The following is a 56,187-nucleotide window of genomic DNA, read 5'->3' as shown; positions in this document are numbered from 1 at the left end:
GCGCAGCTGCCGCTCGCGCGCCAGCGCCACCTGGTTCGCTTCGAGCAGCGCGTTGGCGCCGGCAATCAGCTGCCCGATCTCGTCGCCCTCATGCGAGGCCGGCGTGCGCAGGCGCTCCTGCGTGCCCGGCGCCATGCGGCGCAGGCTGGCGGCCGTCGCGACGATGGGCCGCGACACCAGCCGCGCCGCCAGGGCATACAGCAGCAGGGCGACCAGCAGCGTCTGGCCCACCAGCGGGAGGGCCAGGGCACGGGCCTCTCGCCAGGCCTGCGAGGCCTGCTCGTCGGCATCGGCCACCAGTTCGATCCCCCCGACCACCTCGCCGTCATCGAAGGGCGACACCACCGCCTGCCGCACCACCTGCCCCACGCGGACGGCCGCCGCCGCGCGCGTCATCTCGACCAGCGGCACGCCCTGCGCGTCGTGCACCGACACGCGGGCCAGTTTGGGGTGGCGCACCAGGCCGCCGGCCACCTCGCGCAGCAGCACGGCGTCGGCGCTGTAGACGCCGATCTCCACCGTCTTCTGCACCGCCACGAGCAGGTCGGCCAACGTGTGGCGGGCCTCCTCCCGGGCCCGTTGCTGGCCCAGTCCGTAGGCGGCCGCCGCTGCGAGCAGCGCGAACACCGCCGCCCCTGCGCACACCGCCAGCAGCAGGCGCATCTGCAGCCCCTGCCCCGCGGGGCGGGGCCCACGGGTCAATGCGGCTCCTTCAGCACCAGCACCACGCGCAGGCCCTTGTCGGTGGGTTCCGTGCTGAGGTAGCCGATGGCGCTGGGGTTGCGCCTGACAAGGTCGGCCACCGCCGATTCGCCCGGCAGGGCCTGCGGCGGCATCGTCTGCCCGGTGAACATCAGGCGCGACCAGTAGCTGTTGACCTGTGCCAGGCTCTGGCCCGTCAGCGCCTGGTAGAACCGTTCGCGCACGGCGCTGTCGCGCGGCAAGTCGAAGGGCAGCGCGAAGTCGCCCTGCGCGAAGGTGCGGCTGCGGCCCATGAAGAGGTCGACGACCTCCTTCTGCGCCATCGCCCGCTGCGGGTTGCCGGCGTGCACGACCACGTACAGGTCGGCGCGCGCCGCACCTGCGCAGGCCAGCGCCGCCGCCAGCGCCAGCCGTCGGACCAGCCGCGCCGGCCACGGGAGGGGGTGATGTGCCTTGTTCATCGCCATGGCCCGCGACTCAGAAGACGAAGTCCAGCGCCAGGCTGACGACGCGCGGGCGCGCGCCCTCCCCGACCCCGTGGGCCCACAGCATGCTGCCGTTGCGCTCGACGACGAAGCGGTCGAACTGCAGCTTGAGCGCCGCGCGCGGATGCACGTCCCAGCGGATGCCGAGCGACAGGGAGCGCTGCCGCAGCATGGCGGAGTTGATCTCGGTGTAGCCCTGTGTCGCCAGCCACTGTGCCTGCAGCGCGGCCTGCGGGCCGATGAGCGGCGCGAGCTGCTCAGCCCACCGCGAGGGCGGGCGCGTCAGCGAAGCATTGCTGCCCCGGCCTGCCGTGGCATGGAGCGTGACGTCGCCGAAGCGGCGGCCCAGGCTCAGGTAGCCAAAATGGCCGTGCAGGTAATTGGCGTCCGAGACCGCGCGCACCCATTCGGCACTCGCCAGCCAGACGCCGTCGTCGTAGGCCAGGCCCAGGGCCAGGTACGTCATCTGCTGCCAGCGCACGGTGTCGTCGATCTGTGCGCTCATCTCGACCGCCTCGGCCGCTGCCGGCACAGGCAGCGCTGCCAGGGCCTGCAGCGTGGACTGCACCGCCCGGCTGGTGGCCGAAGGCTTGATGCGCCCCTTGAAGCGCGCCGCGGTGGCCCGCCATGACAACGGGCCGACCTCGTGCGACAGCGTGATGCCCAGCGCATCGCGCGCCTGGAAGGTCAGGCTGGCCGCCACCACGCCGGGCACGTCGGTGGAACCCTGGCCGGCGAAGGCGCGCACCCGCCAGCGCGCACCGTCCACGTCCTTGTGCCAGGTGAGGTCGACGCCGTCGATGGCATACAGCGGCAAGGGGCCGTAGGTGTCCACGTTGGGCCGCACCGAGGGGTAGGCGAAGCCGACGCTGCGGTACTCCGACGCGAGGAAGATGTCGGTGCTGGTGCGGCCCAGCCGCAGAGTCAGGTCCGGCCGGGGCCGCCACGCGGCGAAGGCCCATTCCAGCTGGGCGTTGCTCGTCACCAGGCGCTTGAGGAGGACCTGGCCCACCAGCTCGAACTCCGGCGTGAACGCATAGTTGGCTTGCAGGCCGAGGCGGCTGTCGACGTCCAGGCGCGTACCACCGGTGTTGCTCGGCTGGTTGAACGCGCGCCGCAGGCCCCAGCCCTCGGGTGCGCGCGCATGCGCGACGCCCAGCGTGCCGAAGCCATTGAGCCGCAGGCCCGTGCCGGCGGCCTCGTGGAGGCTGGCCGGCTCGGCCGTGCCGTCGGGGCCGGCGGCCAGCGCCCCGGCGGGCCACGCCATCGCGCCGAACACGACGCCCAGCGCACTGATGAATGTGATGCTCTTGGCCATGACCACCCCTCTATCGGCAGCACGGCGAATCAATTTACGTATTTGTGGCGTTTTGAGACCCTCTCTGCAGCGGCTCCGGCGCCCGTCAGCCCTCGAAGCGGTAGGGCACCAGCGACTCGCTGTCCTCGTCCACCACCAGCGGCTTGCCTGCGGGCGGGAACGCACGCTGCACGCAATCGGCCCGGGGGCACACACGGCAGCCGGGGCCGATGGGCACCACCGGTGCCGGCGCGGCGAGGTTCAGGCCATCGGCATAGACCAGCTCGTGCGCGTGTGACAACTCGCAGCCCAGCCCCACCGCGAACAGCTTGCGGCGCGCCAGGTAGCCGCCGCCGCCCCGCTCGATGGTGCGGGCGATGCCGAAGAAGCGCGTGCCGTCGGGCATCTCGGCGATCTGCGTGAGGATGCGGCCCGGCTGCGTGAAGGCCTCGTGCACCTGCCACAGCGGGCACGCACCGCCGTGCCGCGCGAAGTGGAAGGCCGTCGCGCTCTGGCGCTTGGAGATGTTGCCCGCCTGGTCCACGCGGACGAAGTACACCGGCACGCCGCGCGCGCCGGGGCGCTGCATCGTGCTCAACCGGTGGCACACCGTCTCGAAGCTCACCTGGAAACGCTGGGCCAGCAGCTCGATGTCGTAGCGCACCGCCCGCGCCTCGGCCAGGAAGCGGCCGTACGGCAGCACCAGCGCGCCGGCGAAGTAGTGCGCCAGGCCGGGCCAGGCCAGTGCGCGCGTCTCGGCATCGGCGAAGCCGGCCGCCTGGATCACCGCGTCGATCGGCGCGCGGCAGGCCAGCAGCGCGTACTGCGTCGCCATCTGGTAGGCCTGCTGCGCATCGCTCAGGTGTGCCGGCACATGCAGCCGCCGGCGTGCGGGCTCGAAGCGGCGCAGCGCGCCGTCGGCGCCCATCGTCGGCGCCTCGGCCACTTCCACGCCGCACACCTCGCGCAACACCCGGCGCATCGCCGAGGCCCGCTCGCCGGGCTGCACGCCTTCGGTTTCGGCCAGCTGCTCCGCGGCGCGGTCGAGCGCGTCGACGTAGTTCTCCAGCCGGTTGAAGTGCTCGCGCACCGCCTCGTGCGGCGGCGGCGCGATGGGGCCGCGCAGATGGTCGCCGCCCAGTTCGCCGTAGAAGCGGTCGATGGTCTGCGCGTGCTCTTCCTGCAGGCGCTGGTGGCGCTCGTGCAGCGTGAGGAAGGCCTGCACCAGTTCGGGCGCCTGCGCCACCATGCGCGCCAGCGGCGCCGGCGCCACGCGGTGGGCGCCCAGGCCGCGGTCGTGCAGCGCCACGTCCAACTCGGCGAGTAGGCGCTGGTCGTCCTGCTCGGAGAACTGCACCGCGTCGCCGCCGAACACCTCGGCCAGCTTCAGCAGCACCGCGGGCGTCACCGGGCGCTGGTCGTTCTCGATCTGGCTGACGTAGCTGAGCGACAGCCCCAGCCGCGCCGCCAGCACCCCCTGGCTGAACCCGCGCTGTTCGCGCTGGCGGCGCACCCGCGCGCCGATGAAGAGCTTGCGCCCGGACCGAGGGTCAACCCTAGCCATGTTCCACAAGCTTCACAAAAACCGGCGCGCCGGCTGCAAAGGTGTTTGCACGTTTTGTCTCTCCGGCACTTGAGGCTTGTGAAGTTGGTGGATAGATTCTGTGCGAGCGCCCCCCTCACCACAAGCGAGACAGCCATGGCTTCTTCTTCCTCCTCCACCCGCACCGTGCCGCTGTTGATCGACGGCCGCCTCGTCGAATCGCGCAGCACGCAGTGGCGCGACATCGTGAACCCCGCCACGCAGCAGGTGCTGGCCCGCGTGCCGCTGGCCACGCGGGAAGAGGTGGATGCCGCGGTGGCCTCGGCGGCCGAAGCCTTCAAGACCTGGCGCAAGACGGCCATCGGCACCCGCGCGCGCATCTTCCTGAAGTACCAGCAACTCATCCGCGACAACATGAAGGCGCTGGCGGCGATCCTCACCGCCGAGCAGGGCAAGACGCTGGCCGACGCCGAGGGCGACGTGTTCCGCGGCCTCGAGGTGGTGGAGCACGCCGCCGCCATCGGCAACCTGCAGCTCGGCGAGCTGGCCAACAACGTGGCGGGGGGGGTCGACACCTACACGCTGCTGCAGCCGCTGGGCGTGTGCGCCGGCATCACGCCGTTCAACTTCCCCGCGATGATCCCGCTGTGGATGTTCCCGATGGCCATCGCCACCGGCAACACCTTCGTGCTCAAGCCTTCGGAGCAGGATCCGATGGTCACGATGCGCCTGGCCGAGCTGGCGATGGAGGCCGGGGTGCCGCCCGGCGTGCTGAACGTGGTGCACGGTGCGGAAGACGTGGTCAACGCCCTCTGCGACCACCCCGACATCAAGGCCATCTCCTTCGTCGGCTCCACCCGCGTCGGCACGCACGTCTACCAGCGCGCGTCGCTCGCCGGCAAGCGGGTGCAATGCATGATGGGCGCGAAGAACCACGCCGTGGTGCTGCCCGACGCGCACAAGGAGCAGACCCTCAACGCGCTGCTCGGCGCCTCGTTCGGCGCGGCCGGCCAGCGCTGCATGGCGGTATCGGTGGCGGTGCTGGTGGGTGCCGCGCGCGAGTGGGTGCCCGACCTCGTGGCCAAGGCGAAGACGCTGAAGGTGGGCGCCGGCGACCGGCCCGACACCGACGTGGGCCCGCTGATCTCCTGCGCCGCGAAGGACCGCGTGACAGCATTGATCCAGCGCGGCACCGACGAAGGCGCCACGCTGGCGCTCGACGGCCGCCGGCCCGTGCTGGCCGAGGGCAACGCACCGGCCGCGGCCGAAGGCAACTTCGTCGGCCCGACCATCCTCACCGGCGTGAAGCCCGGCATGCAGGTCTACGACCAGGAGATCTTCGGCCCCGTGCTGTGCGTGGCCGAGGCCGAAACGCTGGACGACGCCATCGCGATGATCAACGCCAACCCCAACGGCAACGGCACCGCGGTGTTCACGCAGTCGGGCGCGGCGGCGCGCAAGTTCCAGGAAGAGATCGACGTGGGCCAGGTCGGCATCAACGTGCCCATCCCGGTGCCGGTGCCGTTGTTCTCGTTCAGCGGCTCGCGGGCGTCGAAGCTCGGCGACCTGGGGCCGTACGGCAAGCAGGTGGTGCTGTTCTACACGCAGACCAAGACCGTGACCGAGCGCTGGTTCGAGGACGACGTGACGACCGGGGTCAATACGACGATCTCGTTGAAGTGAATCTTCGTGCCGAGGCGGGGGGCCGTATGTGCAGGCCGCGGGAGGGCGCGGCACGCTGCTCCGCGACTGTCCCCCGGCCCGGGCTGCGCCCGAGCCTCCTCCTCTTATGTCGCTGCGCAGCATGCCCCACCCTCCCGCTCCGGCGTGGCCTGGCCGATGTCCGGGCAGAGAACAACCGGCGCTTCGACAAGGGCGTCGGGTACCCGGCGCAGCGAAATAAGAGGAGGAGGGCCGGGCCTGCCCGGCCCGGGGGACATTCGCGGAGCCGGGTACCCGGCGCCCTTGTCCGGCCCGACGTATGCGGGGATCCGCAGGGAGCAACACCGAATGGACTTTGAACTGACCGAAGAGCAGCGCGCCTTCCAGCAGAGCGCACGCGACTTCGCCCGCGAGGCGATGGCACCGCACGCCGCGCAGTGGGACGCGGAAGGCATCTTCCCGGTCGACACGCTGCGCCAGGCCGGCGAGCTGGGCTTCTGCGGTCTCTATGCGCCCGAGGCCTGTGGCGGCCTGGGCCTGCCGCGGCTCGATGCCACGCTGCTGTTCGAGGAACTGGCCTCGGCCTGCCCGTCGACCGCCGCCTACATCACCATCCACAACATGGTGACCTGGATGGTGGGTGCGTTCGCCGACCCTCGGGTGTCGCAGCACCACGGACCGCTGCTCGCCAGCGGGCAGCAGCTCGGCTCGTACTGCCTCACCGAGCCCGGTGCGGGCTCCGACGCCGCCTCGCTGCGCACCACGGCCCGGCTCGACGGCGAACACTACCTGCTCAACGGCGGCAAGGCCTTCATTTCCGGCGCCGGCGCCACCGACGTGCTGGTGGTGATGGCGCGCACCGGCGGGCCGGGTGCATCCGGCATCAGCGCCTTCGTGGTCGACGCGAAGAGCGAGGGCATCCGCTACGGCCGCAAGGAAGACAAGATGGGCTGGAACAGCCAGCCCACGCGACAGATCACCTTCGACGACGTGCGCGTGCCCGTGCTGAACCGGCTGGGCGCGGAAGGCGAAGGCTTCAAGATCGCGATGAAGGGCCTGGACGGCGGGCGCATCAACATCGCGAGCTGCTCGGTGGGCGCGGCGCAGGGCGCGCTCGATGCGGCGCAGCGCTACCTCCACGAACGCCAACAGTTCGGCAAGCCGCTGGCCGAGTTCCAGGCGCTGCAGTTCAAGCTGGCCGACATGGCGACCGAGCTGGTGGCCGCGCGCCAGATGGTGCGCCTGGCCGCCAGCAAGCTCGACCGTGCCGACCCCGACGCCACCACCTACTGCGCGATGGCCAAGCGCCTGGCCACCGACCTGTGCTTCAACGTCTGCAACGAGGCGCTGCAACTGCACGGCGGCTACGGCTACATCCGCGAATACCCGCTCGAACGCCTGCTGCGTGATGCCCGGGTGCACCAGATCCTGGAAGGCACCAACGAGATCATGCGCGTGATCATCGCCCGGCGCCTGCTGCAGGACGGCGCCACAGACACCCTTCGATAGACACACGATGACCCTCGACACCCCACCCTTCGAAGGCCTGCTGCTCGAACGCCGCGGCCACGTCGCCATCGTCACGCTCGACAACCCGCCGGCCCATACCTGGACGGACAAGAGCCTGGCCGCCCTGACGCGGCTGGTCGCCGGGCTGAACGCCGACCGCGACATCTACAGCCTCGTCGTCACCGGCGGCGGCGAGAAGTTCTTCTCCGCGGGCGCCGACCTGAAGCTCTTCGCCGACGGCGACAAGGGCCGCGCCGCGACGATGGCGCGCCGCTTCGGCGAGGCGTTCGAGGCGCTGGCCGCCTTCCGCGGCGTGAGCATCGCGGCCATCAACGGCTACGCGATGGGCGGCGGCCTGGAATGTGCGCTGGCCTGCGACCTGCGCGTGGCGGAGGAGCATGCGCAGATGGCGCTGCCCGAGGCCGGCGTCGGCCTGCTGCCCTGCGCGGGCGGCACGCAGTGGCTGGCCTGGACGGTGGGCGAAAGCTGGGCCAAGCGCATGGTGCTGCTGGGCGAGCGGGTCGATGCCGCCACCGCGCTGCGCATCGGCCTGGTCGACGACGTGGTGCCGCGCGGCCAGGCGCTGCAGCGTGCGCTGGCGATGGCGCAGCAGGTGGAGAAGCAGAGCCCCACCAGCGTCAGCGCCTGCAAGCGGCTGATCCAGGGCGCGCGCACGCAGGGCCCGCAGCAGGTGCTGGCCGCCGAACGCGAGGCCTTCGTCGCGCTGTTCGATTCCGCAGACCAGAAGGAAGGCGTCAACGCCTTCCTGGGCAAACGCGCCCCGCAGTGGCGCAATGCCTGAACGCGAATACGCTGGACCCATGAGCGAACTCAACGACATCTCCGCCATCACCACGGACGGCATCGCGTTGCGCGAGATCACCACCGCCAGCGGCCACCGCATCGGCCACGCGACGCTGAATGCCACCGCCTCCCTGAACGCGCTGAACCTCGCGATGGTCAAGCGCCTGCAGACGGCGTTTGACGCCTGGGCCGAAGACCCCCACGTCGTCGCCGTGGTGCTCGATGGCGCGGGCGAGAAGGCCTTCTGCGCCGGTGGCGACGTGGCGTCCTTGGCGCGCGAGATCCGCACGCTGCGCGAAACCGACCCCGCCGCGGTCTCGCCGCTGGCCGCCGCCTTCTTCGAGCACGAATACCGGCTCGACCACCGGCTGCACACCTTCCCCAAGCCCATCGTCTGCTGGGGCCACGGCATCGTGATGGGCGGCGGCATCGGGCTGCTGGCCGGCTGCTCGCACCGCGTCGTCACGCCGCGCACGCGGCTCGCGATGCCCGAGGTGGCGATCGGCCTCTACCCCGACGTGGCCGGCAGCTGGTTCCTGCCGCGCATGCCGGGCAAGAGCGGGCTCTTCCTCGCGCTCACCGGCGCGTCGGTCAACGCCGCCGACGCGCGCTTCACCGGCCTGGCCGACTTCATCGCCCGCAACGAGGACGAGCCGCTGCTGCTCGCCGCCCTGGCCGCCGCCGCGTGGCAGGGCGAGCCGGAGACCGACGGCGCCCAGCTCAGCCACCTGATCGAGGCGCTGGGCACGCCGGCCGACCTCGCACCCTCGCCGGTGCGCACCCACCTCGACCTGATCAACGCCACGATGGGCCACGACCGGCTGGTCGACATCGCCCCGCGCCTGCGTGCGCTGGCCGACCACGCCGACCCGTGGGTGGCCGGCGCGGTGCAGGGTTTCGTGAAGGGCTCGCCCAGTTCTGCGGCGGTGGCGTACGCGCTGCTGCAGCGCACGCGCTCGATGTCGCTGGCCGAGGTGCTGCGGCTCGAATACCAGGTGTCGCTCGGCTGCTGCGTGCACAACGATTTCGCCGAAGGTGTGCGCGCCCTGCTGATCGACAAGGACAAGCAGCCGCGCTGGGATCCGCCGACGCTGGAGACCGTGAGCCCGGCGCATGTCGAGGCGCACTTCGTGCCACGCCACGGCGCGGACGCGCACCCGCTGCAAGACCTGCGCTGAAGCCGGCCACCGCCGGCCGGCGACCACTTGACCACTTGACCACTTGACCACGTGCCTAGACAACCGGAGACGAACCTCATGGACGCGACACTGCGCATCGGCTTCATCGGCCTCGGCAACATGGGCGGGCCGATGGCGCTCAACCTCGTGAAGGCCGGGCACGAGGTCGCGGCCTTCGACCTGAACGCCGAAGCCTGCAGCAAGCTGCAGGCGCAGGGCCTGCGCATCGCGCCCTCCGCCGCCGCGGCGGCCGAAGGCGCCCAGGCCGTCATCACGATGCTGCCCGCCAGCCATCACGTCGAATCGCTCTACCTGCCCCATGGCGACGCGCCCGGCCTGCTGGCCGCGCTGCCGGCCGGCACGCTGGTGATCGACTCCAGCACCATCGCCCCCGCCAGCGCGCGCAAGGTGGCCGATGCCGCGAAGGCACGCGGCCTGGCCTTCATCGATGCGCCGGTGTCCGGCGGGACCGCAGGCGCCGCGGCCGGCACGCTCACCTTCATGATCGGTGGCGATGCGGCCACCGTGGAGCGCGCCACGCCGGTGCTGAAGGCGATGGGCGCCAACCTCTTCCACTGCGGCGACGCGGGCGCGGGCCAGGCCACCAAGCTCTGCAACAACATGCTGCTGGCCGTGCTGATGATCGGCACCAGCGAGGCGCTGGCGCTGGGCCAATCATTGGGGCTCGACCCGAAGGTGCTGTCGGAAGTGATGCGCCGCAGTTCCGGCGGCAACTGGGCGCTGGAGAAGTACAACCCCGTGCCCGGCGTGATGGAAGCCGCCCCCGCCTCGCGCGGCTACACCGGCGGCTTCGGCACCGACCTGATGCTGAAGGACCTGGGCCTGGCACAGGAAGCCGCGCTGGGCACCAGCGCCTCCACCCCGCTCGGCGGGCTGGCGCGGCAGCTTTACGCCGCGCACAGCAAGGCGGGGCATGGCGGAGAGGACTTCTCCAGCATCCTGAAGCTGGTGACAGGCGAGGACTGACGCCCACCCGCCACTGCGCGACTCACAGCAACGTCACCCCCGGCAGCGTCAACAAAGACATCTCCCGCATCAGCCGCACGAACTCGGCCACGTAGGGCCGCTCGCGCAGCCGGTCGGGCACGGCGGCGTAGAGGCGGCCGGTGAGGCCGTCGGGCCCGATGCGCTGGCTGGCGACGTAGCCGCGGTCGACGTAGCTCTTCACCGCCCACAGCGGCAGCGCGGCCAGGCCTCGGCCGCTGGCGACGAGCTGCAGCATCGCCACAGTCAGCTCGGTGGTGCGGCGCGCGGGCGTGATGCCGGCGGGCTGCAGCACGCGGCGCACCAGGTCGAGCATCTCGTCGGGCACCGGGTAGGTGATCAGCGTCTGGCCCGCGAAGTCTTCCGCCGCCAGCGCCGGCTTGCCCAGCAGCGCATGGCCTTGCGGCAGCAGCGCGACGATCTCGAAGCTGAACAGCGGCAGGAAGGCGATGCCGCTGCCTTCGCCCTCCTCGTCGAGCTCGGAAACGATGGCCACTTCGGCGCGGTCCTGGTGCAGCAGGCCGACCGGGTCGGCATGGAAACCGGAGACGATGTCGAGCTCCACCTCGGGCCAGCGCTGGCGGAAGGCGTCCATCGCGGGCATCAGCCAGTCGAAGCAGGTGTGGCACTCGACCGCGATGCGCAGCGCACCGGCCGCGCCGCTGACCAGCCGCGCCACGTCGCGCTCGGCCTCGTCGACCTGCGGCAGCACCCCATCGGCCAGCCGCAGCAGGCGCTGCCCAGGCGCGGTGAAGCTCACGGGGTTGGACTTGCGCTCGAACAGCGCGGCGCCGTAGTGCTCCTCCAGGCCCTTCAACTGGTGCGACAGGGCCGACTGGGTGAGGTTGAGCAACTGCGCCGCGCGCGAGAGGTTGCCCGCCTCGCGCAAGGCCAGCAGCGTCTTCAAGTGGCGCAGTTCAAGCAGCGATTGCATGTTGAGCCTGATTCATGGAGAAGCCGAAAAACTTTCGCTTGAATCATAAAGACGGGCTGCCGATCATTCAAGCTGAATTCATTCAAATCCGGCTTCATCATGATCAAGACTCATACTCTCGGCTTTCCGCGCATGGGCGCGCAGCGTGAACTGAAGTTCGCCCTGGAGCGCCATTGGCGCGGCGAGATCGACGCGGCCACGCTCGAAGCCACGGGCCGTGCGCTGCGCCAGCGCCATTGGGCCCAGCAGCGTGAAGCGGGCCTGGCCTTCGTGGCCGTGGGCGATTTCGCCTACTACGACCACGTCGCCAACCACGTGCAGCTCTTCGGCTGCGAGCCCGCGCGCTTCGGCTTCAGCGGCGACGAGCCTGCGCTCGCGCGCTACTTCACGATGGCGCGCGGCGTGGCCGCCGAGGCCGGCGCCGGCTGCAACGACACCGCCTGCACCCGCGCCCACCACGGCAGCGCCTCGCTGGAGATGACCAAGTGGTTCGACACCAACTACCACTACCTCGTGCCCGAGTTCAACGCGGCCACGCGCTTCACGCTGCACGCGCAACGCCTGCTGGCCGAGGTGGACGAAGCGCTGGCGCTGGGCCACGGCGTGAAGCCGGTGCTGATCGGGCCCGTGAGCTTCCTGTGGCTCGGCAAGTCGCACGAGGCGGGTTTCGACCGGCTCTCGCTGCTCGGCGCGTTGCTGCCGGTGTACGCCGACCTGCTGAAGCGCCTGGCCGCCCGCGGCGTGCAGTGGGTGCAGGTGGACGAGCCGGTGCTGGGCCTCGACCTGCCGCCCGCGTGGCAGCAGGCGCTGCGCGAGGCCTATGAAGCGCTGAAGACCGCCGACGTCTCGCTGCTGCTGGCCACCTACTTTTCGCCGCTGCAGGAGAACCTGCCGCTCGCCTGCGCGCTGCCGGTGGCCGGCCTGCACGTGGATGCGGTGCGCGCGGCCGGCGAATTGCAAGCCGTGCTCGATACGCTGCCCGCCGGCCGCGAGCTCTCCATCGGCATCGTCGACGGCCGCAACATCTGGCGCACCGATCTCGACGCGGCACTGGGGGTGCTGCGCCCGGCGCTGGAACGCCGCGGCGGCCGGCTGTGGCTGGCGCCGTCGTGCTCGCTGCTGCACGTGCCGCTGTCGCTGCGCGAAGACGCCGCGCTCGACGCGGAACTGCGCAGCTGGCTGGCCGGCGCCACCGAGAAGCTCGACGAGCTGCGCACGCTCCGCACCGCGCTGAGCCAGGGCGATGCGGCCGTGCGCGCCGCGCTGTTCGCCGCCCGATCCGCCACGCATGGGCGTGCCCACAGCCCGCGCGTGCACAACCGCGCGGTGGCCGAGCGCATCGCCGCGCTGCCGGCTGATGCCGACCGGCGCGGGGCGGCGTTCCCGCGGCGCCAGGCGCTGCAGCGGGCGCGGTTCAAGCTGCCCGCGTTCCCCACCACCACGATCGGCTCCTTCCCGCAGACGCCGCAGATCCGCGCCGCGCGCGCCGCGTTCAAGCGCAAGGAACTCAGCGCAGAGGCCTACCGCGACGCCATGGCGCAGGAGATCGCGCTGGCCGTGCGCGAACAGGAGGCGCTGGGCATCGACGTGCTGGTGCACGGCGAGGCCGAGCGCAACGACATGGTCGAGTACTTCGGCGAGCAGCTCGACGGCTTCGCCTTCACCGCCAACGGCTGGGTGCAGTCGTACGGCTCGCGCTGCGTGAAGCCACCGGTGCTGTTCGGCGACGTGTCGCGGCCGAAGCCGATGACGGTGGACTGGACCGTCTACGCGCAAAGCCTGACGCCGCGGCCGATGAAGGGCATGCTGACCGGGCCGATCACGATCCTGCAGTGGTCCTTCGTGCGCGACGACCAGCCGCGCGACGCCACCGCGCTGCAGATCGCGCTGGCCATCCGCGACGAGGTGGTCGACCTGGAGCAGGCCGGCATCGGCATCGTGCAGATCGACGAGCCCGCGATCCGCGAAGGCCTGCCGCTGCGCCGCGCGCTGTGGAAGCCCTACCTCGACTGGGCGGCGCGGGCCTTCCGCGTCTCGGCCTCGGGCGTGGGCGACGCGACGCAGATCCACACCCACATGTGCTATTCGGAGTTCAACGACATCCTGCCGGAGATCGCCGCGATGGATGCCGACGTGATCACCATCGAGACCAGCCGCTCGGGCATGGAGCTGCTGCGCGGTTTCGGCGATTTCCGCTACCCGAACGAGATCGGGCCGGGCGTGTACGACATCCACTCGCCCCGCGTGCCGGGCCACGACGAGATGCTGGCGCTGCTGCGCAAGGCCGCCGCGGTCATCCCGCCGGAGCACCTGTGGGTGAACCCCGACTGCGGCCTGAAGACCCGCGACTGGCCGGAGACGCGCGCCGCGCTGCGCGGCATGGTGGCTGCGGCGCAGGCGATGCGCCAGCGCTGAGCAGGCGCCGGCGGCGCCTCAGCCGCAGGCCGGCGGGGGCGCCGCCAGCAGTGCCTCGATGAACTGGGGTTTGGCGAACAGGTAACCCTGGGCCACGCCGATGCCGGTGTGGCTGCGCAGGTACGCCAGTTCCTGGGCCGTCTCCACGCCTTCGGCGACCACCTCGATGCCCAGCGCCGAGCACAGCGACTCGATGGCCCGCAGGATGCCCTGGCTGCGCGGGCGCTCGTGGATCGCGGTGATGAAGGCACGGTCGACCTTCACCTCGTCGGCCGTCAGGTCGGCCAGCATCGACAGCGACGAGTAGCCGGTGCCGAAGTCGTCGATTGACACCCGGATGCCGGCTTCGCGAAGGCGCGGCAGGGTCTCCTGCTGGAAGCGCTGGGTCGCCAGCAGGGCATCCTCCGTCAGCTCGATCACGATGTGCTGCGCGACGCCGCAGGCACGCAGCTGGTCGGTCAGCAGGCCCATGAATGCCGTGTCGCCCGCCTGGCGCGCCGAGACGTTCAGGCTGACCGTCACATGCGGGCCGAAGCGCGCCTGCAGCGAAGGCAGGTGGCGCACCACGTCCTCGGCCGCGAAGCGGGCGATCTCGTCGAGCAGCCCCAGCTCCGAGGCCAACTCGATGAACGAGGCCGGCGCACGCACGGTGCCGTCGTCCTCCACCCAGCGGATCAGCGCCTCGAAGCCGCGCACCTCGCCCGTGCCGATGGCCACCTTGGGCTGGAAGGCCGCCCTGAACCGGCGGTCGCGCACGGCCGCGCGCAAGCGCCGCTCGGTGAGCATGCGGTCGCTGAGCGCCCGGCCCATCGCCTCGTCGAAGTAGGCGGCGCTGCCCTTGCGGTCGCGCTTGGCCCGCACCATCGCGCTGCCCGCGCAGCGCCGCAGCTCCTCGTAGCTGTCGCCATGCAGCGGGTACAGGCTGGCGCCTACCGACGCCGAGGTCAGCACCTCCTGCCCGTCGATGTGGAAGGGCTGCTTCAGCGCAGCGATCAGCCGCTCGATCAGCGGCGGCAGGTCGCTCGCCTGCGCCAGCGGATCGGCCAGCAGCAGGAACTCGTCGCCGCTGATGCGCGCCAGGGTGTCGCCGGTGCGGATGCACTGCCCGATGCGGCGTGCCACGGCCTTCAGCAGCTCGTCGCCCACCAGGGGGCTGTAGTAGTCGTTGACTTGCTTGAAGTTGTCGAGGTCGATGAAGGCCAGCGCGAAATGGCCGCCGCGCCGGTGCTGCCGCAGCGCCGCGCCGACGATCTCCTGCATCAGCAGCCGGTTGGGCAGGCCGGTCAGCTCGTCGTGGAACGCGCGGCGCGAGAGATCGCGCTCCATCTGCCGGCGGTCGGTGATGTCGACCGCGGTCGACAGCATCATCGGCACGGTGCCGCAGTGGATGCGGTGGCTCGTCATCGAGAGCGTGCGCGCATGGGGCGAGCGGGCCAGGGTGTATTCCTGCACCCGCTGCTCGCCGCTGGCGAACTGCGCGAGGTAGTCGGCGTGCATGCGCTCGGCCTGCGCCGGCGTGGCGGCCAGCAGATCGAACGGCCGGCGGCCCAGCAGCCGCTCCGCCGGCACGCCGAGCACTTCGGCCATCGGGCCGTTGACCAGCCGCATGCAGCCTTCGGCGTCCTGCAGGCTCACGCCGATGGGCAGCTGGTCCAGCAACTGCTCCAGCAGGCGCGCGTCCCGCTGCGCCTGCCGCAGTTCTCCCAGGGTCTCCTGGAGCTCGGGGCGGCCGGACCAGGCCCGGAACATCCTGCGGGCCCGGCCGTCAGCGATGCCGGCCCGCCGGGGGCAGGGGGCGAACGAAGGACGGGCTCTGTTCGATGCGAAGGGTCATGGGGGTACTGCGCAAGGCCCGGCAGGGCAATGCAGTCCCTATCGGCAGCAGGCGCCCGGGCTTGAGCGCCTGCCGCCCTCGGCGGGTCAGTGGCCGGAGGCGCCGGCCGCACCCAGGCCCGTCTCGGACCGCACACGCTGCGCCGGGAAGGCCGCGCGCTCGCGCTGCGCCTGCGCGCTGCGGTCGAGCAGCGAGAAGATCCAGATGCCCGCGAAGCCGATCGCCATCGAGAACAGCGCCGGCGAGGTGTAGGGGAACCAGGCCGAGCCCTTCGGATTGCCCAGCGTGGCTTCCCAGACCGACGGCGACACGATGGTCAGCCCCACCGACGACACCAGCCCGAGGAAGCCGCCGATCACCGCGCCGCGGGTGGTGCAGTCCTTCCACAGCACGCTCATGAAGAGCACGGGGAAGTTGGCCGAGGCCGCGATCGCGAAGGCCAGCGACACCATGAACGCGATGTTCTGCTTCTCGAAGGCGATGCCCAGTGCCACCGCCACGGCGCCCAGCACGAGCGTGGTGATGCGCGAGACGCGCAGCTCCGAGGCGCTGTCGGCGTTGCCCTTCTTGAACACGGTGGCGTAGAGGTCGTGCGAGACGGCGGAGGCACCGGACAGCGTGAGGCCGGCCACCACCGCGAGGATGGTCGCGAAGGCCACCGCCGAGATGAAGCCGTAGAACACGTTGCCGCCGACCGCCTTGGCCACCAGCACCGCCGCCATGTTGGAGGCGCCCGCGCCGCCGTGGATCACGCCGGTGGCGACGTCCGCGAACTCAGGGTTCGTCAGCACGAGGGTGATCGCGCCGAAGCCGATGATGAAGATCAGCACGTAGAAGTAGCCGATCCACGTCGTCGCCCAGAACACCGACTTGCGCGCCTGCTTCGCGTCGGGCACGGTGAAGAAGCGCATCAGGATGTGGGGCAGGCCGGCGGTGCCGAACATCAGCGCCATGCCGAAGGAGATCGCGCTGATCGGGTCTTTCACGAAGCCGCCCGGCCCCATGATGGCCAGGCCCAGGCTGGCCGCCTCCTGCGGCGTCTTGCCGCTGTGGGCCGCGATGTCGGTGCGGATCTGCACCGCACGCGCGAAGAGCTTCTCGGGGCTGAAGCCGAACTCGCTCAGCACCATGAAGGCCATGAAGGTGACGCCCGACAACAGCAGCACCGCCTTGATGATCTGCACCCAGGTGGTGGCCGTCATGCCGCCGAAGAGCACGTACAGCATCATCAGCGCCCCGACGATGACCACCGCCATCCAGTAATCGAGCCCGAACAGCAGCTTGATCAGCTGCCCCGCGCCCACCATCTGCGCGATCAGGTAGAACGCCACGACCACCAGCGTGCCCGAGGCCGCGAAGGCGCGGATCGGCGTCTGCTGGAAGCGGTAGCCCGCCACGTCGGCGAAGGTGAACTTGCCGAGGTTGCGCAGCCGCTCGGCCATCAGGAAGGTGAGGATCGGCCAGCCCACGAGGAAGCCGATCGAGTAGATCAGGCCGTCGTAGCCGGTCGCCATCACCGCGGCCGAGATGCCGAGGAACGAGGCCGCCGACATGTAGTCGCCGGCGATCGCGAGGCCGTTCTGGAAGCCGGTGATGCCGCCGCCGGCGGTGTAGAAGTCGGCGGCCGAGCGGGTCTTGGACGCGGCCCACTTGGTGATCCACAGGGTGGCGACCACGAAGACCGAGAACATGCCGATCGCGATCCAGTTGGTGGGCTGCTTGGCCGCCTGGCCGACGTCGCCGCCGGCGGCCATCGCGGCAGCCGCCAGCAGGCCCAGCCCTGCGGCGAGCGCGCCGCTGCGAAGCATGCTGCGGCTCATCGCGACACCTCCTTCAGCAGCTCGGCCGTGAGGCGGTCGTATTCGCTGTTGGCGCGGCGCACGTACAGCCCCGTGATGATCACGGTGAACACGATCACGCCCAGGCCGATGGGGATGCCCAGCGAGGTGACGCCGTCGCCGATCGGCTGCGCGAGGAAGGGCTTGTCGAACGCGATCAGCGCGATGTAGCCGTAGTAGACGATGAGCATGATCATCGTCAGGATCCAGCCGAAGCTGCTGCGCTTGCCCCGCAGCTCGTGGTACTTGGGATGCGCCTCGATGCGGGCGACGATGGGGTCGGTCACACGTGTCTCCTTGTCCGGCCACCGCCGCAGGAAGGGGGGTGGCATGGGCCGCGACTGTGCGCGCCGAGGTTGACCGCCACCTTACGTGCGAGCCAATCGCTCATGAAAGCCCTGCGCTTGATGCGCCTTCTTTTTAGATATATCGTAAACACATCTAAACGACACGCAGGAACAGACCATGCATCCCTTCGGACACCATCACGGCCACCACGGCGAGCGCTGCATCCGGCGCGGCGAGGGCGACGGCTTCGGCGGCGGCCGCGGCCACCGCGTCTTCGGCCAGGGCGGCCTGCGGCTCGTGCTGCTGCAGCTGATCGCCGACAAGCCCAGCCACGGCTACGAGCTGATCAAGGCGGTCGAGGACCGCCTGCACGGCACCTACAGCCCCAGCCCCGGCGTCGTCTACCCCACGCTCACCTGGCTCGAGGAACTTGGCTATACAACCGTCGAGGACAGCGAAGGCGCCCGCAAGCGCTACGCGATCACCGACGCCGGGCAGGCCTACCTGTCCGAGCACCGGGAAGCGGTCGACGAACTGCTGGCGCGCTTCAACCGCCATGGCCCCGGCCGCCACGAGCGGCCGCCCGAGATCGCCCGCGCGATCGAGAACTTCAAGCTGGCGCTGCGCATGCGCCTGTCGCAGGGGCCGCTGAGCAAGACGCAGGTGCACGCCCTGGTCGACGTGCTCGATGCGGCGGCCAAGCAGGTGGAACGGCTGTGAGGGCGGCGCAGCGTGTGCGCCATCCGCTGCGCTTGCGTGTGCTCGAGGTGCACCGCGTCGACCGTGTGACGCCGCACCTGGTGCGCGTGACGCTGGGCGGCGCCGACCTCGATGGCTTCACGAGCCCCGGCTTCGACGACCATGTGAAGCTCTTCTTCCCCGATCCGCAGGCCGGCGAACTGCTGCTGCCCACCGTGGGCGCCGACGGTGCACCGGTGTTCAGCGAAGGCGCGCGGCCCATCGCGCGCGACTACACGCCGCGCCGGCACGACGCGGTTCGCCTGACGCTGGAGATCGACTTCGCGATCCACGAGGCCGGCCCGGCCACCCAGTGGGTGCTGCAGGCGGCACCGGGCCAGCGGCTCGGCGTGGGCGGCCGGCGCGGCTCCTTCTTGCTGCCCACGGCGTTCGACGGCCACCTGCTGATCGGCGACGACACCGCGCTGCCGGCCATCGCCCGCCGCCTGGCCGAGCTGCCCGCGGGGGCGCCGGCGGTGGTGCTCGCCGAGGTCGAAGGCCCCGAGGACGAATTGAAGTTCGACACGCAGGCCGCGCTGCAGGTGCGCTGGGTGCACCGGCAAGGCGCCGAGCCCGGTGCCCCCGGGGGCCTGCTGAAGGCGCTGCAGACGCTGCCGGTGCCAAAGGGCGACTACCACGCGTGGATCGCCTGCGAGACGCGCGTGGCGCAAGCGCTGCGCCGGCAGCTGCTGGCCGCGCACGGCGCGAACGCGGCGTGGATGAAGGCCGCGGGCTACTGGCGCCGCGGCAGCGCGGCCACGCACGACAAGATCGAGGACTGACAGCCCGGCCCGCCGCTTGCCTGTAGATTGCGGGGATGAAACTGGCCGTCTTCAGCACGCAGCGCTACGACCGAGCATTCCTCGACGAAGCCAACCGCCGGCGCGCCGCGCCGCACGCCGCCACCTATTTCGAGGCGCCGCTCGATGCCGCCACCGCCCCGCTGGCGGCCGGCTTCGATGCGGTGTGCATCTTCGTCAACGACCACGCCGACGCGGCCGTGCTGCAGGTGCTGGCGCAGGGCGGCACGCGCCTGGTGGCGCTGCGCTGCACGGGCTTCAACAACGTCGACCTCGAGGCCGCGGCGCGCCTGGGCCTGCGCGTGGTGCGGGTGGTCGACTACTCGCCGCACTCGGTGGCCGAGCACGCGGTGGCGTTGATCCTCGCGCTCAACCGCAAGATCCACCGCGCCTACAACCGCACGCGCGACGCCAATTTCGCGCTCGACGGGCTGATGGGCTTCGACCTGCACGGCAAGACGGTGGGCGTGATCGGCACCGGCAAGATCGGCCGCGTGTTCGCGAGGATCATGCACGGCTTCGGCTGCACGGTGCTCGGGCACGATCCCTTCGTATCGCCCGAGTTCGAGGCGCTCGGCGGGCGCTACGTCGGCATCGGCGAGCTGGGGGCGCGCGCCGACGTGATCTCGCTGCACTGCCCGCTCACGCCGGCCACCCGCTACATCGTCAACGCGGGGATGCTGGCTACCCTGAAGCCCGGCGCACTGCTGGTCAACACCAGCCGCGGCGGCCTGGTGGACACCGAGGCGGCCATCGAGGCACTGAAGTCGGGGCGGCTGGGCGGCCTCGGGCTCGACGTGTACGAGCAGGAAGCCGACCTCTTCTTCCGCGACCTGTCGAGCACCATCATCCCGGACGACGTGATCCAGCGGCTGACCTCGTTCCCGAACGTGATCGTGACCGGCCACCAGGCCTTCTTCACGCGCGAGGCGATCTCCACCATCTGCGAGACGACGATGGCCAGCCTCGATGCCTTCGAGGCAGGGCGGCCGCTGGCCGACGAGATCGCCTTCAGCCCGCCGTGACGGCCGCGGGCGGCGCGCCTGGCCGGCTCAGCCGGCGAAGCCGCCCTCGGCGAGGAAGGCGACTTCCTCGGGCGTGCTGTCGCGGCCGAGCAGCGGGTTGCGGTGGGGGAAGCGGCCGAAGCGCTCGATGATGTCGTGGTGGCCCTGCGCATGCTGCACGTAGGGCTCGCCGAGCACGCGGTTGAGTTCGAGCGCGCGCCGCTGGTCGGCGAGGTCCTCGGCATGCGACAGCGGCAGGTAGCAGAACACCCTCAGCGCACGGTCGACGTGCTGGTCGAAGCCTTGCGACAGCAGCCCGCGCGCGAAGCGGCGCGCCAGCGGATCGGTCGCGTACATGTGGCCGGTGCCGCGGAAGGCGTTGCGCGGGTACTGGTCGAGCAGCAGCAGCAGCGCCAGCGCACCCTGCGCACTGGCGGCCCAGCCGTCGCATTCGCGGCGGGCGGCCGCGAAGTGCGCGTCGTGGAAGCGCTCGCGGAAGCGGCGGTCGAACGCATCGCTCTTGGCGAACCAGTGCTCGGGGCCGGCATCCTGCCAGAAGGCGAGCACGTCGGAAGGCGTGGTGTTCATCGGGAAGGCTCCTGCGGGGCGGCCGGTGCCGCGTTGCCCCGGATCATCGCGCGGCCGGCCTGCAGGCCGCCGGCCAGCTCCAGCTGGAAGCGTTCGGCATCGCGGCGGCGCACGTCGGCGGAGATGTCGTCGGCCTCCTGCTCGTCGAGGCCCAGCGCGAGCAGCGCCTCGCGGCCGAGCGCGATGGCGGCCTCGAAGGTCTCGCGCACGTGGAAATCGACGCCGTGCGCCACGAGCGCCAGCGCATGCTCGCGGTCCATCGCGCGCACCAGCAGCCGCGCGTGCGGGAACTGGCTGTGCACCAGCTCGGCCACGCGGCTCGACGCTTCGATGTCGTCGACGCAGACGATCACCGCGCGTGCGGTGTGGGCGCCAGCGGCGTGCAGCACGTCGAGCCGCGTGCCGTCGCCGTAGTACACCTTGAAGCCGTAGTCGGCCGCCTGGCGGATGGACTCGGTGTTGGTGTCGATGATGGAGATCTCGCAGCCGCGCGCCAGCAGGCTCTGGCTCACGATCTGGCCCACCCGGCCGAAGCCGATGATCAGCGAGCTGCCGGCCAGGCCGCGGGTGCCGGTGACCGCTTCCACGCCGTCCATCGACGGCCCGGCCGGCCGCATCAGCCGGCGCTGCGCCATCACCGCCAGCGGCGTCAGCGCCATCGACAGCACCACGATGGCCGTCATGTTGGCGTTGACGGTGGCATCGATCACGCCGTTGGCGGCCGCCGCGGCGAACAGCACGAACGCGAACTCGCCGCCCTGCGCCATCAGCACGGCCCGGTCGACGGCATCGGCATGCGAGCTGCGCAGCCACCGCGCCACGCCGTACACGCAGAGGCCCTTGGCCAGCATCAGCGCCACCACGCCCGCGACGATCAGGGGCGCGTTGCGCGCCACCACGGCCAGGTCGAGGGACATGCCCACACCGAGGAAGAAGAGGCCCAGCAGCAGGCCGCGGAACGGCTCCACGTCGGCCTCGAGCTGGTGGCGGAAGGTCGACTCCGACAGCAGCACCCCGGCGAGGAAGGCGCCCATCGCCATCGACAGGCCGCCCATCTCCATCAGCAGCGCAGCGCCCAGCACCACGAGCAGCGCGGCGGCGGTCATCACCTCACGCGCCTTGGCGTTGGCGAGCACGCGGAACATCGGGTTCAGCAGCCACACCCCGGCCGCGACCAGCGCCGCGATGGAGCCCAGCGCAACCAGCACGTCCATCCAGCGCGAGCCCTGCGCATCGGCCGCGGGCGCGATGCCGCTGGCCGGCGCCATGAAGGCGACGATGGCCAGCAGCGGCACGATCAGCAGGTCCTCGAACAGCAGCACCGCGACGATCTTCTGGCCCCGGGGCTCGGCGATGTCGCCGCGTTCGCCGAGCAGCTGCATCACGATCGCGGTGGAGGTGAGCACGAAGCCCGCGCCGCAGACGAAGGCGACGCCGGCCGGGAAGCCGAAGGCCATGCCGACGCCGGTCAGCGCCGCCACCGCCACGCCCACCTGCGCCGTGCCCAGCCCGAAGATGTCGCGCCGCAGGCTCCACAAGTGCGAGGGCCGCATCTCCAGGCCGATGATGAACAAAAACATCACCACGCCCAGCTCGGCCGTGTGCAGGATGGCCTGCGGATCCTTGAAGAGGCCGAGCCCGAACGGCCCGATCGCCAGGCCCGCCGCCAGGTAGCCGAGCACCGAGCCCAGGCCCAGCCGCTTGAACAGCGGCACCGCCACCACCGCTGCCCCGAGCAGCGTCACCACCTTCACCAGATCGCTGCCGCCTTCTGCCGCCATGCCACTCCCTCTCCTGAACCGTTTGCGCCTCTTGTCGCCGGGCGGCGCCAGTATCGGCGCTACCGCGGCAGGGATTGTCTGGAGGGCCGGCGGGGGCGGAAGCTCTTATGTTCCGCTCCTGTGTGCTGCACTGCGCCATGCCGATGACGAACGACCCCGCCGCGCCGCGCCCGGCGCCCGCGCCGTCCCCCAGCGCGAGCCCGTTCGAGATCCCGCTGAACCCGCTTGGCGTCGCCGATCCGCTGCGGTGGCTGGTGCGCGGTGCGCGTGACTTCGCCCGTGCACCGGCGATCGGGCTCTTCTTCGGCGGCTGCTTCGTGGTGATGGGCTGGGCGCTGATGAAGGTCTTCGAGCGGGCGCCGGCGTACGTGCTGGCGCTGTCGGCGGGCTTCCTGCTGCTGGGGCCGCTGCTGTGCATGGGGCTGTACCGCGTGAGCCAGGACCTCGAGCAGGGCCGGCGGCCCGACTTCGGCGACGCCGTGCTCGCCTGGACGGCCCGCCCCGGCGCGCTGGCGGTCTTCGGCTTCGTGCTGCTGGTGCTGGAGATGCTGTGGGGCCGCGCGGCGCTGGTGATCTTCGCCGTCAGCTTCGACGGCATGCCGGACTTCAAGGGCTCGCTGCTGAAGCTGCTCGACCCGCAGCACCTCGGCTTCATCGCCACCTACGCCGGCGTGGGCGCGGTGTTCGCTGGGCTGATCTATGCGGTGAGCGTGGTCGCGATCCCGATGATCCTCGACCGCCAGGTGGACGCCGTCACCGCGGGGCTGACGAGCCTGCGCCTCGTGCTCACGCAGACGGGCGTGATGCTGTGGTGGGGCCTGTTGATCGCCGTGCTGGTGGCGCTGGCGCTGCTGCCCTGGTTCCTCGGACTCTTCGTCGTCGGGCCGGTGGTCGGCCACGCGACCTGGCACGCCTACCGCGCCGCCGTCCCCCCTGCGCCGCCCGAGGACCCCCAGCCGCCCCGCGGCGCCCCCCCGCCACCCACCCGAGGAGACGCAGGATGACCCCCCATCGACTGACCTGGCAGGCCGCCGCCGTGCTGACCGCCCTCGCCGGCTGCGGCGGCGACGGCCCCGACCTGAACCGGCTCCCGGCCGGCGTGACGCAGCACAGCGTCACCGACTACCTGGCCACCACCGCGGGCACGGGCGCCACCGCCGCGGCGCAGGACCTGCTCACCGGCGGCCTCGGCAAGACCGGCCTGGCCGCCGCCGCCCCGGCGCCCGCCGACGCGACGGCCCCCACGGTGGCGGAGCTGCGCCGCAACGCGCTGCATTCCAACTACCGCGGCCTCGTCGACTACACCGCGGGCGGCGGCTACGGCACCTTCTACGGCCCCCACCTCGACGCCGCCGGCGCCGCCACGGGGGGCGAAGGCCTGGTGCCCGGCCGCGAGTACCTGGCCTCGATCGACGACGGCAGCGGCGCGCAGCGCGTGACCGTCGCGGTGCAGATCCCGCGCAGCTTCGACACGAGCGCCCCGTGCTTGGTGCTCGGGCCGTCGTCGGGGTCGCGCGGCGTCTACGGCGCCATCGGCGTGGCCGCCGAGTGGGCCCTGAAGCGCGGCTGCGCGGTGGCGCTCACCGACGCGGGCAAGGGCATGGGCCTGTACGACCCCGCCGACGACACGGTCCACCAGATCGACGGCACGCGCGCCACGCGCAGCGCGGCCGGTGCGCTGTCGCATTTCGCGGCGTCGCTGACGGAGGCCGCCCGCAGCGCCTTCAACGCCGCCTTCCCGAACCGGCTCGCGCTCAAGCATGCGCATTCGCAGCAGAACCCGGAGAAGGACTGGGGCCGCGACACGCTGGCCGCCGCGCGTTATGCGCTCTACGCGCTGAACCAGGAGTACGGCGCCACCTCGTTCGACGGCACGACGAAGGAGGTGCGCTTCACGCCGCGCAACACGCTGGTGATCGCCGGCGCGGTGTCCAACGGCGGCGCGGCGGTGCTGCGGGCGGCCGAGCAGGACACCGAAGGCCTGATCGACGGCGTGGTGGCCGGCGAGCCGAGCGCCCAGCCGGCCAGCACCGGCGGCTACGGCGTGCGGGCCGGCGGCACCGCGGTGCCCGCCTTCGGCAAGCCGCTGTTCGACTACTTCACCTTCGCCAACCTGTACCAGCCCTGCGCCGCGCTGGCCCCAAGCGCCACGATGGCAGAGGCGTCGACCTACAACTACATCCCCACCTTCGGCATGGCCGCCCGCGCCGCCAACCGCTGCGGCGCGCTGGCTGCGCGCGGCCTGCTGGCCGGCGCCACGACGGCGGACCAGGCCGCCGACGCGCTGGCGCGGCTGCGCGCCTACGGCTGGACGGCCGACACCGACACGATGCACAACGCCCACTACGGCCTGGGCAACGCCGCGATCATCACGATGATGTACGCCAATGCGTACGGCCGCTTCGCGCTCGACGGCAACGTCTGCGGGCTCAGCCTGGCGGCGGCCAGCGCCGCGACCGGCGAGGTCGTGCCGGTGGCCGCCAGCGCCAAGGCACAGAGCTTCGCGACCGGCAACGGCACCGCCAACGGGGCGCCGGCGACGGTGGTCTACAACGACTCGGTCGGCGGCGCGAGGTCGTGGGCCTTCGGCATCTCGCCGACCAGCGGCACGGCCGACCTGTCGCTCGACTCGGCCCTCTGCCTGCGTGCACTCGCCACCGGCATGCACCCGTCGAGCGGCGCCGCGCTCACCGCGGCCAGCACGCCCACCCTTGCGCAGAGCCAGGCGGTGCGGGCGGGCATGGACGAGGTGCTGCTGAACGGCGACCTGCGCGGCAAGCCGGCGGTGATCGTCGCCGGCCGCAGCGACGCGCTGATCCCGGTCAACCATTCCGCGCGCGCCTACACCGCCTACAACCGGCTGGTCGAGGGCGGCGGCACCCGCCTGCGCTACATCGAGGTCACGCACGCGCAGCACTTCGACGGCTTCCTGCCCTTCCCGGGCTTCGACAACCGCTTCGTGCCGCTGCACGTGTACTTTCTGTCGGCGATGGACGCGATGTACGCGCACCTGAAGAGCGGCACCGCGCTGCCGCCGAGCCAGGTCGTGCGCGCCACGCCCCGCGGGGGCCTGCCGGGCGCGGCCCCCGCGCTCACCACCGCCAACGTGCCGCCGGTGTCCGCCGCGCCGGCGGCGGGGAACGCCATCACCTTCGCCGGCACCACGGTCGAGATTCCGGACTGAAGGCCTGTCGGCCGGCGCCGACACGCCGTCGCGGCCGGCTCCCACGGCCGCGCGGCGGGCGGCGGCCGACCATCGCGGGGGCGACGCCCGCCGGCGCCGCAGCACGGAACCCCCATGACCGACATCCGCAAGGGCCAGGCCCCCGAGCCGCTGGACAGGAACACCTTCCACCTGCGCTTCATGCGCCGCTTCGCCGACCCGGCCTATGCCGCGGAGCGGGAGGCCCTGGGCCGCCTCGAAGCCATCGCCTGGGATGCCTTCAGCGAAGGGCGCAAGGCGCCGTTCACGCAGCGGGCCGGCGAGGGCTTCGCCAACCCGGCCTATGAGCTGTCCACCGAATGGCTCGACACCCGCGGGCGCCTGCAGGCGGCGCAGCAGCGGTGGTCCGACGCGGCCGCGCCCTCGCGTGTGCTGCTCGTCTGCGGCAGCGCGCGCAACGACGGCACCTGCCCTGGCGAGATCTCCAAGACCTGGCGGCTGACGAACCTGGCGCGCGAGGTGCTCGCGCAGGCGGAGGTCGAGACCGACGTGCTGGACCTGAGCCTCGTCACCTCGGAATACGGCCGCACGATCCATCCCTGCAAGGGCTGCGTCTCGACTGCGATGCCGCTGTGCCACTGGCCCTGCAGCTGCTACCCCAACCATGCGCTCGGCCAGGCCGACGACTGGATGGCCGAGATCTATGAGCGCTGGGTGGCCGCACACGGCGTGATCGTGCTCGCGCCGACGTACTGGTACCAGTCGCCGAGCCCGCTGAAGCTGATGATCGACCGGCTGGTCTGCGCCGACGGCGGCAATCCCGACCCGACCCGCACCCACGGCAAGAAGGCCGCCGAGGCCAAGGCCATCGAGGCGCAGGGCTGGGACTATCCCAAGCACCTCGCCGGCCGGGTCTACGGCCTCGTGGTGCACGGCGACGTGGCGGGTGTCGAGGCCCATCGGCGCAACCTGGCCGACTGGCTCGACTGGATGGGGCTGGTGGCCGCGGGCAGCACGGCGCGCCTGGACCGCTACCTCGGTTACTACGAGCCCTACTACAACAGCCACGAGGCCCTGGACCGCGACGAAGCCCTCCAGGAGGAGGTGCGCAACGTGGCCCGTGCGGTGCACCGCGCCGTGGCCGACCTGCGCGCCGGCACGCTCGACACGCCCGACCACGGCCTCCAGCCACCCCGCCCGAAGTGAACCCTCCACGCAAAGGAATCATCATGACCGAGAAGACCGCCACCGTCCGCTGGGAAGGCCGAGGCGCCAAGGGCCAGGGACGCATCAGCACCGAGACGGGTGCGCTGAGCGAGTATCCCTACGGCTTCGCGAGCCGCTTCGAGGACGACCGCCGGGGCACGAACCCCGAGGAGATCGTGGCCGCGGCGCATGCGGCCTGCTTCACGATGGCCTTCTCGTTCGCCTGCGACAAGGCCGGGTTCGCGACCGCGTCGGTGGACACCCGTGCGAGCGTGCGCCTGGTCAAGCAGGGCGACGGCTTCGTGATCGACCGCATCGCCCTGACGCTGGAAGCCGAGGTGCCTGGCATCGACGAGGCCAGGTTCCAGGAGATCGCCGCCACGGCCAAGCGCGATTGCCCGCTGTCGAAGGCACTGGCCAGCGTGCCGGAGATCACGCTGCAGGCCAGGCTGCTGGGCTGACTGCCGCGCGCTGCCGCACGTGCAGCGCGGCGAAGCCTCGGTAGAGCGGGTTGCCGGTGCGCCGGGACGCCTCGGCGACCCACGCGAGCCGCGGCGTGCGGGCGGTGAGCTGGCGGAACACGGCCTGCGCCTCCATCATCGTCAGCGCCGCGCCGATGCACACGTGCGGGCCGGCGCCGAACGACAGGCCGTGCCCGTCCTGGCGCGCGACCTCGAAGTCGTCCGGGCGCGCGAACCGCGCCGGGTCGCGGTTGGCGGCACCGATCAGCGGCACGACGATGTCGCCCCGCCGCAGCGGCAGCCCGTGCATCTCCAGGTCGACCGTGAGCCGGCGGCCGGTGTACTGCACCGGGCTGTCATAGCGCAGCATCTCGCGCACCGCAGGGCCCATGAGCTCGGGCTCGCGCCGCAGCCGCTCCCATTGCTCGGGATGCTGCATCAGCGCGTGCAGGCCGTTGCCCAACACGTGGCGGGTGGTCTCGTGCCCGGCGAACAGCAGCATCGCGCACTGCGACAGCAGTTCGGCGCCCGCCTCCAGCTCGCCGCGCGCCTGGGCCTGCAGCAGCCGGCCGACGAGGTCGTCGCCGGGCGACGCACCGCGCTGCGCGATCACGCCCTCGAAGTAGCGCGCCAGGGCCAGCAGGCTGGCGGTGGCCCGCCGCGCCTGCTCGTGCGTCGGCTGCAGCGCGCCCATGAACGCAGCCAGGTCGTCGGACCATTGCACGAAGCACGCCGCCTGCGCGGCCTCCACGCCCATCAGCCGCGTGATGACGCTCACCGGCAGCGGGCGGGCCAGCGTGTGCATGAAGTCGAAGCCGTCGGCCGGCCGCACGCCGTCGAGCGCCTCGCGGACCCATTGCTCGATGTGGGGCTGCAGCCGCTGCAGCGCCTCCGGCCGGAAGCCGGCCTGCAGGACGCGGCGCACACGCTGGTGGTCGGCCCCGTCCAGGAACAGCATCGCGCGCGAGAACAGCGGCTGGAAGGCCCGCAGATCGCCGCCCGCGGCCCAGCCGGCGGTGCGCTGGGCCGCGAATCGCGGGTCGCGCAACACGCGCTCCACGTCCGCATGCCGCGTCAGGAGCCAGGCGCCGCCGTAGAACTGCTCGCTCCACAACACCGGGCCCGCCGCGCGCATCGCGTGGTACGTCGGATACGGGTCGTCGAGGAAGGCCGGGTCGGCGACCGGCGGCTCCCAAGACGGGCGGCGCAGCACGGCGCTCATTCCACCGTCCTCCGCCGCCGGCTCATCGGGCCGGGGCCGCGCTGCCGTCGCCGCGCGCGCCCTGGGCCTGCAGGCCGAGCCGGGCGAACAGCGCACGGTCCCGGTCGGCCTGCGGATTGCTCGTCGTCAGCAGCCGGTCGCCGTAGAAGATGGAGTTGGCGCCGGCCATGAAGCACAGCGCCTGCAGCGCCTCGTCCATCTGCTCCCGCCCGGCCGACAGCCGCACCAGGGTCTGCGGCATCGTGATGCGCGCCACCGCGATCGTGCGCACGAACTCGAACGGGTCCAGCGGCTCGGTGCCTGCCATCGGCGTGCCCTCCACCTGCACCAGTTCGTTGATGGGCACCGACTCGGGACAGGGGTCGAGGTTCGCCAGCTGCGCGATGAACGCGGCGCGCTGCGCGCGCGACTCGCCCATGCCGACGATGCCGCCGCAGCAGACGTTGATGCCGGCATCCCGCACGTGGCCCAGGGTGTCGAGCCGGTCCTGGTAAGTGCGCGTGCCGACCACCTCGCCGTAGAAGTCGGGGGCGGTGTCGAGGTTGTGGTTGTAGTAGTCGAGGCCGGCGTCCTTCAGCGCCCGGGCCTGGCCGGGCTCCAGCATGCCCAGCGTCATGCAGGTCTCGAGGCCCAGCGCGCGCACGCCGCGCACCATGTCGGTCAGGCGCTCCATGTCGCGCTCCTTCGGGCTGCGCCAGGCCGCGCCCATGCAGAAGCGCGTCGCCCCTTGGGCACGTGCATCACGCGCCGCCGCAAGCACCTCGTCGAGGGCCATCAGCTTGCTGGCGGGCACGCCGGTGTCGAAGTGGGCCGACTGAGGGCAGTAGCCGCAGTCCTCCGCGCAGCCACCGGTCTTGATCGACAGCAGGGTCGACAGCTGCACCTCGTTGGGATTGAAGTGCTCGCGGTGCACCTGCTGCGCCCGGAACAGCAGGTCCATGAAAGGCAGGGCATACAAGGCCTCGACGGCATCGACGCGCCAGCGCGGTGCAGCCGCGGAGCGGACGGGCTTGGGGCGCAGCGACGACAGGGAGACGGTGGTGGTAGTACAGCTCATGGGGCGTCCTGACGGAATGGAGGGGAAAGTCGCAGCCTCTCGCGCAGCAGCGTGCCGTTGAGGTGGGCTGCCACGAGGGCAGGGTCGGCCTGCGCCAGCCAGGGCACGATCCCCAGGCACGGCGCACGGTGGCGGCGTCCGAACTCGTGGTGCAGCGCCGCCAGGTTGTCGTCGGCGTGGGCCATGCCGGCGTCGATGCGGTTGGCGACCCAGCCGGCCAGCACCAGGCCTCGCGCCCGGACCGCCTCGGCCGTCAGCAACGCATGGCTGAGGCAGCCCAGGCGCAGGCCGACCACGAGCACCACGGGCAGGCCCAGCGCCACCGCCAGGTCGGCGCTGTCGCTGTCCGGCCCGAAGGGCACGCAGAAGCCGCCGACCCCCTCGACCACGATCAGCTCGGCACGTGCCGCCAGGCCATGGACGTGCCCGACCAGCCTGCCGACTTCGATGCTAGCGCCTTCGAGCCGAGCGGCGATGTGCGGCGCACAGGGCGCGGCGAACTGCAGCGGGCCGACCTCCGCGTCGGTCAGTGCCACCGATCCCGCATCCCGCAGCGCGCGCACGTCCTCGTTGACCTGCGCGCCCGCAAGCCAGGTGGTGCCTGCCGCCACCGGCTTGCAGCCCGCGCTGCGCCAGCCCTGGCGGGCCGCCCAGTGCAGCAGGCCGGTGCTGACGCGCGTCTTGCCCACCTCGGTGTCGGTCCCGGTGACGAAGCAGCCGGCCAGCCGTGCCATCACAGCCTCCGCGCCGCCCGCGCGAGCGCGTCGACCAGCCGCCGCACGTCCTGCGGCGTGTGCTCCGCACTGAGCGTGATGCGCAGCCGGGCGGCCCCCGCCGGCACCGTGGGCGGCCGGATGGCGGGCACCCACAGCCCTTCGGCTTCCAGGGCGGCGGCCAGCTGCAGCGCGGTTTCGTTGCTGCCGACGATCAGCGGCTGGATGGCGGTGGCCGACGCGGGCAGCCGCCAGCCGAGGCGGGGGTGCGCGTCGATCAGGGCGCCCAGCCGGCACCGCAGCTGGCGGACCAGCCGCCCGAGCCGGCGGCGGCGGCGATCGCCCTGCGGCCCGCCAACGAGGCCCAGGCTCGCCCGCACCGCATGGGCCAGCGCCGGGGGCGTGGCGGTCGTGTAGACGTATGTGCGTGCGCTCTGTACGAGCCAGTCGATCACGACCGGATGCGCGGCCACGAAGGCCCCTGCGGCGCCGATCGCCTTGCCCAGCGTGCCCATGTAGACGAAGCGCTCGCTGCACAAGCCGAAATGCGCGAGCGTGCCGCGCCCGCCCTCGCCGAGCACGCCGAAGCCGTGGGCGTCGTCGACCACCAGCCAGGCATCGTGGCGCTCGGCCAGCGCCAGCAGCGCCGGCAGGTCCGCCAGGTCGCCATCCATGCTGAAGACCGCGTCGGTGACGATGAGCTTGATCGGTGCCGCGCTGTCTTCGAGCCAACGAACCAGCACGTCGAGCCGGCCATGGGCATAGCGCTGCATCGGCGCCCTTGCGAGCAGCGCGGCGTCGATCAACGAGGCATGGTTGAGCTTGTCGGCGTAGATGGCCGCATCGGCGTCCGCGAGCGACGTGAGCAGCGCCAGGTTGGCCATGTAGCCGGTGCAGAAGGTGAGCGCGCGGGCCTGCGGGATGCAGGGCGCGAGCCAATCGCCCAGCATGCGCTCGAGCGCCGCATGGGCCTGCGAATGCCCGCTGATGAGGTGCGACGCGCCGCTGCCCACCCCGAAGCAGTGCGCACCCTCGGCCAGCGCTTCGGCCAGCTGCGGATGGGCAGCGAGGCCCAGGTAGTCGTTGCTGCAGAAGGCGAGCATCTCGCGCGCCGGGCCACGCGGCCCCTGCACGCGCTGGCGGGGCGCACACGGCGTCTGCACGGTGCGCCGATGCCGCCGCAATGCGGCGGCGTCGCGCTCACGCAGTCGCTGGCTCAGATGGTCGAGCAGCATGGACATCGTCCTCGTCGAGCACCGCGTCCAGCGTGTCGACCACCGCACCGGCCAGCCAGGGCGCGAGCGCTGCGTCGAGCACGTAGGGCGGCATCAGGTAGACCGTGCGCCCGATGGGACGGATCAGCAGCTCGCGCTGCCGGGCGGCGAGGTGGAAGCGCTCGGCGAATCGCGCCGGCGCGACGCAGGCCCGCACGTCGAAGGCCCAGACCATGCCGAGGTGGCGGAAGTGCTCGATGCGCTCGTCGCGCTGCAGGGCCGCCAGGGCCGTGGTCAGCGCGGCGGCGCGCCCGCGGTTGCGGCTGAGCACATGGTCCTGCTCGAACCGGTCGAGCACCGCGAGCGCTGCCCGGCAGGCCAGTGCGTTGCCGGTGTAGGAATGGGAGTGCAGGAAGCCGCGCGCCGTGTCGTCATCGAGGAAGGCCTCGTAGATCGCATCCCGCGTCATGACGAGTGACAGCGGCAGGTAGCCCCCGGTGATGCCCTTGGACAGGCAGACGAAATCGGGCCACACCGGCGCCTCGCCCGGCGCCGCCGCCTGCTCGAACGCGAAGAAGCTGCCGGTGCGGCCGCAGCCGACGGCGATCTCGTCGGCGATCAGGTGCACGCCGAAGCGGTCGCAGAGCGTACGCACGGCCCGCAGGTACGACGCGTCGTGCATGGCCATGCCGGCGGCGCACTGGATGAGCGGCTCGATGATCACGGCCGCGATGTGCTGGTGGCGTGCTTCGAGCAGCGCGCGCAAGTCGTCGGCGGCCGCCTCGGCGGCCTGCGCCGCGGTGGCGCCGGGGGGCGTCCGCCGTGCATCCGGCGACGCCACCTGGTGCGCGTGCATCAGCAGGCCGTCGTACGCATCCCGGAAGACCGAAACGTCGGTGACCGCCAGCGCCCCCAGCGTCTCCCCGTGGTAGCCCTGGCGCACGCAGACGAACTCCCGCTTGCCGCTGCGGCCCACGTTGCGCCAGTGGTGGAAGCTCATCTTCAGCGCGATCTCGACGGCCGATGCGCCATCGCTCGCGAAGAAGCAGTGCCCGAGCACGCCGCCGGTGCGGGCGGAAAGCCGTTCCGCCAGCTCGACGGCCGGGGCATGGGTGCAGCCGGCCAGCATCACGTGCGGCAGCGCATCGAGCTGCTGCTTCAATGCGGCGTTGATGCGCGCGTCGGCATGGCCGAACAGGTTCACCCACCACGAGCTGGTGGCATCGAAGTAGCGCCTGCCGGTCTCGTCGAAGAGCCACGGCCCCTGGCCGCGCACCACCGCCAGCGGCGGCACGGCGGCGGCCCGCTGCATCTGCGTGCAGGGGTGCCAGATCGCGGCGACGCTGCGCCGTGCCAGATCGCCTTGCATGCCCTGCCTCCCTGCCGTCAGGCGGATGCCGTCGTGTTGCGCTCGGCGGTCATCTCGGTCCACAGCCGCACGACCAGCCCGAGGACGTCGTCGAAGCTCACCGGCCGGCGGCTGTAGATCGCATGGATGGCCAGGCCGCGCACCGCGGCCAGCAGCAGGCGACGGAAGTTGTGCAGGTCCTTCGGCGGGATGTCCTGGTCGGCGAAGATCTCCGTCCAGTTCTGATCGCGCTGCAGGTCGATGCCCTGCATGAGCTTGTCGATGCGCTCGACGAACGCGTCGTCCTGTGCCGAGCCGAGCCAGATCAGCAGCACGGCGCGGTACTCCGGGCTCTGGTACACCGCCCAGTAGCGCAGCGCGATGGCGCGCAGCCGCTCGGCCGGCGAGACGAAGCGGATGCTCTCCAGCTCGATCTGGCCCACGAGCTCGTGCGACAGGTGCTTGACGATCTGCAGCATCAGGTTCTGCACCGTCCCGAACTGGTGCTGGAACGCGCCGCGCGAGACCTTGGCGCGCTGCGCGATCGCCAGCGACGTCGTCTTGGTGAAGCCCACTTCGTTGAGCACCTCGACGGCCGCGGCGATGAGCTTGCCGCGCGTCTCCTCGGTGCGCTCGACCTGCGAGCGACGCTTCTTCGCGGCCACCACGGGGGTGGCGCCGGGGGCCGCGGAGGGCGGCCGGAAAGAGGATGAGTCGGTCATGGGAAGACGTCTCCTAACCTGGATGTGACGCGTCGATCAGCTCGACGATGCCCTCGGTGGTGCGCACGTCGGCGAACCACAGCATCATGTTGCCCAGCGTGGCGTTGTGTTCGGCGTCGGTGCGCGCGGCGTTGGCGTCCGACACGAAGTGGACCTTGTAGTTGAGCATCATCGCGTCGCGGGCCGTCGACTCGCAGCACACGTTGGTGATGGTGCCGGCGACGATGACGGTGTCGATCGAGCGCCGCTGCAGGCGCTCGTGCAGGTCGGACGAGCCCTGGATCAGCGCACTGAACCGGGTCTTGTCGACCACCTCGTCCTGCGGTGCGATCTCCAGGCCCGCGTACAGCTCGTGCCCCGGCCGGCCCGGCGTGAGCGCCTGCGTCAGCGCCTCGCCCCAGCCCGCGCGGGAGAACTCCAGGAAGCGGGGCCAGGGATCGGCCGCCAGGTGCGTGTGCCTGACCCACACGACATGCCCGCCGGCGCTGCGCAGCGCCGCCGCCATGCGGTTGACATTGCCCACGATCTCGCGGGCGAACGGCAGCTCGCCGGGCTGGCCGGGCAGGATGAAGCCGTTCTGCAGGTCGATGACCAGCAGCGCCGTGCGCGAGGGCTGCAAGGTGGGGAACACCTCGGTCGCGCCCCGCCGCGCGAGCGCGCGGTCGAGCACGTCCTGGGCAATGCGGACTTCATGCATGGTGGGGGCCTCGCGGGTTGTCGCTCAGTTGGCGCTGATGACGCCGCCGAACAGCTGCCATGCCTGGCCGTCGAAGCGCGCCAGCTGCATCGAGCGCAGCGCGGTGCGCTGCTGCGGCGTGGTGTTGATGACGATGCCGGGCAGGAGCATCGGCAGGCTGAGGTTCTTGATGCCGGTGGCCTGGCGCATCAGGTTCTCCCGCGACAGGTCGTCGCCGCACTGCTCGAGGACGTGCACCAGCGTCTGCGCCGCGGAGTAGCCGAACACGTTCATCGTGTCGTGCACATTGTCGCCCGGCAGGTATTTCTGCATGAACGCCAGGTAGTCCTTCATGGCCGCATCGTTGGCCCAGCGCTTGTCGGAGGGGTCCTTCAGGTAGGCGACGGAGATGATGCCCACCGCCTTCTCCAGGCCTGCGGGCTGGAGCACGGCGCCGACCGACGAGGCGAGGCCGTTCAGGTACATCGTCGGCTTCCAGCCGATGTCGTAGGTCTTGCGGATGGCCTGCGCCGCGAACTTCTGGGTCGCGATCGCGAAGAAGACGTCGGCGCCCTTGCCCTTGAACGAGACGATCTGCGAATCGATGGTCGGATCGCTGACCTCGTACGACGCATCGGCGACGATCAGCGAGACCTTGTCGCCCAGCTCGTCCTTGAAGCCCTTCAGCGCGTCCTTGCCGTAGTCGTCGTTCTGGTAGAGCACGGCGATCTTCGCATCGGGCTTGGTCTGCAGGATGTGCTTCGCGTAGACGCGCGCCTCGGTCTGGTTGCTGGGCTGCCAGCTGGTGGTGAAGGGATGCTGGCTGGCATCCGCCCACTTCGAATCGCCCGAGATGACGAAGAGGTTGGGCACCTGCTTGGCGTTAACGTACTTCTGGATCGCGGTGTTGGGCGCCGTGCCGAGGTTCTGGAACAGGGCCAGCACCTCCTCGCGCTCCACCAGGCGACGGACCTGCTCGATGGTCTTGGGCGGGCTGTAGCCGTCGTCGAGGCTGATCAGGTTGATCTTGCGGCCCTTGACGCCGCCCCGCTCGTTGATCATCTTGAAGTAGGCGGCCTCGGCCTTGCCGTATTGGCCGTAGGCGGACACCGGGCCGCTGTAGGCCATGGTCTGGCCCAGGCGGATCTCGGTCTTGGTGACCCCCACCGTGGTGCTCTGGGCAGCGGCGAAGCCGCAGACGGCGGTGCTCAGCAGCGCGACGGACAACAGGCGACGTGTTTTCATGGTGCTACTCACTGTTCAAGCGTTGAGGCAAGGTCGATCAATCCCGGGCAGGCTGGCGCGAGGCGAGCCGTTGCCGGGCACGTTGGAGGGCGCCGGCGATGCCGTGCGGCGCCAGGTAGGCGAAGACGATCAGCATCACCCCGTAGATGGCCCACGGCGCGCCTTCGGAAATGGAGTCCGCCACGTTCGGGACGAACTGGATGAACAGCGCGCCGTAGATGGCGCCCGACAGCGTGGCCACCCCGCCCACGACGACGCCGACCAGGAACGAGATGGACAGGAAGATCGTGAAGCTCTCGGGAGAGACGAACTGCGCCGCGATGGCGCCGAGGGCACCCGCCACGCCGGTGAACATCGCGCTGACGCCGAAGGCGAGCGACTTGTACAGCGAGGTGTTGACGCCCATGCTGACGGCGGCGATGGGATGGTCGCGGATGGCCATCAGCGCGCGGCCCACGCGGCCCCGCAGCAGGTTCCAGCCCAGCACGAACATCAGCACCGCGACGAGCAGGGAGAAGAAGTAGAGCCACTGGTCCGCATTGAGCGGCAGGCCGAATGGGGCCTCGGGCTTGTTCAGCACGATGCCGTGCACGCCGCCGGTCCAGGCCTCGAATTTCTTGAACTTCAGCAGCTGGGGCAGCGCGACGCCGAGCGCGAAGGTCGCGAGCGCAAGGTACAGGCCCGCGAGCCGCAACGCCGGCAGCCCGAACAGGAAGCCGACCACGAGGCACACGGCGCCGGCGGCCGGCAGCGTGAGCCAATAGGGGACCGTCCAGACATCCATCATGATGGCCGCCACGTAGGCGCCCACCGCGTAGAAGGCGCCGTGGCCGATGGAGATCTGCCCGTTGTAGCCAGTCAGGATGTTCAGGCCCAGCAGGGCGATGGCGTAGATGACCACCATCGTGAGCTGGAACACCTGGTAGCTGCTGGCCAGGAACGGCAGGCCCAGCAGCACGGCCGCGAAGGCGGCTGCGCCGAGGTAGCGCCAGGCCCCGCCGGCCGGGATCGCGGATGCACCGGGCATCGCGGAATGGAGCGTGTAGTTCGTCATGGCTCAGACCTTCGTCACCAGCTTGGTCCCCAGCAGCCCGGAGGGCTTGACCACCAGCACCCCGATGATCAGCACCAGTGCCACGGTCAACTTCAGTTCGGTCCCGATGAGGTAGGTGCCCACCAGGTTCTCCAGCACGCCGACGATGAGGCCGCCGATCACCGCGCCGAGCGGGCTGTCGATGCCGCCGATGAGCGCGGCGGCCAGCGCATACAGCAGGACGCCGGACATCATGTTGGGATCGAGGTACAGCACCGGTGCGACCATCATCCCGGCGACGGCCCCGATGGCCGACGCCAGCCCCCAGCCCAGCGCCAGCATCCAGCCCACGCGGATGCCCACCAGCCGGCTGGACGATGGGTTCTGCGCGGCGGCACGCATCGCCAGGCCGAGCGACGTGAAGCGGAAGAAGCAGAACAGCACCGCCAGCACCGCGAGGGTGATGCCCAGCGTGCCCAGCTCGTGCGACGACATGTAGGTCTGGCCGAACAGCGGCTCCGTGGGGAACGGGCTGGGGAACGACTTGATGGTGTAGGTGTACAGCCACCCGGTCACGCTGTTGAAGATGACCAGCAGGCCGATGAACACCATGACCACCGACAGCACCGGCACGTTGCCCAGCGGCCTCAGCAGCAGGTGCTGGATGCCGGCGCCGAGCAGGAAGGCGAAGGCGACGGTGAGGACGAAGGCCCCCCAGTACGGCACGCCCAGGTGGATCAGCGTCCACGCGATGTACGTGCAGAACATCGCCATCTCGCCCTGGGCGAAGTTCACGTTGCCCGTGGCCTGGTAGATCATGACCAGCGCCAACGCGACGCTGGCGTAGATGCCGCCCGTCGCCAGCCCGGCGACGGCCTGGTGGATGAAAGTTTCCATGGTGTCTCCTTCCTCAGTAGCCCAGGTAGGCCCTGCGGACGTTGTCGTTGCGCTTGATGTCTTCGGCGGAGCCCGACAGGACGATGCGGCCCGTCTCCATCAGGTACGCGTGGGTCGCGAATTCCAGGGTCAGTGCGGCGTTCTGCTCGACCAGCAGCACCGACACCTTCTCGCGGCGGTTGATCTCCCGGACCAGCTCGAAGATCTCGCGCACCACCAGCGGCGCCAGGCCGAACGAGGGCTCGTCCATCAGCAGCAGCTTGGGCCTCAGCATCAGCGCCCGCGAGATCGCCAGCATCTGCTGCTCCCCGCCCGACAGCGTGCCCGCCTGCTGCCGCCGGCGCTCCTTGAGGCGCGGGAAGTATTCGTACATCCGCTGCGTGTCCTCGGCGATGGCCGCCCGGTCGCTGCGCAGGTAGGCGCCCAGGCGCAGGTTCTCCTCGACGGTGAGGCCGCCGAACGTGCCGCGGCCGTCGGGCACGTGGGCGATGCCCATGCGCGCCACCGCCTCGGTGGAGCAGCCTTGCAGCGGCCTGCCCTGGAAACGGATGCTGCCCTGCGTGCGGATCATCTGGGACAGTGCCCGCAGCGTGCTCGTCTTGCCCGCGCCGTTGGCGCCGAGCAGCGTGGTGATCGCGCCCTCCTTCAGCTCGAAGTCGATGCCGTGCAGCACCTGGAATTGGCCGTAGAAGGCGGACAGGCCGCTGACGGCGAGAAGGCTTTCACTCATGGCCGGCCCCCCAGGTACGCGGAGATCACATCGGGATGCTGTTGCACCTCCTTCGGGGTGCCCTCGGCGAGCTTGCGGCCGAAGTTCAGCGCGACGACCTTGTCGGAGACGCCCATCACCAGGCCCATGTGGTGTTCCACGAGCAGGATCGACACGCCGAGGTCGGTGCGGATGCTCAGGATGATCCGACCCAGCGCGTCGACCTCCTCGTGGTTGAGCCCCGCGGCGGGTTCGTCGAGCAGCAGCAGCTGCGGATCGCCCATCAGCGCGCGGGCCAGTTCCACACGCTTGCGCGTGCCGAAGGGCAGCTGGCCGGCGGGCAGGTGGGCGACGGCATCCAACTCGAGGAAGCCGATCAGCTCGCTCGCCTTGCGCCCGGCGTCCAGCTCCTCGCGGCGCACGTAGGGCAGCCGCAGCGCGTTGGACAGGAACCCGCTGGTGCTGGTGCAGTGCCCGCCGATCTTGACGTTCTCCAGCACCGTCATCGAGTCGAACAGCGCGAGGTTCTGGAAGGTGCGGCCGATGCCGAGGCCGGCGATGCGGTGCGGCGGCAGCGGCAGCAGCGAGCGGCCGTTGAACTCGATGTCGCCCGTCTGCCAGGCGTACAGGCGCGAGAGGCAGTTGAACAGCGTCGTCTTGCCAGCCCCGTTGGGGCCGATCAGGCCGGTCACGTAACCGGCGGGGGCCTCGAAGGAGATGCCGTCGAGCGCCACGATGTTGCCGAAGCGCACCGACACGTCGTGGACCGCCAGCAGCGCGCTGGCGGGCTCCCTGCGTGTGCCAGCAGCGGCCGGATCTGAAGCGGAGTGGTTCACGTGAGTCCTTCCACGGAAAGCGGGATCTTCATGGGTCCGACGTTGTCATTAATTTAACATTCAATCAGGACTGATTGTTAGTTCGCGAGCTAAGGATTTACCCGATAGGGCTCGTTCAGCTTGCAGGAGGCCCCTGCGATCAGCGGGCTCAGTCCGGTGCGCGTCACATGGCCGTGCAGGGGCCGCAGCAGCGCGCGCTCGCAGGCTTCGGCGGCTTCCATGAGGCCGTCGAGGTCGATGCCGGTGCGCACGCCCAGCGATTCGAAGAGGTTGACCAGGTCCTCGGTGCACACGTTGCCGGTGTAGCCCCCGCCATACGCCAAGCCCGCCGGATGGCCGCCGACGCCGCCGAACGCCGAGTCGAAGAAGCGCACGCCCGCCTCGTAGGCCGCCAGGCAATTGACCAGGCCGGTGCCGCGCGAGTCGTGGAAGTGCGCCACCAGCGTCACCTCCGGCACTTCGGCCATGAGCGTCTTCAGCAGCGCCTTGACGGTCCTGGGCGTGGCCAGGCCGGTGGTGTCGCCCAGGGCCACGTAGCCGATGCCCAGCCGGGCGAAGGATTCGATGTCCTGCACGATCGAGCGCGGTTCCACGTGGCCCTCGAACGGGCAGCCGAAGGCCACCGACACCGTGCCGACGATGCGGAAGGCCGAGCCCGCCCGCTCACGCATGCGGGCGATGTTGTCCCATTGCTCGGCACGGCCGCGCTTCAGGTTGCGCTTGGAGTGCGACTCCGAGGCTGACACGAGGAAGCTGATCTCGTTGGCGCCGTGGCCGGCCTCGTGGTCCGCCATGGCGCGCTCGACCGCATGCAGGTTGGCGCAGGTCGCCTTGTAGAAGGTCGCTTCGCGGCGAGGCAGGGCGGCCAGCAGTTCGCTGGCATCGGCGAACTGGGGCACCACCTGCGGATTCGAGTAGGAGGTCGCCTCCACCCGCTCGAAGCCGATGGCGGCGAACTGCCGGATCAGCGCCGCCTTCTGCGGCGTGGGCATGAAGACCGGTTCATGCTGCAGGCCGTCGCGCGCGAAGCACTCGCACAGCACGACGTCGCGGACGTTCGGAGGTTGGTTTCCAGACATGGTGCACCTGCGGATTCAGACGTTGTCGAGCTGAGCCTTGCGGAAGCCGCGCATCAGCATGTTGGTATCCCGGCCGGCCTGCAGCGCCTCGGCCAGCGGCAGGTCGCAGACGCGGTAGAAGAGCCGCTTGGTGGCCGCCATGGCCAGGGCCGAGCGCGAGGCCATCGACGCAGCCACCTCGATCGCGGCCGGCAGCACGTCGGCGGACGGGCGCGCCTGCAGCGCCAGCCCGAGGTGCACCGCTTCCTCCCCGGAGATGATCCGCTCGGTGGCCAGCATCGCGAACGCGGCCTTGCGCCCGAGCTGCCGCACGAGGTTGGCCATCACGACCGCGGCCACGATGCCGTGCTTGATCTCCGGATAGCCCAGGCGCATGTCGTCGGCGACCACCATCAGGTCGCAGGCGAGCGCGAGCCCGGCCCCGCCGCCGAGTGCATTGCCCTGCACCGCGGCGACGACCGGCTTGGAGATCTCGGTGAACGCGGCATGCAGGCGGGTCGTCAGGTCGGCGCGCTCCAGCGCCACGCGCGGATCGTCACCGGCCAGCGTCGCGAACTCGCTGGTGTCCGCCCCTGCGCAGAAGCTCTTGCCGGCGCCCGCCAGCACGATCGCGCGGCAGTTGCTGTTCCAGTTCGCCGCGTACAGCGCATCGAGCAGCGCCTGGGTCAGCGCGGTGTTCAGGGCGTTGTGCTTGGCGGGCCGGTTCAGCGTGAAGACGCTCACGCCGTCGGCGCGGTTCTCGATCAGAAGTTCAGTCATGTTGATGCTCGGAAAGTGAGAGCGTTAGAACGACGCCGGCTCGATCTCCACCAGCACGCGGCCGGTCGCCACCGAGTCCCCCGCGGCCACCAGGACCGCCTTCACCACGCCGCCGACGGACGCCACATGCATGTGCTCCATCTTCATGGCCTCGATCGTGACCAGCGGCGCACCCGCTTCCACGGCGGCGCCGGGTGCCACCAGCAGCGATGCGACCCGGCCGTTGGACAGGGCGCGGATGCGGCCGTCGGCCCCCGCGCCACCCGCCGGCGCCGCGGGGGCGTAGGTCGCATCGGTGAACGAAGCCGCCCGCCCCGCCCACTGCACGTGCACCCGCCCGCCCGCGACCTGCCATTGCAGCGGGCGGTCCACGCCTTCGTGGGTGAACAGGTCGCCCCGCCCCTCCCCGGCCCGCAACGCCAGGCGCAGCACGGCGCCACCGGCCTCGACCTCCCGCTCGCCCTCGCCGGGTCCGACGCGGACCTCGTGGATCGCGTCGGCGTCGTCGCGCAGCAGCACCGTCGACGCCGCACCCGTGCCCCCCGCCGTGCCGTTGCAAAGCACCAGCCCGGCCAGCGCGAGCGACAGCGGGTCGGCACCGGCGGGCGGCACGGCCAACGCCGAGGCGTGCGCCTGCAGGAAGCCGGTATCGACGCCGCCCGCGACGAACACCGGATGCTCCAGGAAGCGGATCAGCGACTGCCGGTTGGTCTTGACGCCGAACACCACCGTCTCGCGCAGCGCCTTCACCAGCTTGCGGCGGGCCGACTCCCGGTCGGGCCCGTGCGCGATCAGCTTGGCGAACATCGAGTCGTAGTACGGCGAGATCTCCATGCCCGACGACACCGCGTGCTCGACACGGATGCCCGCCGGCGGCTGCCAGCGGTCGATCCATCCGCTCTGCGGCAGGAAGCCGCGGGTTTCGTCCTCCGCGCACAGGCGCACCTCGATCGCATGCCCGCCGAAGCGGATGTCCGCCTGCGACAAGCCCAGCGCCTCGCCCGCCGCCACACGCAGCTGCCACTCGACCAGGTCGACCCCGGCGATGGCTTCGGTCACCGGATGCTCGACCTGCAGCCGGGTGTTCATCTCCATGAAATAGAAGGTGTCGTTGCCTTCGACCAGGAACTCGAAGGTGCCCACGCCCTCGTAGCCCAGCTTCACCGCCGCCGACACCGCGGCGCGGCCCAGCGCGTCGCGCAGCGCCTCGGGCAGGCCGGGCGCCGGCGCTTCCTCGATCACCTTCTGGTGGCGGCGCTGCACCGAGCAGTCGCGCTCGCCGAAGTGCACGCCGTGGCCGTACCGGTCGACCAGCACCTGGATCTCGATGTGCCGCGGGTTGCGCACCACCCGCTCGATCAGCATGCGTTCGTCGCCGAACGCGTTGCGCGCCTCGGACCGGGCCGAGGCCAGCGCATGCATGAAGTCCTTCGCGGACTCGACCACGCGCATGCCGCGGCCGCCGCCGCCGGCCGTCGCCTTCACGAGCACCGGGAAGCCGATGCGCTCGGCCTCGGCCGCCAGCGTGATGTTGTCCTGGGCATCGCCGTCGTAGCCGGGGATGCAGGGCAGCCCTGCCTCGCGCATGAAGCGCTTGGCCTTGGCCTTGTCGCCCATCGCATCGATCGCATGGGCGGAAGGCCCGACGAAGACCAGCCCGGCGCGGCCGCAGGCCTGCGCGAACGCGGCGTTCTCCGACAGGAAGCCGTAGCCCGGGTGCACCGCATCGGCGCCGGTGCTCTCGGCGGCGCGCAGCAGCGCATCGATGTTCAGGTACGAGGACGACGGCGCGGCCTCGCCGATGCACACCGCCTGGTCGGCGAAGCGCACGTGCGGCGACAGGCGGTCGGCCGTGGAATAGACGGCCACGGTGTCGATGCCCATGGCCCGTGCCGTGCGCATGATGCGCATCGCGATCTCGCCGCGATTGGCGACCAGCAGCGTGCGGATGGGCCGCACGGCGGGCGCCTGCGTGTTGGAAGCTGAAGAGGTGTTCACGGTCTTGCCACTCCGAATTGCATCGGCCGCGTCGGGCGCAGTTCCGCCTCGTGGCAGACCTGCAGCGCCAGGGCCAGGACAGCGCGCGTATCGCGTGGATCGATGACGCCGTCGTCGAGCAGCAGCGCACTGGTCGCGAACACGTCCATCTGCCGCTCGAAGTTGGCCCGCACCTGCGCGCCGACCGCCTCGAGCCGTGCCTCGTCGGCCTCGCCGGACTTGCGCAGCATCGTCATGCGCTGCACGTTGACCATGGTCTGCGCCGCCTGGTCCGCCCCCATCACCGCCGTCTTCGCGTTGGGCCAGGAGAAGCAGAAGCGGGGCAGGAACCCGCGGCCGCACATCGCATAGTTGCCGGCGCCGAAGGAGGCGCCGCAGAACAGGGTGATCTGCGGGACCGACGCGTTGGTGATGGCCTGGATCATCTTGGAGCCGTGCTTGATGCTGCCCGCCTCCTCGAATGCCCGGCCCACCATGAAGCCGGTGATGTTGTTGAGGTAGAGCAGCGGCGTGCCCGATTGGCAGCAGGCCTGGATGAAGTGCGTGGCCTTCGCGGCGCCGGCAGGCTCGATCGGGCCGTTGTTGGTGATGATCCCGACCGCCATGCCTTCGATGCTCGCGTGGCCGCAGACCGTGGCCGCGCCGTAGAGCGCGCCGAATTCGCGGAAGTCCGAGCCGTCGACGATCCGGGCGATGACTTCGCGCATGTCCACCGGCCGGCGATGGTCGTCGGGCATCACGCCCAGCAGTTCCTCCGCCGCATAACGGGGCGCGGCGAAGGCCTGCGGACGCGGCGGCACGGCCAGGCCGCGGTTCCAGTCGAGCGAGCCGACGATCTCGCGGGCGATGCGCAGGGCATCGCGGTCGTCCTCGGCCAGGTAGTCGGCCAGGCCGGAGATGCTGGCGTGCATCTCGGCGCCGCCCAGTTCCTCCTCGGTCGCCACCTCGCCGGTGGCCGCTTTCAACAGCGACGGGCCGGCCAGGAACGCACGGGAGCGCCCGCGCACCATCACGATGTAGTCGGACAGGCCGGTCTGGTAGGCGCCGCCCGCCGTCGACGGCCCGTGCGTCACGGTGACCACCGGCAGGCCGGCCGCCGACAGCCGGGCGAGGTTGCGAAACTTCTGGCCGCCGTGGACGAAGTTCTCGACGCGGTAGTTCATCAGGTTCGCGCCGGCGCTCTCCACCAGCTGCACGAAGGGCAGCTTGTTCTCCAGCGCCATCTCCTGCACGCGCAGCAGCTTCTCAAGCCCCTTGGGCTGGAAGGCGCCGGCGTCGATCCCCGAGTCGGACACCACCACCATGCAGCGCGCCCCCGCCACCATGCCGATGCCCGCGATCAGCCCGCCGCCGGCGACCGTGCGGCCGTCGGCGCGCGGCGCACCGAGCCCGTAGCCCGCCAGCGTGCACAGCTCGAGGAACGGCGCCCCGCGGTCCAGCAGCAGCGCCAGGCGCTCGGAGGGCAGCAGCTGGCCCCGCTTGCGAAAGCGCGGGCCCGCGGCATCGGAGGCCTCGCGCGTCGAGCGCTCGATGGCCTGCAGCCGCGCCAGGTTGTCCAGCATGGCCTGGCGGCTGCGCAAGAAGGCGTCGCCGTTCGTGGCGAGCGTGGATTCGATCAAGGCCATGGTCAGCTCCTTCCGGCAAGGTCGTCGGCCGTGGCGCGCGGTGCCGGTTCGGGCATCGGCGCGGGCAGCACCTGGCACAGCACGGCCTCCGGCAGGCCCAGCGCCCCCAGTACTTCGGCCGTGTGCTCGCCCAGGCGCGGAGGCGGCTTCGGCGCCACCCGGCTGTCGCTCAGGCGCAGCGGGAAGCGCGGAAAGCGCAGGTGGGTCGAGGCATCCAGCTGCAGCGACTGGAAGAAGCCCACCGCGCGCAGGTGCGGGTCGTTCTCGAGGTCTTCCAGGCGATTGAGCTTGGCGCAGGGAATGTCCAGTTCGCTGCACAGCGACATCCATTCCGCGATCGACTTGCGCGCCACGATCTCGCCCATGCAGCCGAGCAGCTCGGACACATGCCGAGAGCGGCCCGCGATGCTCTGGAACCGCTCGTCGGCCAGCAGGTCGGAGCGCTCCGCGGCCACGAAGAAGCGGCGCCAGTTCTCGTCCGTGTACGGCATGATGCAGACGTACCCGTCGGCGGCGAGGTAGGGCCGCCGCCAAGGCGCCAGCGAGCGCGGGTAGCCCAGGTCCTCCTCGGCCGGCTGCGTGGGCGTGCTGCCGTCCTGCAGCTGGCGGGCGAAGAAATGCTCCACCAGCAGGAACGAGGTCACCGCCTCGAACATCGGCACTTCGATCGTCTGGCCGCGGCCGGTGCGCTCGCGCTGGAAGAGCGCGGCCAGCACCGCATGCACCGCCATCTGCGCCGCGATCTTGTCGGCCATCACGGTCGGCAGGTAGCCGGGCGTGCCCGACTGCCGCCGCACCAGGTCGGCCGCGCCGCTCAAGGCCTGGATGGTGTCGTCGTAGGCGGGCGCGCCGGCGTAGGGGCCCTCCTCGCCGAACCCGTGCAGCCCGACGAAGATGAGCCGGGGATTGCGTGCGCGCAGCACCTGCGGCGACAGGCCGAGCGCGGCGAGCTTGTGGGGCCGGATGTTGTGGATGAACACGTCGGCCGTGTCGCACAGCGCCAGCAGTGCCTTGCATCCGGCCGATTGCTTCAGGTCGAGCACCACACTGCGCTTGTTGCGGTTGGAGCCGAGGAACATCGACGACATGCCGGGCTCGTGCGCCGGCCCGTTGAACCGCGTTCCGTCGCCCGTGGGCGATTCGATCTTGATCACGTCCGCGCCGTAGTCGCCCAGCGTCTGCACGGCATACGGACCAAAGACCACCGTCGTCAGGTCGATCACGCGCACCCCGGCCAGGGCTGCGTCTCGAGGTAGGTTGCTGTCCATGTCCGGAAGATTACGAACCGGCCCACCATCAATCAAATATATGCATTTGATGGATGTCTATAATCTTTTAATATGTCATCCACCTGATTGAAGGTGTGCTAATGCCACTGCACTTCGGACTCAAACAGTTGGAGCACTTCATCGCGGTGGCCGAAGCCGGCAGCTTTTCGGAAGCCGCGGCACGCTCCTTCATCGCGCAGCCGGCGCTGTCGATCTCCATCCGCAAGCTCGAGGAGTCGGTCGGCGTGCCGCTGCTGGCCCGCGGCGCCCGCGGCGTCAAGCTGACGGCGGCGGGCGCCGAGCTGCTGAGCGAAGCCCGGCGCAGCCTGCTGCATGCGGAACGGGGCCGCCAGAACGCGCGCCTGGCGGCGCTGGGCGAACTGGGCGTGGTGCGGCTGGGGTTCGTCGGCTCCGCGATCTACCAGCTGCTGCCGCAGCGGCTGCCGGCGTTCATGCGCCGCTACCCGGGCGTGCGCATCGAGTTCTCGGAAGGCGTGAGCATCACGCTGCTGCAGGCGATGCGCGAAGGGCGCATGGACGCCGGCGTGATCCGCCTGCCGGCCGACGACGTCGACGGGTTCAGCATCACCGAGGTCGAGACGGACGACATCGTCGCCGTGCTGCCCAGTAGCCACCGCCTGGCCGACCGGGCGCGCATCGAGCTGGCGGAACTGGCCGACGAATCGTTCGTGATGTTCTCGCGCACCCAGGTGCCACGCCTGCGCGGCACGATCTTCGACGCCTGCCGGGCGGCGGGCTTCGCGCCCCGGATCGTGCAGGAAGCGACCCAGGCCTTCACGATGGTCGGGCTGGTCGGCAGCGGGGTCGGCGTCGCCCTGATGCCGGGCGTGATCCGGCACTTCCGGTCCGAGCAGGTGCGGTTCATCCCGCTCTCGAACCCCGAGACGCACCGGTGCCTGACGCTGGCGCTGGCGACGCTCGAAGGCAGCACCTCCCCGGCGGCGCAGCGGCTGTGCGAGGCCATCGCCGCGCCGCCCGGCACAGAGGGGCCGGCGGACGAAACGCCGAACACCTGAGGCGGGACGCGGGCCCGGCCCGTCACTTCGCGACGGCCTCGCGCTCCAGCCGCAACACGCGCCCGTCCTCGAACTCGCCCTCGAGCACCGCCTCGTCGACGATGGTCAGCCGCGCCCGCCGCGCGCGGCAGCCGGCGGCCCGGCCAGGCGCCGCCACTTCCACCGTGACGGTGGAGGCGCCGCTGTCGATCAGCAGCAGCGGCAGCACGCGGCCTACGCAAGGGTCGTGCGCTGCCGAGCCGCCGGGCGCGCGCTCCTTCCAGGTGCCACGACGTGCGTCGATGACGACCCGCGCCTCGCGCGCGTCGCCACCCTCCGAGACGAAGGTGGCACGCCACGTGCCGCCGACGTCGGGTTCGGCGGCAGCGGGGCCGGACAAGGCGAGCACGAGCACGGCGAAGAGGTGCTGAACCATGTTCAGGGAACGCCGGCGTGCGCGGCGCGGGCCAGCGGGGGCCGCATCGGCCCGCCTCATGTCAGCCCCGCCGCCTTCGCCAGGGCCCCGTACCGCAGGGTGGCGGCACGCATGTAGGCCTCGAACTCCCCGGCCGTCGACCCCCAGGCCACGGCGCCCTGGGCGGCGAGCTGGTGCTTCACGGCGGGCGCCCGCAGGGCGGCGGACAACTCGGCGGCGAGCCGGTCGACGATGGCGCCCGGCGTGCGCGGCGGCGCGACGAAGCCGAAGAAGCCGAGCACCTCGAAGTCCGCAACGGTCTCCGCGATGGTCGGCAGCTCGGGGAAGTCCTCGATCCGCCTCGCATTGGTCAGGCCCAGCATCTTCAGCCTGCCGGCCCGCAGGTAGGGCAATGCGGAGGCCAGCGTCGCGAACGCCAGGCGGACCCGGCCGCCCAGCAGATCGCGGTAGAGCCCGCTGCTGGCGCCGTAGGGCACGTGCACCCAGTTCATGCCGGCACTCGTGGCGAGCAGTTCGCCGGCCAGGTGCATCGCCGTGCCCATGCCGAGCGAGCCGTACTCGAGCGCGCCCGGCTCGCGCAGGGCCAGGGCGATGAGCTCGTCGATGGAATCGGCCGCCAGGTCGGGGTGCGCCACGAGGCCCATCGCGTAGTAGCCGGCCAGCGAGACGGGGGCCACCTCGGCGTGCAGATCCACCCCCTGCGAGCGGCGCATCGCCGCGTGGATCGCATGGGCCGAGGTGACGAAGCCGACGGTGTAGCCGTCCGCCCGCGCACGCGCAACCTGCTGCGTGCCGATGAGGGTGCCGGCGCCCGGCCAGTACTCGGTGAACACCGTCTGGCCGAGCGACCGGCTCAGCGTGGCCGCCAGCGGACGCAGCACGCCGTCGGCCGCCCCGCCGGGCGCCATCGGCACGATGAGGCGGATCGGATGCGAAGGGTAGTCGGACAAGTGGGCGGCCCGCAGCGGCGCCGCGGCCAGCAGCTGGCCCGATGCCAGCAGCATCTGCCGCCGCGTGACGGGGCGGGCGGGCGATCGAGCGAACGGGGGGCGACCGGACATCGGCGGGTTCTCAACACGCAGGGGCGCGGTGCCGGGCGATTCTGCCGCCTCAGCGGCGATGGCGCCTCGACGCACGCCGGAACTCCGCCGCCAGCGCCTGGGCCCACGGCGTCATGGGCCGCGCGCAGAGGGTGATCAACTGCTGGACGACGGGCGGGAAGCGCTCGGCGACCGGCACCCGGCACAACACGCCCGGGCGCAGGTACGGCTGCACCGAGCCCAGGGTGGTCAGCGTGACGACGTCCGACTGCATCAGCAACGCGACCAGGGCGCTGAACGAGTCGCAATGCGCGCTCAGCTTCGGCGCCACCATGCCCAGCCGCTCGAAGATGCCCGTGATCGGCGGCAAGCCGTCCGGGGCGCGCACCGCGAACGCCCAGCTGCAGCCGCCCAGCTCGGCGATGGAGGCGGCGCCCGCCAGCGGATGGCCTTCGCGCGCGACGACGGCCAGGTCGGTGCTCAGCAGCCGCTCGACATGCAGGTCGGTCGGCGTCGGCTCCTGCGTGGCGGGGCCGACGGCGAAATCGATCCGGCCCTCCCGCAGCGCGGCGATGTTGTTGGCCGAACGGCCGCCGGTGATGCTGACGACCACCTCGGGCTCGCAGGCCTGGAAGCGCAGCAGGGCCGTCGGCAACAGCAGCGATTCGGCCGTGGACGACAGCCCGACGCTGACGTAGTGCGGCTGCCGGTCGGCCATGGCGCCGAGCTCGTCCTGCAGGTGGCGCAGCTCGGCGTCGATCGCACGGGCGCGGCGCAGCACCACGCGGCCGTGGGCGGTGATCTCCACCCCATGCGCACTGCGCGACAGCAGCGGCACCCCGAGCTGGCGTTCGAGCGCGCTGACGTTCTTGCTGACGGCGGCCTGTGTCAGCCCCAGCTTGCGCGCGGCGGCGCGCACGCTGCCGGATTCGATCACCGCGATGAAGTCGCGCAGGTGGGCTTCGCGCATGGCCGGACGGCGGGGTGTCTTGGAAGGCCCGCAGTATCACGGGGCCCCCCCGACCCGTTCGCCAATGGTTTTCCCCCGGGCCCGCGCGCCGCCGCAGGCGCTCCCGGCGCAGGGTGGCACCCACGGGTGAACACGTTAACCGTCGGTATGCATTGCGGCGGCGGCGTGCCTCGCTACGCTGCCAGCCCAACCGGCCCCACCCCTCAAGACCCATACGAGGAGACGCCACCGATGAATGCCAGGATCGCGGGCCTGGCCCTCGGCGCGGCGCTGGTGCCCGCACTGGCCGCCTACCCCGGCCGTCCCATCACCCTCGTCGTGCCCTTTGCTGCAGGAGGGCCCAGCGACAAGGTGGCGCGCGATTTCGCCGAAGCCTTGCGCCGGCAACCCGACAACCAGACGGTGGTCGTCGAGAACGTCGGCGGCGCCAGCGGCACGCTGGGCGCGGCGCGTGTCGCCAAGGCGCCGCCAGACGGCTACACGCTGCTGCTGCACAACATCAGCATGGGCACCTCGCCCGCGCTCTACCGCAGGCTGCCGTACCAGACGATCGCCGACTTCGAGTTCCTCGGGCTGATCAACGAGGTGCCGATGACGCTCGTCGGCCGCGCCGCGCTGCCGGCCCGCGACTTCGCCGAGCTGGCCGCCTGGATGAACGCGCAGCGCGAGAAGGTCAACATGGCCCATGCGGGGATGGGCTCGGCCTCGCACCTGTGCGGGCTGCTGCTGACCAGCGCGATGAAGGTGCCGGCCACCACCGTGCCCTACAAGGGCACCGCCCCGGCCTGCGCGGCGATGCTCTCGGCCCCCTGGGCCGCCGCCGAGGCGGCATCGCTGCAGCTGTCGGCCTTCGATGCCGGCGCCGGCGTCGTCGGCATCCATGTCGGCGCCGACGATGTCGCCGATCTCTTTGCCTGGCAGTTCTCGCTGCGCTTCGACCCGGCGCTGCTGTCCGCCGCATCGGTGAGCGAGGGGACCTTCCTGGCCGCCGCAGGCCACACGTTCTTCGACGCCGGTGTGATCGACAACACCGCGGGAACGGTGAGCTTCGTGCTGGCGTCGCTGCTGGGGCCGCAGCCCGGGGCTTCGGGCACCGGTCCGCTGGCCACGGTGCTGTTCAACGCCATCGGCAACGGCACCGCGGTGCTGAGCCTGGCCGACGTGCTGGTGCTGGACTCGAACCTCGATGCGATCGCCGTCGGCACCGACACGATCACGCTGGCGGTGCCCGAGCCGGGCGGGCTCTGGCTGTTCGCCGCGGGGCTGGCCGGCCTGGCGGCCCGGCGGCACCTGCCGGCACGGCCTCGCCACAAGGTGCCGATGCACGCCTGACGGACCGGGGCCGCGCCTGCCGCGCATGCGGCCGTGAGGCGGCGCCGCCCCTACACTGCTGCGCGCCGGCGCCCCGACGCGGCCGGCAGGAGGGTCGCCGGCATGCCGTACGAGTCGTCTTCCGCGAAGGCGGACACCGAATACCGCTTCGGCCCCTTCCGGCTGCAGCCCTCGCGCCGGCTGCTGCTCGACGGCGGGCGGCCGGTGCCCCTGGGCAGCCGCGCCTTCGACCTGCTGGTGGCACTGGCCGAGCGCCCCGGCGAAACGGTGCCGTCGACCCTGCTCATCGCGCGGGTCTGGCAGCACACGGTCGTCGACGCCGGCAGCCTGCGCGTGCACATGGCGGCGCTGCGCAAGGCGCTGGGCGACGGACGCGACGGGCACCGGTTCATCCGCAACGAACCCTCGCGCGGCTACGCGCTCGCGGCGCAGGTGGAGCGCGCCGCCGCGGCCGACGCCGGCGCGCCGACACCGCGCCCCGCCTCGTTGCCGGCGCCCCCGCCGCTGTTCGGCCGCGACGCGCTGCTCGATGAACTGCAGGCCCGCCTCGGGCGGCTGCGCTGCCTGACCCTCGTCGGTCCGGGCGGCATGGGCAAGACGGCCGTCGCCGCCGCGCTGGCCGACCGCGTGCACGCGGGCTTCCGCGACGGTGCGGTGTGGCTGGACCTGGCGCCGCTGGCCGAGGGCCGCCAGGTGCCGGTGGCGCTCGCATCGGCGCTCGGTGTCGCCGCCGACCCGGCCGCGCCGCTGGACGCGCTCGGCGCATTCCTGCGCGAGCGCGAGCTGCTGCTGGTGCTCGACAACTGCGAGCACGTGATCGACCGCATCGCCGAACTCGCCGAGGCCCTGCTGCGGCGCGCGCCGGCGCTGCGCCTGCTCGCGACCTCGCGCGAGGCGCTGCGCATCGAAGGCGAATGGCTGCACCGGCTCGAGCCGCTGCGCGCGCCGGCGCCCGGCGACCGGCCCGATGCCGCCCAGGCGCAGCGCTATCCCGCGGTGCAGTTGCTCGTGGAGCGGGTCGCGGCGGGCCAGGACGACTTCCGGCTCGACGACACGATGGTCCCGCCGGCCTGCGAGATCTGCCGCCGGCTCGACGGGATCCCGCTGGCGATCGAGCTGGCGGCGGCCAGCGTCGGCACGCTCGGCATCGCGGCCGTCGCGGCACACCTCGGCGAACGCCTCGCGATGCTGACGCACGGCCGGCGCAACGCCCTGCCGCGGCAGCAGACGCTGCGTGCGACGCTGGACTGGAGCCATGCCCTGCTGACCGACGGCGAGCGCCGCGTCTGGCGGCGGCTCGCCGTCTTCCGCGGGCCCTTCACGCTGGCTGCGGCGCTCGCACTGGCGGGCGACGGCGACGGCACCGGCGCGCCCGACGCCGCCCTCGCCGACACCGTCTTCCAACTGGTCGACAAATCCATGCTCGCGGCCGACACGCAGCGTGACGGCGTGGAACTGCGCCTGCTCGAATCGGCACGGGCCTATGCGCTGGAGGCGCTCGCGCGGTCCGGCGAGCTGCCGCAGGCCGAGGCCCGCCATGCCCGCCACCTGCACACGCTGTTCGCCGCCGAATCGGCGCAGGCCCTGCCGCCGGCGCAGTGGCTCGCACGGCACGCCCGCCGCATCGACGACCTGCGCGCGGCCATCGCCTGGGCCTTCGGCCCCGCCGGCACGCCGGCGCTGGGCGTGGCGCTGGCCGCGCACACCGCGCCGCTGTGGTTCTCGCTCTCGCTGATGGCCGAGTACCGCGAGGTCGTCGAGCAGGCGCTGGCCGCCCTGCCCGGCGCGGCGGCCGATCCGGCACTCGCGATGCAGCTGCACGAAGCGCACGGCCATGCGTTGTGGCACACCCGCGGCAGCGGCCCGGCGATGGCCCATGCGTTCCACCGCGCGCTCGCGCTGGCCGAGTCGCAGCAGGCCGCCGGCTTCCAGCTGCGTGCCATCTGGGGCCTCTGGCTGATCTGCAACACCAGCGGCGACTACGCCGGCTCGGCGCGCCTCGCGCGGCGCTTCGGCGAGATCGTGGGCCCCGGCGCGCCGGCCGAGCTGGCCGTCACGCACGACCGGATGATGGCGCTGGGCCTGCACTTCCACGGCGAGCAGGCGGCTGCGCTGGTGCACGCGCAGCGCGTGCTCGACCACCCGAGCACCTTCAACCACACCGCGCGCCACAGCGGCTTCCAGTTCGACCAGCGTGTCAGCGCGCTGACGGTGCTGGCGCGCATCCTCTGGGTCACGGGCCGCCCCCGCGAAGCGCTCGCGCAGGCGGCGCAGGCGGTCGACGAGGCGCTGCGCATCGACCATGCGCTGTCCTTGTGCTACGCCATCGCCAACGGGGCCGCGCCGGTCGCGTTCTGGTGCGGCGCGCGCGACGCCGCCGAGCGCTGGACGGCGCTGCTGGAGCGCCGCGCGGCCGAGCACTCGCTGCCGCTCTGGCAGGCGTTCGCAAGGGGCTACCGGCTGCTGCTGGCGCCGCCCGGCGGGGCCGGCACGCCGGGCTCGATGGCGGCGGCCGGGGCGCTGCACGGCCCGGCCGTCGGCAACCTGCTGCGCGAGACCCTGTGCACCGTCGACCCGGCCCTGGCCGAGCCGGCTTTGCTCGCGCGCGCGCTGGGCGACGGCGGCAGCTGGTGCGCGCCCGAGCTGCTGCGCGTGCGCGCGCTGCAGCTCGTCGACGCCGGCAACGCCGCGGGCGCCGAGGCACACCTGGCGCGCGCGCTGGCGCTGGCCGAGCGCCAGGGCGCCCTCGGCTGGGCGCTGCGCAGCGCCGCCAGCCTGGCGCGGCTGCAGGCCGGGCGGGGCGACGCCGCCGGTGCCGCGGCGCTGCTCGCCGGCGTGCTCGACCGCTTCGCGCCAGGCGAGGACAGCGCCGACCTCGCCGCCGCCCGGGCGCTGCGCGAACGGCTGCGGGCCGGCAGCGATTGACAACGATTAACTGGCCGCCGGCGTGTCCGGCGACGAACATGGCTTCATGGCGGCAGCGGTTGCCGCCCTTCGAGACACCCGAGGAGCCTGCGATGAACCCAGCCGCCGACCACCGCCTCACCGTCTGGATCGCCCACGCCGATCCGCTGCTCGCGCTCGGCCTCTCGGCCGTGCTCGCCGGGCAGGCCGACCTGGACGTGCGCCTCGCGGGCGGGGGCGGCGGCGAGCCGGACGCCGTGCAGGTGCTGCTGGCCGACCTGCCGGGCGCCCTGCGCCACCTCGCCGGCCTGCGCTGCCATGCGGTGCCCCGGGCGCTGGCCGGCGCGCGGGTGCTGGTGGTCGGCGCCTCGGACCGGGAGCACGACGTGCGCCGTGCGCTGGAGGCCGGCGTGCACGGCTACCTGCCGCTGGGCTGCGGCGTCGACGAACTGGGCGCGGCGGTGCACGCGCTGGGGCGGGGCGGGCGCTACCTCAGCATGACGGTGGCGCAGCGCATGGCCGAGAGCCTGGCGCACGAGGCGCTGACCGCCCGCGAAACCGAGGTGCTGGCGCTGATCGTGCACGGCCGCTGCAACAAGGCGATCGCGCGGGAGCTGGCGATCGCGGTCGGCACCGTGAAGGCGCACGTCAAGGCCATCATGGCCAAGCTCGACGCGACCAGCCGCACGCACGCCGCCAGCATCGCGTCGCGCCGCGGCCTCGTCGGCATGCCGGCCGACGGGGCCTCCGACGCCCCTGCGGCGTGGGGCGCGCCGGAGCAGCCGGCCCTCGCCCTGCAGGCCGCGTGAACCCGGGCCGCGCGGGGCTCACCGGCCGCCGGCCGGCGGTGCCGGCGCAACGGCGGCAAGAAAGGCCAGCAACGCGGCGTTGACCTCGTCGGCGTGGGTCCACAGCAGCCCGCGCGGCGCCTCGGCCAGACGCTCCACCCGCGCACCGGCGAGGGCCGCCGCGAGCGCGGCCGCGCCGGCCGGCGGACGCCCCATGTCGGCTTCGCCGTGCAGCACCAGCGTGGGCACGTCGATGCGCGGCAGGTCGTCTCGCAGGTCGGCGGCGTCCAGCGTGGCCCGGCTTGCGTGCAGCGCGAGCGGGCCGTTGGCGATCGCGTCGAGCCACAGGGCATGGCGGGCGTCGGCGTCCAGCCTGCGCGCGAGCGGCAGGGACGGCGGCGCATGCGCTTCATCGATCCAGTGCCGCAGCATCGCGGCGCGCGGCGCCGGGGGCGGCGGGGCAGGCGCCGGCGTCTCGGGCGTTGGCGGCGGCGGTACCACGAGCACCGCCGCACGCAGCCGCTCGCCGCCGAAGCTGCCGAGGTAGCGCAGCAGTTCGGCGGCGCCGAGGTCGTGGGCGACCACGACGGCGCCGGCCGGCGCCAGCCGCTCCAGCACCTGCCCCAGGTCTTCGGCCAACGTGTCGAGGTCGAAGCCGAGGCTGCAGCGCGTCGAGCCGCCGAAGCCCCGGCGATCCACCGCCAGCACACGCCGTCCGGCCGCGAGCAGCGCCGGCAGCTGAGGCTCCCAGACGCGGCCCGACAGCGGCCAGCCGTGCAGCAGCACGACCGGCGGCCCGTGGCCGAAGTCGTCGACCTGCAGCTCGATCAGTGTCGAGTTCTCGCGTCCCACGTCGATGCGCATGCCGTCGTCTCCTGGTGCCGTGAGGCCACTGTGGGCAGGCGGCCGGCCCGCGGCATGGCCCGGGTGGACGACCCGCAACCCGCCCAAAGGAGAGAGGCCGCGTGCGGCCGGCGCCCCGCGGGGGCACACTGCACGGATGCCCCCGCGCCGGACCGCCCACCCGCTGCGCCGCGCCGCCGCGGCGTTGCTGGCGTGGGCCGCCGTCGTCACCGCACAGGCGGCCGACGACGAGGCGCCGGCGCTCGTCGTCGCCTACCCGGCCGGCGGACCGGTCGATCTGGTCGCGCGGCAGCTCGCGGCCGCGCTGCAGCAGCAGACCGGCCGCGCCCCCCGGGTCGAGAACCTGCCCGGGGCGAGCGGCGGCATCGGCGTCGCGCGGCTGCTGGGCGGGCGCAGCGCCGGCTGGCTGGTCGGCACGCCGAGCGAGGTCGTCGTCGCGCCGCTGCTCAACCCGGCGCTGGGCTACCAGCCGGAGCAGCTGCGGCTCGCGGGTGTGGCGTCGACGGTGGCGGTGGCCCTGGTCGGCGCACCGTCCGACGACGGGCGTCCGCTGGCGGCGCTGCTGGAGGCGGCACGCCTCGGGGGCCGGCCGCTGGTCTGCGGCAACTATGGCGTGGGCTCGCACGCCCACCTGGCCGGCCTGGCGCTGGCCGAGCGCACCGGCGTGCCGCTGACCCACGTGCCGCACACCGGCGTCGCGCCGCTGCTGCGCGAGCTTGCGGCCGGCCGTGTCGACCTGGCGTTCGTGCCGCTGCAGCGCGGGGTGGCCGAGTTCGTTGCGCAGGGCCGGCTGCGCCTGCATGCGCTGGCCGCCGCGGCACGCGATGCACGCTGGCCGGCGCTGCCCACGCTGGAAGAAGCGAGCGGCGCGGCCGGCTTCGACGAGCGGCTGTGGGTCGGCGTGTTCGTGCCGGCCGCCGCGGGGCCGGCGGCGCTGGCCGAGGCCGGCGCGGCACTCGCCACCGCGTTGCGCGACGAGGCCTACCGCGCGCAGAAGCTCGCCGAAGGCGCGCAGCCCGGCGAGCCGATGACGACCGACGAGGCCGCGACGCTGCTGGCGCAAGAGACCGCGCGCTACCGCGCCCGGGTGCAGGCCCTGCCCCGCTGAGTAACCGTCTTCGAAGTCAAGCGCCGTGAAGCGAGTGGTTCCAAGGTTGGTTGGTGCGAACCATGGCATTGAGCGTGGTCAGCAGCTTGCGCA

Annotated in this window: 49 protein-coding genes (1 of these 49 only partly in view); 18 read left to right on the top strand and 31 right to left on the bottom strand. The window is 71.8% G+C overall.

Annotated elements, in window-relative coordinates:
• The 4 genes from V4F39_RS15890 to V4F39_RS15875 form a co-directional block, all read right to left on the bottom strand.
• On the bottom strand, positions 1–702 hold the 5' portion of the coding sequence (locus tag V4F39_RS15890) for a diguanylate cyclase domain-containing protein (RefSeq protein WP_332290654.1). The gene continues 921 nt to the left of window position 1, outside the view; only the first 702 of its 1,623 coding nucleotides appear in the window; its start codon is at positions 700–702; its stop codon lies off the left edge, out of view.
• Positions 699–1,163 (bottom strand): type 2 periplasmic-binding domain-containing protein, encoded by a 465-nt coding sequence (locus tag V4F39_RS15885; RefSeq protein WP_332290653.1) that lies wholly within the window; start codon positions 1,161–1,163, stop codon positions 699–701. The genes V4F39_RS15890 and V4F39_RS15885 overlap by 4 nt, the downstream gene beginning before the upstream one ends.
• 16 nt (positions 1,164–1,179) lie before the next feature.
• Positions 1,180–2,505 carry a hypothetical protein gene (locus tag V4F39_RS15880; RefSeq protein ID WP_332290652.1) on the bottom strand — a complete coding sequence of 442 codons (1,326 nt, stop codon included), beginning with the start codon at positions 2,503–2,505 and terminating at the stop codon, positions 1,180–1,182.
• An 85-nt stretch (positions 2,506–2,590) separates the two neighbouring features.
• Complete coding sequence (locus tag V4F39_RS15875; protein WP_332290651.1) at positions 2,591–4,048, bottom strand: short-chain fatty acyl-CoA regulator family protein; 1,458 nt, start codon at positions 4,046–4,048, stop codon at positions 2,591–2,593.
• 135 nt (positions 4,049–4,183) lie between these two features.
• On the opposite strand from V4F39_RS15875, the gene V4F39_RS15870 reads away from it, so the two are divergent.
• From V4F39_RS15870 to mmsB, 5 genes are all read left to right on the top strand, one after another.
• The gene (locus tag V4F39_RS15870; RefSeq protein WP_332290649.1) at positions 4,184–5,710 is read left to right on the top strand and encodes a CoA-acylating methylmalonate-semialdehyde dehydrogenase; all 1,527 of its coding nucleotides are present in this window, start codon (positions 4,184–4,186) and stop codon (positions 5,708–5,710) included.
• Between the two features lie 327 nt (positions 5,711–6,037).
• Entirely contained in the window at positions 6,038–7,198 is a 1,161-nt protein-coding gene (locus tag V4F39_RS15865) for an acyl-CoA dehydrogenase family protein (RefSeq protein WP_332290648.1), read from the top strand.
• 7 nt (positions 7,199–7,205) lie between these two features.
• Positions 7,206–8,000 (top strand): enoyl-CoA hydratase, encoded by a 795-nt coding sequence (locus V4F39_RS15860; RefSeq protein WP_332290647.1) that lies wholly within the window; start codon positions 7,206–7,208, stop codon positions 7,998–8,000.
• Positions 8,001–8,019: 19 nt separating this feature from the next.
• On the top strand, positions 8,020–9,180 hold the full coding sequence (locus tag V4F39_RS15855; protein ID WP_332290646.1) for an enoyl-CoA hydratase/isomerase family protein: 1,161 nt from the start codon (positions 8,020–8,022) through the stop codon (positions 9,178–9,180).
• A 90-nt stretch (positions 9,181–9,270) separates the two neighbouring features.
• Positions 9,271–10,167, top strand: coding sequence for a 3-hydroxyisobutyrate dehydrogenase (gene mmsB, locus V4F39_RS15850; RefSeq protein ID WP_332290787.1), 897 nt, complete (start codon positions 9,271–9,273; stop codon positions 10,165–10,167).
• A gap of 22 nt (positions 10,168–10,189) precedes the next feature.
• Here mmsB and V4F39_RS15845 read toward each other — a convergent pair whose 3' ends face one another.
• Positions 10,190–11,119, bottom strand: a complete 930-nt coding sequence (locus tag V4F39_RS15845; protein ID WP_332290645.1) for a LysR family transcriptional regulator — start codon at positions 11,117–11,119, stop codon at positions 10,190–10,192.
• A gap of 99 nt (positions 11,120–11,218) precedes the next feature.
• Here V4F39_RS15845 and metE point away from each other — a divergent pair, with 99 nt between their 5' ends.
• Positions 11,219–13,534: a 5-methyltetrahydropteroyltriglutamate--homocysteine S-methyltransferase gene (metE, locus tag V4F39_RS15840; RefSeq protein WP_332290643.1), complete on the top strand. Its 2,316-nt coding sequence runs from the start codon at positions 11,219–11,221 to the stop codon at positions 13,532–13,534.
• 18 nt (positions 13,535–13,552) lie between these two features.
• Here the strand turns inward: metE and V4F39_RS15835 are convergent, their stop codons facing one another.
• The 3 genes from V4F39_RS15835 to V4F39_RS15825 form a co-directional block, all read right to left on the bottom strand.
• Entirely contained in the window at positions 13,553–15,283 is a 1,731-nt protein-coding gene (locus V4F39_RS15835; RefSeq protein WP_332290641.1) for a putative bifunctional diguanylate cyclase/phosphodiesterase, read from the bottom strand.
• A gap of 171 nt (positions 15,284–15,454) precedes the next feature.
• Positions 15,455–17,176 (bottom strand): cation acetate symporter, encoded by a 1,722-nt coding sequence (locus V4F39_RS15830; RefSeq protein ID WP_332290786.1) that lies wholly within the window; start codon positions 17,174–17,176, stop codon positions 15,455–15,457.
• A gap of 8 nt (positions 17,177–17,184) precedes the next feature.
• Positions 17,185–17,493 carry a DUF485 domain-containing protein gene (locus tag V4F39_RS15825; RefSeq protein ID WP_332290640.1) on the bottom strand — a complete coding sequence of 103 codons (309 nt, stop codon included), beginning with the start codon at positions 17,491–17,493 and terminating at the stop codon, positions 17,185–17,187.
• Between the two features lie 178 nt (positions 17,494–17,671).
• On the opposite strand from V4F39_RS15825, the gene V4F39_RS15820 reads away from it, so the two are divergent.
• Genes V4F39_RS15820 through V4F39_RS15810 form a run of 3 tightly spaced genes read left to right on the top strand, consistent with a single transcriptional unit; the run spans position 17,672 to position 20,057 of the window.
• Positions 17,672–18,214, top strand: coding sequence for a PadR family transcriptional regulator (locus tag V4F39_RS15820; protein WP_332290639.1), 543 nt, complete (start codon positions 17,672–17,674; stop codon positions 18,212–18,214).
• On the top strand, positions 18,211–19,014 hold the full coding sequence (locus V4F39_RS15815; protein ID WP_332290638.1) for a siderophore-interacting protein: 804 nt from the start codon (positions 18,211–18,213) through the stop codon (positions 19,012–19,014). The genes V4F39_RS15820 and V4F39_RS15815 overlap by 4 nt, the downstream gene beginning before the upstream one ends.
• Before the next feature lie 35 nt (positions 19,015–19,049).
• Positions 19,050–20,057 (top strand): 2-hydroxyacid dehydrogenase, encoded by a 1,008-nt coding sequence (locus V4F39_RS15810; protein ID WP_332290637.1) that lies wholly within the window; start codon positions 19,050–19,052, stop codon positions 20,055–20,057.
• A 27-nt stretch (positions 20,058–20,084) separates the two neighbouring features.
• On the opposite strand, the gene V4F39_RS15805 is transcribed toward V4F39_RS15810, so the two are convergent.
• Both V4F39_RS15805 and V4F39_RS15800 read right to left on the bottom strand, forming a co-directional pair.
• The gene (locus V4F39_RS15805) at positions 20,085–20,624 is read right to left on the bottom strand and encodes a DUF924 family protein (protein ID WP_332290636.1); all 540 of its coding nucleotides are present in this window, start codon (positions 20,622–20,624) and stop codon (positions 20,085–20,087) included.
• On the bottom strand, positions 20,621–22,405 hold the full coding sequence (locus V4F39_RS15800) for a monovalent cation:proton antiporter-2 (CPA2) family protein (protein WP_332290635.1): 1,785 nt from the start codon (positions 22,403–22,405) through the stop codon (positions 20,621–20,623). The genes V4F39_RS15805 and V4F39_RS15800 overlap by 4 nt, the downstream gene beginning before the upstream one ends.
• A gap of 143 nt (positions 22,406–22,548) precedes the next feature.
• On the opposite strand from V4F39_RS15800, the gene V4F39_RS15795 reads away from it, so the two are divergent.
• From V4F39_RS15795 to V4F39_RS15780, 4 genes are all read left to right on the top strand, one after another.
• Positions 22,549–23,409: a DUF2189 domain-containing protein gene (locus V4F39_RS15795; protein WP_332290634.1), complete on the top strand. Its 861-nt coding sequence runs from the start codon at positions 22,549–22,551 to the stop codon at positions 23,407–23,409.
• A complete protein-coding gene (locus V4F39_RS15790; protein ID WP_332290633.1) occupies positions 23,406–25,589 on the top strand; it encodes a 3-hydroxybutyrate oligomer hydrolase family protein in 2,184 nt (727 codons plus the stop codon). The genes V4F39_RS15795 and V4F39_RS15790 overlap by 4 nt, the downstream gene beginning before the upstream one ends.
• 114 nt (positions 25,590–25,703) lie before the next feature.
• On the top strand, positions 25,704–26,774 hold the full coding sequence (locus tag V4F39_RS15785) for a flavodoxin family protein (RefSeq protein ID WP_332290632.1): 1,071 nt from the start codon (positions 25,704–25,706) through the stop codon (positions 26,772–26,774).
• A 23-nt stretch (positions 26,775–26,797) separates the two neighbouring features.
• Positions 26,798–27,235, top strand: coding sequence for an OsmC family protein (locus V4F39_RS15780; RefSeq protein ID WP_332290631.1), 438 nt, complete (start codon positions 26,798–26,800; stop codon positions 27,233–27,235).
• On the opposite strand, the gene V4F39_RS15775 is transcribed toward V4F39_RS15780, so the two are convergent.
• The 17 genes from V4F39_RS15775 to V4F39_RS15695 form a co-directional block, all read right to left on the bottom strand.
• Entirely contained in the window at positions 27,207–28,457 is a 1,251-nt protein-coding gene (locus V4F39_RS15775; protein ID WP_332290630.1) for a cytochrome P450, read from the bottom strand. The two genes, V4F39_RS15780 and V4F39_RS15775, sit on opposite strands and share 29 nt — an antisense overlap.
• Positions 28,458–28,479: 22 nt before the next feature.
• The gene (bioB, locus tag V4F39_RS15770) at positions 28,480–29,514 is read right to left on the bottom strand and encodes a biotin synthase BioB (protein WP_332290629.1); all 1,035 of its coding nucleotides are present in this window, start codon (positions 29,512–29,514) and stop codon (positions 28,480–28,482) included.
• A complete protein-coding gene (gene bioD, locus V4F39_RS15765) occupies positions 29,511–30,248 on the bottom strand; it encodes a dethiobiotin synthase (RefSeq protein WP_332290628.1) in 738 nt (245 codons plus the stop codon). The genes bioB and bioD overlap by 4 nt, the downstream gene beginning before the upstream one ends.
• Complete coding sequence (bioF, locus tag V4F39_RS15760; RefSeq protein WP_332290626.1) at positions 30,248–31,462, bottom strand: 8-amino-7-oxononanoate synthase; 1,215 nt, start codon at positions 31,460–31,462, stop codon at positions 30,248–30,250. The genes bioD and bioF overlap by 1 nt, the downstream gene beginning before the upstream one ends.
• Entirely contained in the window at positions 31,428–32,810 is a 1,383-nt protein-coding gene (bioA, locus tag V4F39_RS15755; protein ID WP_332290625.1) for an adenosylmethionine--8-amino-7-oxononanoate transaminase, read from the bottom strand. Before bioA ends, bioF begins: the two co-directional genes overlap by 35 nt.
• Positions 32,811–32,827: 17 nt before the next feature.
• Positions 32,828–33,511 carry a TetR/AcrR family transcriptional regulator gene (locus tag V4F39_RS15750; RefSeq protein ID WP_332290623.1) on the bottom strand — a complete coding sequence of 228 codons (684 nt, stop codon included), beginning with the start codon at positions 33,509–33,511 and terminating at the stop codon, positions 32,828–32,830.
• Between the two features lie 13 nt (positions 33,512–33,524).
• On the bottom strand, positions 33,525–34,208 hold the full coding sequence (locus tag V4F39_RS15745; RefSeq protein WP_332290622.1) for a cysteine hydrolase family protein: 684 nt from the start codon (positions 34,206–34,208) through the stop codon (positions 33,525–33,527).
• A gap of 24 nt (positions 34,209–34,232) precedes the next feature.
• On the bottom strand, positions 34,233–35,432 hold the full coding sequence (locus V4F39_RS15740; protein WP_332290621.1) for an ABC transporter substrate-binding protein: 1,200 nt from the start codon (positions 35,430–35,432) through the stop codon (positions 34,233–34,235).
• Between the two features lie 37 nt (positions 35,433–35,469).
• Positions 35,470–36,486, bottom strand: a complete 1,017-nt coding sequence (locus V4F39_RS15735; RefSeq protein WP_332290620.1) for a branched-chain amino acid ABC transporter permease — start codon at positions 36,484–36,486, stop codon at positions 35,470–35,472.
• Positions 36,487–36,489: 3 nt separating this feature from the next.
• Positions 36,490–37,362, bottom strand: a complete 873-nt coding sequence (locus V4F39_RS15730) for a branched-chain amino acid ABC transporter permease (RefSeq protein WP_332290619.1) — start codon at positions 37,360–37,362, stop codon at positions 36,490–36,492.
• 13 nt (positions 37,363–37,375) lie between these two features.
• The gene (locus V4F39_RS15725) at positions 37,376–38,092 is read right to left on the bottom strand and encodes an ABC transporter ATP-binding protein (RefSeq protein WP_332290618.1); all 717 of its coding nucleotides are present in this window, start codon (positions 38,090–38,092) and stop codon (positions 37,376–37,378) included.
• Positions 38,089–38,907 (bottom strand): ABC transporter ATP-binding protein, encoded by an 819-nt coding sequence (locus tag V4F39_RS15720; RefSeq protein WP_332290617.1) that lies wholly within the window; start codon positions 38,905–38,907, stop codon positions 38,089–38,091. Before V4F39_RS15720 ends, V4F39_RS15725 begins: the two co-directional genes overlap by 4 nt.
• An 89-nt stretch (positions 38,908–38,996) precedes the next feature.
• Positions 38,997–39,986, bottom strand: coding sequence for a hydroxymethylglutaryl-CoA lyase (locus V4F39_RS15715; RefSeq protein WP_332290616.1), 990 nt, complete (start codon positions 39,984–39,986; stop codon positions 38,997–38,999).
• 15 nt (positions 39,987–40,001) lie between these two features.
• Positions 40,002–40,745 (bottom strand): enoyl-CoA hydratase/isomerase family protein, encoded by a 744-nt coding sequence (locus V4F39_RS15710; RefSeq protein WP_332290615.1) that lies wholly within the window; start codon positions 40,743–40,745, stop codon positions 40,002–40,004.
• Between the two features lie 24 nt (positions 40,746–40,769).
• Positions 40,770–42,743 carry an acetyl/propionyl/methylcrotonyl-CoA carboxylase subunit alpha gene (locus tag V4F39_RS15705; protein WP_332290614.1) on the bottom strand — a complete coding sequence of 658 codons (1,974 nt, stop codon included), beginning with the start codon at positions 42,741–42,743 and terminating at the stop codon, positions 40,770–40,772.
• Complete coding sequence (locus V4F39_RS15700) at positions 42,740–44,368, bottom strand: acyl-CoA carboxylase subunit beta (RefSeq protein ID WP_332290613.1); 1,629 nt, start codon at positions 44,366–44,368, stop codon at positions 42,740–42,742. The genes V4F39_RS15705 and V4F39_RS15700 overlap by 4 nt, the downstream gene beginning before the upstream one ends.
• Positions 44,369–44,370: 2 nt before the next feature.
• Positions 44,371–45,636, bottom strand: a complete 1,266-nt coding sequence (locus tag V4F39_RS15695) for a CaiB/BaiF CoA transferase family protein (protein WP_332290612.1) — start codon at positions 45,634–45,636, stop codon at positions 44,371–44,373.
• A 101-nt stretch (positions 45,637–45,737) separates the two neighbouring features.
• On the opposite strand from V4F39_RS15695, the gene V4F39_RS15690 reads away from it, so the two are divergent.
• Complete coding sequence (locus V4F39_RS15690; protein ID WP_332290610.1) at positions 45,738–46,673, top strand: LysR family transcriptional regulator; 936 nt, start codon at positions 45,738–45,740, stop codon at positions 46,671–46,673.
• A 22-nt stretch (positions 46,674–46,695) separates the two neighbouring features.
• Here V4F39_RS15690 and V4F39_RS15685 read toward each other — a convergent pair whose 3' ends face one another.
• From V4F39_RS15685 to V4F39_RS15675, 3 genes are read right to left on the bottom strand one after another with little or no spacing between them, the layout of a single operon-like run.
• On the bottom strand, positions 46,696–47,088 hold the full coding sequence (locus tag V4F39_RS15685; RefSeq protein WP_332290609.1) for a hypothetical protein: 393 nt from the start codon (positions 47,086–47,088) through the stop codon (positions 46,696–46,698).
• Positions 47,089–47,144: 56 nt separating this feature from the next.
• On the bottom strand, positions 47,145–48,149 hold the full coding sequence (locus V4F39_RS15680; RefSeq protein ID WP_332290608.1) for a tripartite tricarboxylate transporter substrate-binding protein: 1,005 nt from the start codon (positions 48,147–48,149) through the stop codon (positions 47,145–47,147).
• Positions 48,150–48,198: 49 nt separating this feature from the next.
• Complete coding sequence (locus V4F39_RS15675; protein WP_332290607.1) at positions 48,199–49,098, bottom strand: LysR family transcriptional regulator; 900 nt, start codon at positions 49,096–49,098, stop codon at positions 48,199–48,201.
• A gap of 231 nt (positions 49,099–49,329) precedes the next feature.
• Here V4F39_RS15675 and V4F39_RS15670 point away from each other — a divergent pair, with 231 nt between their 5' ends.
• The 3 genes from V4F39_RS15670 (at position 49,330) to V4F39_RS15660 (ending at position 54,143) form a co-directional block, all read left to right on the top strand.
• On the top strand, positions 49,330–50,430 hold the full coding sequence (locus V4F39_RS15670; RefSeq protein ID WP_332290606.1) for a tripartite tricarboxylate transporter substrate-binding protein: 1,101 nt from the start codon (positions 49,330–49,332) through the stop codon (positions 50,428–50,430).
• 102 nt (positions 50,431–50,532) lie between these two features.
• A complete protein-coding gene (locus tag V4F39_RS15665) occupies positions 50,533–53,355 on the top strand; it encodes an ATP-binding protein (RefSeq protein WP_332290604.1) in 2,823 nt (940 codons plus the stop codon).
• 92 nt (positions 53,356–53,447) lie between these two features.
• A complete protein-coding gene (locus tag V4F39_RS15660) occupies positions 53,448–54,143 on the top strand; it encodes a response regulator transcription factor (protein ID WP_332290603.1) in 696 nt (231 codons plus the stop codon).
• Between the two features lie 18 nt (positions 54,144–54,161).
• Here the strand turns inward: V4F39_RS15660 and V4F39_RS15655 are convergent, their stop codons facing one another.
• Positions 54,162–54,986 carry an alpha/beta fold hydrolase gene (locus tag V4F39_RS15655; protein WP_332290602.1) on the bottom strand — a complete coding sequence of 275 codons (825 nt, stop codon included), beginning with the start codon at positions 54,984–54,986 and terminating at the stop codon, positions 54,162–54,164.
• Positions 54,987–55,122: 136 nt separating this feature from the next.
• On the opposite strand from V4F39_RS15655, the gene V4F39_RS15650 reads away from it, so the two are divergent.
• A complete protein-coding gene (locus tag V4F39_RS15650) occupies positions 55,123–56,094 on the top strand; it encodes a tripartite tricarboxylate transporter substrate-binding protein (protein WP_332290601.1) in 972 nt (323 codons plus the stop codon).
• Positions 56,095–56,187: the final 93 nt, after the last annotated feature.

It is taken from the genome of Aquincola agrisoli (assembly GCF_036621135.1).
GTDB lineage: Bacteria > Pseudomonadota > Gammaproteobacteria > Burkholderiales > Burkholderiaceae_C > Aquincola > Aquincola agrisoli.
The sequence above is the reverse complement of the archived record's forward strand: the minus strand, read 5'-3'. Positions and strand labels throughout refer to the sequence as shown.

Excerpts from the sequence above, each read along its gene's own strand:
- V4F39_RS15700 (WP_332290613.1), bottom strand. The coding sequence starts at position 44,368 with ATGGCCTTGATCGAATCCACGCTCGCCACGAACGGCGACGCCTTCTTG.
- bioA (WP_332290625.1), bottom strand. The coding sequence starts at position 32,810 with ATGCAAGGCGATCTGGCACGGCGCAGCGTCGCCGCGATCTGGCACCCC.
- V4F39_RS15775 (WP_332290630.1), bottom strand. The coding sequence starts at position 28,457 with ATGAGCGCCGTGCTGCGCCGCCCGTCTTGGGAGCCGCCGGTCGCCGAC.
- V4F39_RS15820 (WP_332290639.1), top strand. The coding sequence starts at position 17,672 with ATGCATCCCTTCGGACACCATCACGGCCACCACGGCGAGCGCTGCATC.
- V4F39_RS15655 (WP_332290602.1), bottom strand. The coding sequence starts at position 54,986 with ATGCGCATCGACGTGGGACGCGAGAACTCGACACTGATCGAGCTGCAG.
- V4F39_RS15735 (WP_332290620.1), bottom strand. The coding sequence starts at position 36,486 with ATGACGAACTACACGCTCCATTCCGCGATGCCCGGTGCATCCGCGATC.
- V4F39_RS15855 (WP_332290646.1), top strand. The coding sequence starts at position 8,020 with ATGAGCGAACTCAACGACATCTCCGCCATCACCACGGACGGCATCGCG.
- V4F39_RS15790 (WP_332290633.1), top strand. The coding sequence starts at position 23,406 with ATGACCCCCCATCGACTGACCTGGCAGGCCGCCGCCGTGCTGACCGCC.
- V4F39_RS15780 (WP_332290631.1), top strand. The coding sequence starts at position 26,798 with ATGACCGAGAAGACCGCCACCGTCCGCTGGGAAGGCCGAGGCGCCAAG.
- V4F39_RS15665 (WP_332290604.1), top strand. The coding sequence starts at position 50,533 with ATGCCGTACGAGTCGTCTTCCGCGAAGGCGGACACCGAATACCGCTTC.
- V4F39_RS15740 (WP_332290621.1), bottom strand. The coding sequence starts at position 35,432 with ATGAAAACACGTCGCCTGTTGTCCGTCGCGCTGCTGAGCACCGCCGTC.
- V4F39_RS15660 (WP_332290603.1), top strand. The coding sequence starts at position 53,448 with ATGAACCCAGCCGCCGACCACCGCCTCACCGTCTGGATCGCCCACGCC.
- V4F39_RS15785 (WP_332290632.1), top strand. The coding sequence starts at position 25,704 with ATGACCGACATCCGCAAGGGCCAGGCCCCCGAGCCGCTGGACAGGAAC.
- V4F39_RS15715 (WP_332290616.1), bottom strand. The coding sequence starts at position 39,986 with ATGTCTGGAAACCAACCTCCGAACGTCCGCGACGTCGTGCTGTGCGAG.
- V4F39_RS15860 (WP_332290647.1), top strand. The coding sequence starts at position 7,206 with ATGACCCTCGACACCCCACCCTTCGAAGGCCTGCTGCTCGAACGCCGC.
- V4F39_RS15845 (WP_332290645.1), bottom strand. The coding sequence starts at position 11,119 with ATGCAATCGCTGCTTGAACTGCGCCACTTGAAGACGCTGCTGGCCTTG.
- V4F39_RS15800 (WP_332290635.1), bottom strand. The coding sequence starts at position 22,405 with ATGGCGGCAGAAGGCGGCAGCGATCTGGTGAAGGTGGTGACGCTGCTC.
- V4F39_RS15835 (WP_332290641.1), bottom strand. The coding sequence starts at position 15,283 with ATGTTCCGGGCCTGGTCCGGCCGCCCCGAGCTCCAGGAGACCCTGGGA.
- V4F39_RS15805 (WP_332290636.1), bottom strand. The coding sequence starts at position 20,624 with ATGAACACCACGCCTTCCGACGTGCTCGCCTTCTGGCAGGATGCCGGC.
- V4F39_RS15710 (WP_332290615.1), bottom strand. The coding sequence starts at position 40,745 with ATGACTGAACTTCTGATCGAGAACCGCGCCGACGGCGTGAGCGTCTTC.
- bioD (WP_332290628.1), bottom strand. The coding sequence starts at position 30,248 with ATGGCACGGCTGGCCGGCTGCTTCGTCACCGGGACCGACACCGAGGTG.
- V4F39_RS15865 (WP_332290648.1), top strand. The coding sequence starts at position 6,038 with ATGGACTTTGAACTGACCGAAGAGCAGCGCGCCTTCCAGCAGAGCGCA.
- bioF (WP_332290626.1), bottom strand. The coding sequence starts at position 31,462 with ATGCTGCTCGACCATCTGAGCCAGCGACTGCGTGAGCGCGACGCCGCC.
- V4F39_RS15745 (WP_332290622.1), bottom strand. The coding sequence starts at position 34,208 with ATGCATGAAGTCCGCATTGCCCAGGACGTGCTCGACCGCGCGCTCGCG.
- V4F39_RS15885 (WP_332290653.1), bottom strand. The coding sequence starts at position 1,163 with ATGAACAAGGCACATCACCCCCTCCCGTGGCCGGCGCGGCTGGTCCGA.
- V4F39_RS15870 (WP_332290649.1), top strand. The coding sequence starts at position 4,184 with ATGGCTTCTTCTTCCTCCTCCACCCGCACCGTGCCGCTGTTGATCGAC.
- V4F39_RS15675 (WP_332290607.1), bottom strand. The coding sequence starts at position 49,098 with ATGCGCGAAGCCCACCTGCGCGACTTCATCGCGGTGATCGAATCCGGC.
- V4F39_RS15810 (WP_332290637.1), top strand. The coding sequence starts at position 19,050 with ATGAAACTGGCCGTCTTCAGCACGCAGCGCTACGACCGAGCATTCCTC.
- V4F39_RS15795 (WP_332290634.1), top strand. The coding sequence starts at position 22,549 with ATGACGAACGACCCCGCCGCGCCGCGCCCGGCGCCCGCGCCGTCCCCC.
- V4F39_RS15650 (WP_332290601.1), top strand. The coding sequence starts at position 55,123 with ATGCCCCCGCGCCGGACCGCCCACCCGCTGCGCCGCGCCGCCGCGGCG.
- V4F39_RS15670 (WP_332290606.1), top strand. The coding sequence starts at position 49,330 with ATGAATGCCAGGATCGCGGGCCTGGCCCTCGGCGCGGCGCTGGTGCCC.
- V4F39_RS15690 (WP_332290610.1), top strand. The coding sequence starts at position 45,738 with ATGCCACTGCACTTCGGACTCAAACAGTTGGAGCACTTCATCGCGGTG.
- V4F39_RS15725 (WP_332290618.1), bottom strand. The coding sequence starts at position 38,092 with ATGAGTGAAAGCCTTCTCGCCGTCAGCGGCCTGTCCGCCTTCTACGGC.
- metE (WP_332290643.1), top strand. The coding sequence starts at position 11,219 with ATGATCAAGACTCATACTCTCGGCTTTCCGCGCATGGGCGCGCAGCGT.
- V4F39_RS15730 (WP_332290619.1), bottom strand. The coding sequence starts at position 37,362 with ATGGAAACTTTCATCCACCAGGCCGTCGCCGGGCTGGCGACGGGCGGC.
- V4F39_RS15830 (WP_332290786.1), bottom strand. The coding sequence starts at position 17,176 with ATGCTTCGCAGCGGCGCGCTCGCCGCAGGGCTGGGCCTGCTGGCGGCT.
- V4F39_RS15685 (WP_332290609.1), bottom strand. The coding sequence starts at position 47,088 with ATGGTTCAGCACCTCTTCGCCGTGCTCGTGCTCGCCTTGTCCGGCCCC.
- bioB (WP_332290629.1), bottom strand. The coding sequence starts at position 29,514 with ATGAGCTGTACTACCACCACCGTCTCCCTGTCGTCGCTGCGCCCCAAG.
- V4F39_RS15680 (WP_332290608.1), bottom strand. The coding sequence starts at position 48,149 with ATGTCCGGTCGCCCCCCGTTCGCTCGATCGCCCGCCCGCCCCGTCACG.
- V4F39_RS15875 (WP_332290651.1), bottom strand. The coding sequence starts at position 4,048 with ATGGCTAGGGTTGACCCTCGGTCCGGGCGCAAGCTCTTCATCGGCGCG.
- V4F39_RS15880 (WP_332290652.1), bottom strand. The coding sequence starts at position 2,505 with ATGGCCAAGAGCATCACATTCATCAGTGCGCTGGGCGTCGTGTTCGGC.
- V4F39_RS15750 (WP_332290623.1), bottom strand. The coding sequence starts at position 33,511 with ATGACCGACTCATCCTCTTTCCGGCCGCCCTCCGCGGCCCCCGGCGCC.
- V4F39_RS15695 (WP_332290612.1), bottom strand. The coding sequence starts at position 45,636 with ATGGACAGCAACCTACCTCGAGACGCAGCCCTGGCCGGGGTGCGCGTG.